Annotated in this window: 51 protein-coding genes and 1 pseudogene (1 of these 52 running past the window's edge); 22 read left to right on the forward strand and 30 right to left on the reverse strand. The window is 44.4% G+C overall.

Annotation, left to right across the window (positions count from 1 at the left end; translation table 11 throughout):
• Positions 1 to 383: 383 nt before the first annotated feature.
• The 4 genes from AB4209_RS16980 to AB4209_RS16995 all read right to left on the reverse strand — a co-directional run bounded on the left by AB4209_RS16980 (position 384) and on the right by AB4209_RS16995 (position 5,115).
• The gene (locus AB4209_RS16980; protein WP_102394257.1) at positions 384 to 2,006 is read right to left on the reverse strand and encodes an alpha-amylase family glycosyl hydrolase; all 1,623 of its coding nucleotides are present in this window, start codon (positions 2,004 to 2,006) and stop codon (positions 384 to 386) included.
• 86 nt (positions 2,007 to 2,092) lie between these two features.
• A complete protein-coding gene (locus AB4209_RS16985) occupies positions 2,093 to 2,599 on the reverse strand; it encodes a glycosidase (protein ID WP_102394256.1) in 507 nt (168 codons plus the stop codon).
• A gap of 328 nt (positions 2,600 to 2,927) precedes the next feature.
• Positions 2,928 to 3,737 (reverse strand): MalM family protein, encoded by an 810-nt coding sequence (locus AB4209_RS16990; RefSeq protein WP_372056576.1) that lies wholly within the window; start codon positions 3,735 to 3,737, stop codon positions 2,928 to 2,930.
• Between the two features lie 103 nt (positions 3,738 to 3,840).
• Positions 3,841 to 5,115, reverse strand: coding sequence for a maltoporin (locus AB4209_RS16995; protein WP_372056578.1), 1,275 nt, complete (start codon positions 5,113 to 5,115; stop codon positions 3,841 to 3,843).
• 434 nt (positions 5,116 to 5,549) lie between these two features.
• Between AB4209_RS16995 and glgX the strand changes: the two genes are divergently transcribed.
• From glgX to AB4209_RS17010, 3 genes are all read left to right on the forward strand, one after another.
• A complete protein-coding gene (gene glgX / locus AB4209_RS17000; RefSeq protein ID WP_372056580.1) occupies positions 5,550 to 7,535 on the forward strand; it encodes a glycogen debranching protein GlgX in 1,986 nt (661 codons plus the stop codon).
• A gap of 240 nt (positions 7,536 to 7,775) precedes the next feature.
• Positions 7,776 to 9,518 carry a diguanylate cyclase gene (locus tag AB4209_RS17005; protein ID WP_372056582.1) on the forward strand — a complete coding sequence of 581 codons (1,743 nt, stop codon included), beginning with the start codon at positions 7,776 to 7,778 and terminating at the stop codon, positions 9,516 to 9,518.
• A gap of 151 nt (positions 9,519 to 9,669) precedes the next feature.
• Complete coding sequence (locus AB4209_RS17010; RefSeq protein ID WP_017069730.1) at positions 9,670 to 10,398, forward strand: tRNA (adenine(22)-N(1))-methyltransferase TrmK; 729 nt, start codon at positions 9,670 to 9,672, stop codon at positions 10,396 to 10,398.
• A 105-nt stretch (positions 10,399 to 10,503) separates the two neighbouring features.
• Here AB4209_RS17010 and AB4209_RS17015 read toward each other — a convergent pair whose 3' ends face one another.
• Positions 10,504 to 11,448 carry an acyltransferase gene (locus tag AB4209_RS17015; RefSeq protein WP_372056584.1) on the reverse strand — a complete coding sequence of 315 codons (945 nt, stop codon included), beginning with the start codon at positions 11,446 to 11,448 and terminating at the stop codon, positions 10,504 to 10,506.
• 331 nt (positions 11,449 to 11,779) lie between these two features.
• On the opposite strand from AB4209_RS17015, the gene AB4209_RS17020 reads away from it, so the two are divergent.
• Both AB4209_RS17020 and AB4209_RS17025 read left to right on the forward strand, forming a co-directional pair.
• Positions 11,780 to 12,580, forward strand: coding sequence for a ferredoxin--NADP reductase (locus AB4209_RS17020; protein WP_017058858.1), 801 nt, complete (start codon positions 11,780 to 11,782; stop codon positions 12,578 to 12,580).
• A gap of 612 nt (positions 12,581 to 13,192) precedes the next feature.
• Positions 13,193 to 14,185 (forward strand): 2-hydroxyacid dehydrogenase, encoded by a 993-nt coding sequence (locus tag AB4209_RS17025; protein ID WP_372056586.1) that lies wholly within the window; start codon positions 13,193 to 13,195, stop codon positions 14,183 to 14,185.
• A 120-nt stretch (positions 14,186 to 14,305) separates the two neighbouring features.
• Here the strand turns inward: AB4209_RS17025 and AB4209_RS17030 are convergent, their stop codons facing one another.
• The 8 genes from AB4209_RS17030 to ltnD all read right to left on the reverse strand — a co-directional run bounded on the left by AB4209_RS17030 (position 14,306) and on the right by ltnD (position 23,574).
• Complete coding sequence (locus tag AB4209_RS17030) at positions 14,306 to 15,178, reverse strand: patatin family protein (protein WP_372056588.1); 873 nt, start codon at positions 15,176 to 15,178, stop codon at positions 14,306 to 14,308.
• Between the two features lie 217 nt (positions 15,179 to 15,395).
• A complete protein-coding gene (locus AB4209_RS17035; protein WP_372056590.1) occupies positions 15,396 to 16,847 on the reverse strand; it encodes a catalase in 1,452 nt (483 codons plus the stop codon).
• 199 nt (positions 16,848 to 17,046) lie between these two features.
• Positions 17,047 to 18,216, reverse strand: a complete 1,170-nt coding sequence (locus AB4209_RS17040; RefSeq protein WP_372056592.1) for a glycerate kinase — start codon at positions 18,214 to 18,216, stop codon at positions 17,047 to 17,049.
• Between the two features lie 113 nt (positions 18,217 to 18,329).
• Positions 18,330 to 19,784 (reverse strand): GntP family permease, encoded by a 1,455-nt coding sequence (locus AB4209_RS17045; protein ID WP_050620404.1) that lies wholly within the window; start codon positions 19,782 to 19,784, stop codon positions 18,330 to 18,332.
• 181 nt (positions 19,785 to 19,965) lie between these two features.
• On the reverse strand, positions 19,966 to 20,742 hold the full coding sequence (otnI, locus tag AB4209_RS17050; protein WP_137001417.1) for a 2-oxo-tetronate isomerase: 777 nt from the start codon (positions 20,740 to 20,742) through the stop codon (positions 19,966 to 19,968).
• Entirely contained in the window at positions 20,742 to 21,389 is a 648-nt protein-coding gene (locus tag AB4209_RS17055) for an aldolase (protein ID WP_170967991.1), read from the reverse strand. Before AB4209_RS17055 ends, otnI begins: the two co-directional genes overlap by 1 nt.
• Before the next feature lie 11 nt (positions 21,390 to 21,400).
• The gene (gene otnK, locus AB4209_RS17060) at positions 21,401 to 22,657 is read right to left on the reverse strand and encodes a 3-oxo-tetronate kinase (protein ID WP_137001416.1); all 1,257 of its coding nucleotides are present in this window, start codon (positions 22,655 to 22,657) and stop codon (positions 21,401 to 21,403) included.
• Between the two features lie 2 nt (positions 22,658 to 22,659).
• Positions 22,660 to 23,574, reverse strand: coding sequence for an L-threonate dehydrogenase (gene ltnD / locus AB4209_RS17065; protein WP_137001415.1), 915 nt, complete (start codon positions 23,572 to 23,574; stop codon positions 22,660 to 22,662).
• 280 nt (positions 23,575 to 23,854) lie between these two features.
• Between ltnD and AB4209_RS17070 the strand changes: the two genes are divergently transcribed.
• Together AB4209_RS17070 and AB4209_RS17075 are read left to right on the forward strand one after the other, a co-directional pair.
• Complete coding sequence (locus tag AB4209_RS17070; RefSeq protein WP_017072299.1) at positions 23,855 to 24,613, forward strand: DeoR/GlpR family DNA-binding transcription regulator; 759 nt, start codon at positions 23,855 to 23,857, stop codon at positions 24,611 to 24,613.
• 180 nt (positions 24,614 to 24,793) lie between these two features.
• The gene (locus tag AB4209_RS17075; RefSeq protein WP_017069722.1) at positions 24,794 to 25,255 is read left to right on the forward strand and encodes a hypothetical protein; all 462 of its coding nucleotides are present in this window, start codon (positions 24,794 to 24,796) and stop codon (positions 25,253 to 25,255) included.
• A 43-nt stretch (positions 25,256 to 25,298) separates the two neighbouring features.
• On the opposite strand, the gene AB4209_RS17080 is transcribed toward AB4209_RS17075, so the two are convergent.
• From AB4209_RS17080 to AB4209_RS17095, 4 genes are all read right to left on the reverse strand, one after another.
• On the reverse strand, positions 25,299 to 27,530 hold the full coding sequence (locus AB4209_RS17080) for a hypothetical protein (RefSeq protein WP_372056595.1): 2,232 nt from the start codon (positions 27,528 to 27,530) through the stop codon (positions 25,299 to 25,301).
• 431 nt (positions 27,531 to 27,961) lie between these two features.
• Positions 27,962 to 28,300 carry a hypothetical protein gene (locus tag AB4209_RS17085; protein WP_017060926.1) on the reverse strand — a complete coding sequence of 113 codons (339 nt, stop codon included), beginning with the start codon at positions 28,298 to 28,300 and terminating at the stop codon, positions 27,962 to 27,964.
• A gap of 199 nt (positions 28,301 to 28,499) precedes the next feature.
• Positions 28,500 to 29,474, reverse strand: a complete 975-nt coding sequence (locus AB4209_RS17090; protein WP_229648087.1) for a Gfo/Idh/MocA family protein — start codon at positions 29,472 to 29,474, stop codon at positions 28,500 to 28,502.
• Between the two features lie 3 nt (positions 29,475 to 29,477).
• Entirely contained in the window at positions 29,478 to 29,801 is a 324-nt protein-coding gene (locus AB4209_RS17095) for a putative quinol monooxygenase (RefSeq protein ID WP_229648088.1), read from the reverse strand.
• A gap of 106 nt (positions 29,802 to 29,907) precedes the next feature.
• Here AB4209_RS17095 and AB4209_RS17100 point away from each other — a divergent pair, with 106 nt between their 5' ends.
• Complete coding sequence (locus tag AB4209_RS17100; RefSeq protein ID WP_372056597.1) at positions 29,908 to 30,765, forward strand: LysR substrate-binding domain-containing protein; 858 nt, start codon at positions 29,908 to 29,910, stop codon at positions 30,763 to 30,765.
• A 28-nt stretch (positions 30,766 to 30,793) separates the two neighbouring features.
• Here the strand turns inward: AB4209_RS17100 and AB4209_RS17105 are convergent, their stop codons facing one another.
• The 3 genes from AB4209_RS17105 to AB4209_RS17115 form a co-directional block, all read right to left on the reverse strand.
• Entirely contained in the window at positions 30,794 to 32,002 is a 1,209-nt protein-coding gene (locus tag AB4209_RS17105) for a winged helix-turn-helix domain-containing protein (protein ID WP_372056599.1), read from the reverse strand.
• A 34-nt stretch (positions 32,003 to 32,036) separates the two neighbouring features.
• Entirely contained in the window at positions 32,037 to 32,684 is a 648-nt protein-coding gene (locus tag AB4209_RS17110) for a DsbA family oxidoreductase (protein ID WP_372056601.1), read from the reverse strand.
• Between the two features lie 180 nt (positions 32,685 to 32,864).
• Complete coding sequence (locus AB4209_RS17115) at positions 32,865 to 33,662, reverse strand: Cof-type HAD-IIB family hydrolase (RefSeq protein WP_017069716.1); 798 nt, start codon at positions 33,660 to 33,662, stop codon at positions 32,865 to 32,867.
• A 262-nt stretch (positions 33,663 to 33,924) separates the two neighbouring features.
• Here AB4209_RS17115 and AB4209_RS17120 point away from each other — a divergent pair, with 262 nt between their 5' ends.
• The 5 genes from AB4209_RS17120 (at position 33,925) to arsB (ending at position 37,885) form a co-directional block, all read left to right on the forward strand.
• Positions 33,925 to 35,088: a glycosyltransferase family 2 protein gene (locus tag AB4209_RS17120; RefSeq protein ID WP_017064013.1), complete on the forward strand. Its 1,164-nt coding sequence runs from the start codon at positions 33,925 to 33,927 to the stop codon at positions 35,086 to 35,088.
• Positions 35,085 to 35,747: an START domain-containing protein gene (locus tag AB4209_RS17125; RefSeq protein ID WP_065583761.1), complete on the forward strand. Its 663-nt coding sequence runs from the start codon at positions 35,085 to 35,087 to the stop codon at positions 35,745 to 35,747. Before AB4209_RS17120 ends, AB4209_RS17125 begins: the two co-directional genes overlap by 4 nt.
• Before the next feature lie 31 nt (positions 35,748 to 35,778).
• Positions 35,779 to 36,186 (forward strand): glycine zipper family protein, encoded by a 408-nt coding sequence (locus AB4209_RS17130; protein ID WP_029235181.1) that lies wholly within the window; start codon positions 35,779 to 35,781, stop codon positions 36,184 to 36,186.
• A 192-nt stretch (positions 36,187 to 36,378) separates the two neighbouring features.
• Complete coding sequence (locus tag AB4209_RS17135; protein ID WP_017064015.1) at positions 36,379 to 36,720, forward strand: helix-turn-helix transcriptional regulator; 342 nt, start codon at positions 36,379 to 36,381, stop codon at positions 36,718 to 36,720.
• Positions 36,721 to 36,829: 109 nt separating this feature from the next.
• Positions 36,830 to 37,885: an ACR3 family arsenite efflux transporter gene (gene arsB / locus AB4209_RS17140; RefSeq protein WP_102320692.1), complete on the forward strand. Its 1,056-nt coding sequence runs from the start codon at positions 36,830 to 36,832 to the stop codon at positions 37,883 to 37,885.
• A gap of 89 nt (positions 37,886 to 37,974) precedes the next feature.
• Here the strand turns inward: arsB and AB4209_RS17145 are convergent, their stop codons facing one another.
• Complete coding sequence (locus AB4209_RS17145; protein WP_102320693.1) at positions 37,975 to 38,865, reverse strand: LysR family transcriptional regulator; 891 nt, start codon at positions 38,863 to 38,865, stop codon at positions 37,975 to 37,977.
• A 130-nt stretch (positions 38,866 to 38,995) separates the two neighbouring features.
• On the opposite strand from AB4209_RS17145, the gene AB4209_RS17150 reads away from it, so the two are divergent.
• The 5 genes and pseudogenes from AB4209_RS17150 (at position 38,996) to glpD (ending at position 45,244) form a co-directional block, all read left to right on the forward strand.
• The gene (locus tag AB4209_RS17150) at positions 38,996 to 39,427 is read left to right on the forward strand and encodes a PACE efflux transporter (RefSeq protein WP_372056604.1); all 432 of its coding nucleotides are present in this window, start codon (positions 38,996 to 38,998) and stop codon (positions 39,425 to 39,427) included.
• Positions 39,428 to 39,875: 448 nt separating this feature from the next.
• Positions 39,876 to 40,675 (forward strand): annotated as a pseudogene (locus AB4209_RS17155) (MIP/aquaporin family protein).
• Positions 40,676 to 40,788: 113 nt separating this feature from the next.
• Positions 40,789 to 42,309 (forward strand): glycerol kinase GlpK, encoded by a 1,521-nt coding sequence (gene glpK / locus AB4209_RS17160; protein WP_372056606.1) that lies wholly within the window; start codon positions 40,789 to 40,791, stop codon positions 42,307 to 42,309.
• A 292-nt stretch (positions 42,310 to 42,601) separates the two neighbouring features.
• Complete coding sequence (locus tag AB4209_RS17165) at positions 42,602 to 43,396, forward strand: DeoR/GlpR family transcriptional regulator (RefSeq protein WP_372056608.1); 795 nt, start codon at positions 42,602 to 42,604, stop codon at positions 43,394 to 43,396.
• Positions 43,397 to 43,684: 288 nt separating this feature from the next.
• Positions 43,685 to 45,244 carry a glycerol-3-phosphate dehydrogenase gene (gene glpD, locus AB4209_RS17170; protein WP_372056610.1) on the forward strand — a complete coding sequence of 520 codons (1,560 nt, stop codon included), beginning with the start codon at positions 43,685 to 43,687 and terminating at the stop codon, positions 45,242 to 45,244.
• Positions 45,245 to 45,497: 253 nt separating this feature from the next.
• On the opposite strand, the gene AB4209_RS17175 is transcribed toward glpD, so the two are convergent.
• From AB4209_RS17175 to AB4209_RS17205, 7 genes are all read right to left on the reverse strand, one after another.
• Complete coding sequence (locus tag AB4209_RS17175) at positions 45,498 to 46,394, reverse strand: LysR family transcriptional regulator (RefSeq protein ID WP_372056612.1); 897 nt, start codon at positions 46,392 to 46,394, stop codon at positions 45,498 to 45,500.
• Positions 46,395 to 46,587: 193 nt separating this feature from the next.
• Positions 46,588 to 46,824, reverse strand: coding sequence for a YdcH family protein (locus tag AB4209_RS17180; protein ID WP_017067743.1), 237 nt, complete (start codon positions 46,822 to 46,824; stop codon positions 46,588 to 46,590).
• A 267-nt stretch (positions 46,825 to 47,091) separates the two neighbouring features.
• Complete coding sequence (locus AB4209_RS17185; protein ID WP_372056614.1) at positions 47,092 to 47,964, reverse strand: radical SAM protein; 873 nt, start codon at positions 47,962 to 47,964, stop codon at positions 47,092 to 47,094.
• A 199-nt stretch (positions 47,965 to 48,163) separates the two neighbouring features.
• A complete protein-coding gene (locus AB4209_RS17190; protein WP_258182976.1) occupies positions 48,164 to 48,286 on the reverse strand; it encodes a hypothetical protein in 123 nt (40 codons plus the stop codon).
• 223 nt (positions 48,287 to 48,509) lie between these two features.
• Positions 48,510 to 49,205 (reverse strand): aspartate/glutamate racemase family protein, encoded by a 696-nt coding sequence (locus AB4209_RS17195; protein ID WP_372056616.1) that lies wholly within the window; start codon positions 49,203 to 49,205, stop codon positions 48,510 to 48,512.
• Between the two features lie 208 nt (positions 49,206 to 49,413).
• Positions 49,414 to 50,397 carry an HAD family hydrolase gene (locus AB4209_RS17200; RefSeq protein ID WP_372056618.1) on the reverse strand — a complete coding sequence of 328 codons (984 nt, stop codon included), beginning with the start codon at positions 50,395 to 50,397 and terminating at the stop codon, positions 49,414 to 49,416.
• 236 nt (positions 50,398 to 50,633) lie between these two features.
• Positions 50,634 to 51,878: an NADH:flavin oxidoreductase/NADH oxidase family protein gene (locus AB4209_RS17205; RefSeq protein WP_372056620.1), complete on the reverse strand. Its 1,245-nt coding sequence runs from the start codon at positions 51,876 to 51,878 to the stop codon at positions 50,634 to 50,636.
• A 278-nt stretch (positions 51,879 to 52,156) separates the two neighbouring features.
• On the opposite strand from AB4209_RS17205, the gene nfsA reads away from it, so the two are divergent.
• The gene (nfsA, locus tag AB4209_RS17210) at positions 52,157 to 52,879 is read left to right on the forward strand and encodes an oxygen-insensitive NADPH nitroreductase (protein WP_017060948.1); all 723 of its coding nucleotides are present in this window, start codon (positions 52,157 to 52,159) and stop codon (positions 52,877 to 52,879) included.
• 120 nt (positions 52,880 to 52,999) lie between these two features.
• Here nfsA and AB4209_RS17215 read toward each other — a convergent pair whose 3' ends face one another.
• Positions 53,000 to 54,532 carry a phospholipase D family protein gene (locus tag AB4209_RS17215; RefSeq protein ID WP_372056622.1) on the reverse strand — a complete coding sequence of 511 codons (1,533 nt, stop codon included), beginning with the start codon at positions 54,530 to 54,532 and terminating at the stop codon, positions 53,000 to 53,002.
• Positions 54,533 to 55,027: 495 nt separating this feature from the next.
• Between AB4209_RS17215 and AB4209_RS17220 the strand changes: the two genes are divergently transcribed.
• Positions 55,028 to 55,525 carry a hypothetical protein gene (locus AB4209_RS17220; RefSeq protein WP_050632743.1) on the forward strand — a complete coding sequence of 166 codons (498 nt, stop codon included), beginning with the start codon at positions 55,028 to 55,030 and terminating at the stop codon, positions 55,523 to 55,525.
• A gap of 207 nt (positions 55,526 to 55,732) precedes the next feature.
• The gene (locus AB4209_RS17225; protein ID WP_017062386.1) at positions 55,733 to 56,023 is read left to right on the forward strand and encodes a putative quinol monooxygenase; all 291 of its coding nucleotides are present in this window, start codon (positions 55,733 to 55,735) and stop codon (positions 56,021 to 56,023) included.
• Positions 56,024 to 56,143: 120 nt separating this feature from the next.
• On the opposite strand, the gene AB4209_RS17230 is transcribed toward AB4209_RS17225, so the two are convergent.
• Positions 56,144 to 57,025, reverse strand: coding sequence for a LysR family transcriptional regulator (locus tag AB4209_RS17230; RefSeq protein ID WP_136977970.1), 882 nt, complete (start codon positions 57,023 to 57,025; stop codon positions 56,144 to 56,146).
• Between the two features lie 280 nt (positions 57,026 to 57,305).
• Here AB4209_RS17230 and AB4209_RS17235 point away from each other — a divergent pair, with 280 nt between their 5' ends.
• Positions 57,306 to 57,671 carry the beginning of an MFS transporter gene (locus tag AB4209_RS17235; protein ID WP_017062388.1) on the forward strand. The gene runs 822 nt beyond the window's last position, so 366 of the gene's 1,188 nt are visible here — the first part of the coding sequence; the start codon lies at positions 57,306 to 57,308; the stop codon falls past the right edge of the window.

Raw genomic sequence — 57,671 nt, forward strand, 5'->3', positions numbered from 1 at the left:
CAAAGTATGCTCCCGCCCTGATGGATAGAAGGGCTTCGTTGTGGATTTCATTATAATTTCCCATTAGTTATATAAATCCACAAAAAGATAAACATAACAATTACACATGGGTAAGCCTTAAATCACATTTTGACTTTGCATGAATGTGAATATTCTCATTATCGTGCAGCACATCTCACAAACTGCGTACTGTTTCTTTCAATTTTTAGCAGCGAATGTTCGATATAAAACAAATAGATGTAGAAAGGAAAACTGGGATTCAACGTGCAATATCGCCACCGAAGAACAAGAAAGAACGGCATCTTAGACAAAGAGACGAAAAAACCAAGCGTGCGCCTATGGGGGTCAGCAGCAACACTTGGCTTTGGATAAATGGGGAAAACTTATTGTCCGCTTTGTATCACTTTGAAGAAGCGCCCTTGTAATGATGACATCGGGATCTGGTATTGCCCGTTACTTGGTGTGATTTGTTGGTTAGTGATTAAATCCACCAGCGCTTGATTGCTACCGACTTGCGCTTCTGTCAACACTATGTTGCGAGCACTCTCAAGGGTATTCAAAGCAAATAAGACTTGGTCATCGCCAGATACTTTCAAGTCCACATAACTGCCATTGCTTGCTACCAAGTTAGTGCGGCTGCCTTGATACAAAGCAGGATGAGCAGCACGCATAGCCATCAATGACTTAACGTAGTTTTTCAGGTCAACTTGGTTGGCATCTAGGGTCGCGGTTACGCCTTCAATCTTGGCGCTGCTTCGTGCGACGTGATCATCACACACTCCTCGAATGGCACAGGTGTTGTTGTCTTCTTTCACAGCGAAACCGTCAACTTGATCGCCAATTTCATCGCCGTAATAAAGCGTAATAGGCCCAGAGTAAGCGGCTTGAAACGCAAACGCCGCTTTGTGACGTTGCCAATATTCTACGTCGTTCACATCAGCCAACCCACCACGTTGAAGTAAATCGCCAAAACGAACTAAATCGTGATTACCGATCATTAAGTTCGGCTGTGCATGGGATGGATATAAGCGGTGCGTTTGGTAGCCATTGTCTAACCAATCGACACCTCGCCCCCCCAGGCCACTTTCATTAACCGCTAATGTTTCTACGATTCGATAGCGCATAGGGAAATCAAATGCCGAGCACAACGCAGGTTCAGCAGACGCACCGTAGGCGTCACTTCCAATCTCTGATTCGCCTTTCCAGATCTCAGCTACCATGTAACCCAAAGGATTAACTTGCTCCCAATTCGCATTGGTGTATGTCACACTTTGCGAGGCTTCATCCACCGCTTTGCGGATTTGTGTCAATGCATCGGTTGGAACTTGGTACGCTTGGTCTAAACGCCAACCATCAATTTTTAGCTCTTTTACCCAGTAAGTCGCGACTTCTTTATAGAAATCCAAGCTTGCTGGGTAATCCAATGGATTACTCGAACCAGAAGGTAACAGCCCTGATGGAGATGGCTTAATCAACCCTTCTTTGTGATGACCAAACACGCCATCAAAGAAAACATACAAGCCGCGTTTGTGCGCTTCATCTACCAGCGTTCTCGCGGTTTCCAAATCACCAAAACGAGGATCAATCTTAAAATAATCCGTGGCAAAGTAGCCCGTTGCATCCAAACGATCGGCCCAATGGTCTTGTCCCGTGATCGCTTGGGACTCAAAAATCGGAGTAAGCCAAATTGCGTTCATACCCAAACCTTGGATGTAATCAAGCGAATCAATAATCCCTTGAAGATCACCATTGTGATGACTGGTGCCATAACCCGTTCCATGGCCTATGTTCGAATCTCCATCTACAAAGCTTTCAACCATGATTTGATAAGTCCGAAGCTGATTGCTTTGCTCCATTACATTCGCTTGGCAGGCGTAACTTGTATCGGGCAACGGTGTGCTGCCACTATCACTTCCACCTGAGGAGTTGCACGCTGATAATACACTTACAACACTCAACGCTATAAATGATTTACTCAGCAATTTATTATATCGAACATTATGCATTAAGTTCTCCTGAATAAAATTAACCCCAACATAGTTTCATGTAGGGGTTAATAATTAAAACAAACTTCAAATAACCAAATGGAATATTATTTACATTTATTAATCATAATATTAAGTGGTTTTCCATCTCCTTCAAACCGAAGGCTCCAAACGTATTCCCCATCTTCATCAATATCAACCGAAGTATCTGTACCGTAACCACCAAATGTGAGTGGCGTTAATTCACCAACATTCATTACATTACCTTTTGCAGTAAATTGAGGGGACCACAACTCTGTCGCATACTGCATTTTGTAAGAGCCTGATTTTTCTTGCGTCACCACTTGATAGAAGTTATTGCCTTTGTATATATACTTACGTTGAGGTACATGTTTCCAATCAGAATCAGCAAACGTGCCTACGACAAACAGAGGTTTAGAAATCGGGCCTTTCGCCATACTATCTGGGTTGTCACAAGCGGCCATGAAGGCAACAACTTCCTCTTGAGATAAATTAACAATAGGCTCAGCAGCTCCGTCTGATTCTGCTGTCGATTGACAACCAGCAAGAGTAAAAAGCAAGGCAGCAGCAAGTGATGTTTTCATCATGTTCATTTTCACGTTAATTCCTTTTTAATATTACAAAGTAAATAAAAACTCACCAAGTTGGTAAAAGTTTAATATTTAAAAAGAACAAAATATCGAACTACCGATAAGGAGTATTATTCCATATCTTGCTGGTCCAGATTACTTTGATAGGTTTAATTATTTCCTAATCGATGACGATTGAGGTTGGAAATACAATTTAATTATTGATCTATTCAATATAAAAAAACAAAGTAAAAAAACAAATTTGTGAATAAGGTAACTATATGTAGGGGGGAGCTTTAAACACTCAAATAGAGTAATAAAAAAGGTCAGCATATCGCTGACCTTTTTGAAATTATTTTGTATTTACTGCTTTCACAAATACTTCTTTTGCACCTTTGATGCCCAACTCTTTCGCTTCATCAAGCAGTGTTAATGCTTTCGGAATATCGTTAGCCGCGACCGCTGCTTTAATCGAGCTGTGGTAGTAGCTGGTTAAATCCGTACCTTGTGGGATGTTGTCGTTTTTCGCGACAATTTTAGTATTCACGATATCGTTCGCGGATACTGAGAAGCGGAACTGACCAAGTGGTCTGTGTTTCGCTTGAGGATCTGCAATATCTGGTGGCTGAGTGTAATTTGCCAGTGCGAAGGCTTTTGCAGGGTGAAGAACTTCAGAACTTCCTTTTAAATCTGCGGAAGTTGTGTAAACCAGTACATGCAAGTCATTACCCGTCATGTCTGGAATCACGTTCATTTCAAGTACAAACTTATCGTTATCCAACAGTTTTGCTGGCTCGTACTTAAACTTTGAGAAATCTGCTTGGTAAATAGTTTCGCCAGCCGTATTCATTACCATAACGTTAGGAGCGAAGAACTCTAGATTTTTGTTTACAAATGTCTCTAGTTTGATATCGAGACTGCCGCGATTACCTGGTAACACGAACGCTGCAATTGCGCCAGCGCTATTACCATCTAACAACATTTGGCTTTTGTCAGTCAAAGCGAACTCAGTAACCACAGGCACATCAATTGGTACCCATTGAATGTCGCCCGATTGCGTGATCACTTGTTGCTGACCTTTCGGGTTCATATCGACTTGTTCTACAGAAGTACAACCTGTAGCCAACATTCCCAACAGTACGGGAGCAAGCCATTTTTTCATTACCTTCTACCTCGACTCATTATTGTTTTTTTGAAATAAATACAGCCAGATAAGGTTCTGGCTGTATCATTCTAGGACAATTTAGGACTTAGTGGCTAGATGATTACCACCAGGCTTCAGCTTGTACACCGAATTGGAATGTATCGTCTGAACGACCGCCGTCAAATGCGTTAGAGTTGTCGTCTTTATCTGCAGTTAGGTACGACGCGTAAACGCGGATTTCAGGACGAGCCCAGAAGCTAGAGCCAGCAGACCATGCTTGAGCAACAGTTAGTTTACCGAACTTGTTCTCTGCACCGTCGTTATCATCGATAGCGTAACCAGCTTCGAAGATAGTTTTGTGGTTGTCATCCCATTTGTACATTGGACGTACAACTACAGACATTGCTTCCCACTTGTCTTGGCCAGCCCACATGTCTTCACCAACACCGTATACTAACTGGTGACCCATTTCCCAGTTTTCGCCCATGCCGATTACACCCCAGTTGATTAGGCGGTAACCAGATGCGCCACTGTCAGCTTCTGCACCGTACCAGCTACCGTCGCCGTAGAATGCCATTGTTTTAGAGTAGCCTTCTGTACCGTACTGGAATACTGTTTTGTTGAAGCCTGAATCTAGACCTTGAGTCAATTCAGCAGTGAACATTACACCGTCTTCTGCATCTTTAGTGCTGTTTGGTGCGTCGTCAGTTTCGTTAACTAGAGCGTAGTTTAGACCTAGTTCTAGAGAGCCGTTTTCCCATACTGGAAGACCAGCGTAACGTACGTCTAGAGTGTTAACGTTTGCATCGCCGCCATCGTTACCTGGGTCAGCGATATCGCCACGGTCGTTACGAACCCATGCAAAAGATACTTTACCTGGACCAGCTTCGATGCCTTCAACACCAGCGCCCGCGCCAGAGATGTTCCAGTAGTAGAAGTCAGAGATATGGATGTCGTGACGTTGGTAGTAACGCTTACCTGCCCATAGAGTCGCTTCAGGAGCGAAATCTAGAACACCTTTAGCTTGAACGTTGAATTGGCGTAGCGCGAATTGTGCATCATCAACACATTTAATATCGCCAGCGTCGTCAAGACCACAGTTAGTAGAAGTGCTTTCCCAATCGTTTGAACCGTTAGAAGTCATTGCAAACATAGAGTCAACGTAGAACGTTTTACCGTTGTTATTGTAAACTTCTTTACCTAGTTGAACTTCACCGTATATATCGCCTTCGTTACCTAGACGACCGATTTTGTTCTTTTCAAATGTTACTTGCTGTCCACCGTCAGCGCTAAGACCAACACCAGCACGCATGTAACCATGAAAATCTACAGCGAACGCAGAGCCAGCAGCTAACGTAGTTGCCACTGCTGCAGCAATCAAACTTATTTTTTTCATTCTTAACTCCATTAAGGACGATTTATTTTAGGTTTTTATATTTTTGCTCTCTTGCGGCAACCAAAGGCAGTAATGGTAGTCGTAAGATAGAGAGGTTTAGGGTTTCCCCTGATTCGTTTCAACGGGGTCAATATTAAGAGGGGATGACAAGTTTGACTTCCTCCGCCCCTAAGTTAATTAAGGGGGACTAGAGGGGAGTAGAAAATATACAGAATGGTGTTTTAAAGAGGTAGATCACTTAATATAGGAGGAGTAGACAGCACACAGATCTAATTATTCAACATAAGTGAGATCTAGCTCAAATATATAATTTGAACTTCATCGATGAATTATTTTTTTTACCGTAATTAATCTGTGAAGTTGCTTGACCTTACTGTGACAAAGCCTTTTACTAATAGTTCACTGATGTTGATAAACGAACAAGAAATCAAGCAATGACTAGAACGCTCGCTCGCCCTTATCCGCTAGGCGCAACGCTAGGTAACACTGGCTGCAACTTCTCTATTTATTCTCCTGACTGTAAATCTCTTTCACTCGCTCTTTTTGACGAGAACGACGAATTCACCACTTATAAATTGGAAAATGAATACGCTGATATCAGATATGTCTTTATTGATGGTATTAAAGCGGGGCAAAAATACGGCTTCATTGCCGAAACGGACAATGGCCCTATCCTGCTTTCAGACCCGTATGCCAAAGCAATAAGCGAACCGCTCGATTACGTCACGCCATATACCAATGAAAAAAGCTTTGCTATGGCGAAATGTGTCGTTGTTGATGACACCTTCGATTGGCAAGATGTAGAAAAGCCACGCATTAGTCGCGAAGATACCGTTCTTTTTGAAACTCATGTAAAAGGTCTATCTCAACTGCACCCAGAAGTGGCAGCCAATACTAAAGGACGCTACTTAGGGTTAGTGAGCCCTGAAATGCTTGCGTTCTACAAACAACAAAATATCAACTCTCTACAGCTTCTCCCCGTTGCTGCGTGTATGCATGAGCCTCATCTCTTGGACATGGATAAAGTGAACTATTGGGGTTACAACCCATATTTGTTCATGGTGCCAGACCCTCGCTACGCAGAAAAAGACGCTGTTAATGAACTCAAAACTGCAATTCGTGAGCTGCATCGCAACGGTATCGAAGTCATTCTAGATGTCGTGTACAACCACACAGCAGAAGGCGGTGAAGGCGGCACAACCTTCAACCTCAAAGCGCTAGATAGCCGCTACTACATTAAACATGGCTGTCATTACGCGAACTTTACGGGTTGTGGTAACACTGTTGACCTCACCCACCAACCTGCACTCAACTTAGTGATGGATACACTTCGGTACTGGGTGAGTGAATTCCAAGTCGACGGCTTCCGTTTTGATTTGGCTGCAACACTGGGGCGCGAAGGTGACAACTACAACCCTGAGGCTGCTTTCTTTAAAGCCGTAGCTCAAGACCCTGTACTTAAAGAAACCAAGCTCATTGCAGAACCTTGGGACATCGGTCCGAATGGCTACCAAGTGGGTAATTTCCCGCTAGGCTGGAATGAGTGTAACGACAAACTACGAGACATCACTCGTAGCTTCTGGCGCGGTGACCAAGGCTATCTGAAAGAGTTTGCGACTCGTTTAATGGGATCGCGCGACATCTACAGTGCAGCGCACTGGCCTTACAAATTAACCGTCAACTACATCACTTACCATGATGGCTTCACCATGCAGGATCTTGTGTCTTACAAGCATAAGCACAACGAAGAGAATGGTGAGAACAACCGCGATGGACACGGCGACAACCGTTCTGAAAACTACGGTGTTGAAGGTGAAACCGAAAACCTGTTAGTTATCGCAACACGTGAAAAGCAGAAACGCAACTTCATGGCGAGTCTGCTGTTTGCGTTTGGTATTCCTCATATTTTGACAGCCGATGTGTTATCTCATACTCAAAGAGGTAACAACAACGCTTATTGCCAAGATGGCGTGACCAGCTGGCTTAACTGGGAAGATTCAGAGCGCAAGACTTACTTCAAGACTTGGTTATCTGAAATGATCTCTGCTCGTCAGCAATACATGGTGCCGTTTATTAAGGCATTCAGTGGCGAAAAGCGTAACTCTAACCGCATCTTCTGGAGCCGTGTCGATGGCACACTTATGGAGCATGACGACTGGAACCGCTTAAGCTCAGTCGCTTTGCATTTAGGTATTGGTAAAGATGGCGACGAGTTAATTTATCTTATCAACCAAACCAATGCGCCAGCACGTTTCTCGTTACCGAATGACCGTGAACAAAACTGGGTAACCATCTGTGATACCAACTCGCGAAACGTTAAACCCGGTCATGCAGAAGGTGAAATGTTGTTGTCGCCAACTTCGATGGCAATTTTGCACTATTCGCCAGATCAGGCTGATTTGATTAAAGCAAAAGCTTAGTCAGCTTAATAAAACACCGAAAACCATAGAAGCCAGTTATATTTACAGCTGGCTTTTTTGTTAGCTGAATATCACAAAAATCATTCATCCATATGGAATCATTTGCATTGATATGGTTAATGAAACTGTTTAGTATTGCCGTACTATAAAAATGAATCTATAACGTCTTTGGATATCATGGCTTTACCTAAAACATTAATTCGGCTTTTTAAACCATACATTATTTTATTAACTGGAGGGATGCTCTATCTTGCTATGACTCAGCTTGAAAAAGTAGAAACAGCAGCAACAGAACAATCATCATCAAACATTCGTATCGCAAGCTCTACCATTCGTTCCAACATCGAAGCCACATTCGGCAAACTCTATTTTTTAGAAACCAGTCTAGGCATACCTAACGCCACCGACTTTAGCGACCAAAGATTTCGCGAACTTAGCGATAATATTCTAAAAAGAACACCAAACTTCTCCGATATCATTCGATACCAACCTAACTCCCAACATTATGTCTCCACTCGTGGTCTTCCTCTCTCCAATGAACAAATCGCCACAATACAATGGCATTCAATAGACGGTGTTGTAGAAGATTTCTACATCTCTTCCGTTTACCAAAAAGCCGATGGACGATGGGTTTTCGCCGTTAAACACACTGCAGAAAAGCTCAACGAAGAAATCTGGATTGAGTTTGATTTAATGCATACCACGCAAGGTTTAAGAGATTTAAAAACGCTGAATAATGGCTATGTATTTGTTGTAGACAGGGCAACAGAGCGACTGGTATTCCACCCGGATCCACAACGTATCGGTTCTAAATCCATCAGCTTCCATGCAGGGATCAGCCACCAACTATCTCAAGGTGAATTGGCGGGCAAACATGAATACTACTATCAAGATAACTTCAAAATATCGGTATTTGACGCAGACAACAGCTTAAATTGGGTGTTCATTGCGGGCACTGATCGCCATGACATCTTAACCAGCTCACATCAATTTACGTTGACGGGCTTAGTACTGGGCTCACTCCTGCTATTGTGGATTGGTGCCAACTATCTGGCTTATCGTTTGAACGTGTCCTTGTCACAACTGAATAAAGTCGATGACCTTGTAAGCTTTAAACGAGAATTAAAATCCATACTGGATAGTTTCACCTACCAAAAAGGCATTCAATTCTGTCTCTATCAGCCTGAGAACCACGCATTCAGTACCATCGACTATCACGGAAACAAATCCACGGTACATTGTGACAAAGCCCTTGCAGAGCGATTTACACCGGACACTATGGCTTACCGAAGTGGTAAGTACGCCGATCCACTGGCGTGTAAACTCAAAATACACCAACGTCATTACTGTATTCCTTTGCACTCTCGTCAGCAGTTGATCGCAGTGTTGTACGTAAACGTAAACTTACCGATCAGCCAGAGTATTCTACGAATGATCCGTGATTACACTGAAGTCTCTTTGTCTAACTTACTGCTTCAACATCAATTGAGCAGCAAAGATCTGATGACGCAGTTAGACAATAAGAGCAGTTTCAGCATCGCCATCGAAAACTACGTGAGCGAGCCCGATACCTATGTCGCTCTGCTTGATATCGATAACTTCGACCACGTAAACCGAGCCTACGGTGAAGCGGTTGGCGACAAGATGATCAAGCTGACTGCAGAATCGATACGCAGTTACTTTCCCAAGCCAAAGGGACTTTGCTTGGCTCGTGTTGGAGGAAAGGAGTTCGCAGTATTATTCAAAGCCAATGATGTGAAAGATGCCAAATTCCAGCTAGACCAGTGCAGAGTCGCAATCGCGGAGAAAACCATCGTCACTCCAGATATCACCTTATCGCTAGGGGTTAGCGTGGGATACTCGCAAATAGAGGGTGAAACAGACTCAGCTTTAGCGCTGGCGGAACAAGCGAAACTTATCGCGCAACAACTTGGTAAGAACCGAGTGGAAGGCCACATCAGGGCTGTTGCAAAGGCTTCATAGGTTGTCCTAACAAGCTCACTTTATCCTTTACTTGGATACCGATGAAAACAAAGCACCTAGGAATCATACCCTAGGTGCTTTTGTTTTTATGGAAAGTCATTACAATGCGCGTTCAACACGACAATACCCCTTTTCTAACGACACGAGCCTTATGAAGCTAAGTAACCGACTGCAAACTCTCCATTCCCTTGTCAGCAATGACTACCAACATATTTGGGACTGTTGTTGTGATCACGGATTCTTGGGTGTTCAACTGTTGTCGGATAACAAAGCACCTCAGCTTCACTTTGTCGATATTGTCCCGTCTCTTATGAGCGATTTGGAAAGCAAACTTACGCGTTACTTTCCGCAAGGTGCAATAGCAGAACAGAAAGTGACTAGCCAATGGCAAGTCTACTGTATGGATGTCGCCGCTATCCCGCTTGAGAAACATACTGGCAAACACCTGGTGATTATTGCGGGCGTCGGTGGCGATCTTACTCAAAAGCTCGTCGATGATATTCATCGTCAACACCCAGACAAAGCGATCGATTTCTTGCTTTGTCCGGTGCATCAGCAATTCGAGTTGAGAAGCCATTTAAAGGCGATCCATTTTGGTCTTATTGATGAAGTGTTGATTGAAGAGAACCGTCGTTACTACGAGATTTTATTGGTGAGTAATAGTCGCGGTGATTCAGAAAAGAGCCAAACCGTTAGCGAGATATCAAACGTCGGTGACAAGATCTGGACACCAAGTTGTGATGAACAAGTGAAGGTATCACAGCAATACAAAGCCAAAACATTGCAGCACTACTTACGTATCCATCAAGGACAAGAGAAGCAAGGCAAACCTAGCCAAGTAAAGCATATTATTGATGCTTACCAGGCGGTTAAGCCATAGTAAGTACTAACTTAATGGTTTGAATATTAAGAAAGTCAAATTAATAAAAAAGCCGATAGTTCAATGAGCTATCGGCTTTATTAATGCTATCGATTCAGTTTTAGTTTACTGTTCTTGTTTCTTATAAGCCACATCAGGCTCGTCAACTGCCTCTACCTCAGAAGGCTTATCAACCCCATAAACCGTATCAAGGTAGACGTCTTTCTCTTTCCACGTATTGTTCAACCAATTGTGGAAGCGACGTTTAAATGCCTTATCTTCAAAGTAATTACCGTTCACGTTCTCATCCATTGGATGCAATTTAATACGCACAACGACCTTCGTCATTTTGCCCTTCAGCATATCTTCAAACGGAGAGGTTTGGTTTTCAGGGTAAGCTAAGGTCACATCCACGATGCCATCCAAAATTGGGCCCATTGCAGATAAAGCAAACGCCACACCACCTGTTTTTGGCTTCAGTAGGTGACGGTAAGGGGTTTTCGCTGACGCCAGTTTCTCGTGGTTTGCACGAGTCCCTTCAACAAAATTAACCAATGTTGTCGGTGCTAATTTGAACTTAGTACACGCTTTATTGATTGCATTAAAATCATCATTACGGCGTTCTGGGTTGCGTAATAGGAACTCACGAGAGTGGCGTCTCATGAATGGCATATCTAAGCCCCAGCAGGCCAAGCCAACAAATGGTACGTACAACAATTCATGTTTCAAGAAGTACTTCGTCATCGGCATTTTGTCTTTTAGGATTGAAGACAAAATCACAATATCTGCCCAGCTTAGGTGGTTAGACATCATCAAATACCACTGCTTGGTCGAAATATCTTCCCCCCCTTCCACTTGCCATTCGATATCGTTATTGGCGTTCAACATCCATAAATTAAGAGAAGCCCAACACCAGAATGTGAAGTTAGCTAAGCGAGTGCATGATTTTTGAACGACAGAAATTGGCAAAATAAGTTTGATTAGGGCAAACAGGCTCACAGCCAATGCGGTGAATGCAGTATTAATGGTCACGAACAATACGTTCAAGGCCATACGAAGATTATCAAGCATAAAACACAGTTATATTGAGAACGAAAGCCGCCATTATACGCATCTATAAATTATTCTCTTCAGTAATTGATTGAATATCCTAGGGGTCAAACCACTCAACCTATGTTAACGATGTTCAACCAGCTAAAGTCTATTAAAACGAAACCAAAACACATGCACGAGTCATTTAGACTCAAATAGTATATTGTCTTTTTGACAACATTCGACCCAATAATTAACCTTTAATCAGTATTGATAAGCATTCTCATTATTGGCGTGGTACATGCAACTCTAAAGTGTAAATAGTTGAGTATCCTTAATGAGATAACTTCTCTTCTTAAAGGTGGATGATATGACAGATATTCCTCATGGTTTAGTTACAGGCAAAGTCCTAAACAAAACAGAATGGACAGATCAATTGTTCTCACTCCAGGTTAGTGCACCTGTCTCTTCTTATCAGGCAGGTCAGTTCACGAAACTTGGCTTACTTAACAGTGAGGATGAGTTCGTAAGACGCGCCTATTCGATGGTGAACGCGCCAGAGCACGAACAAGGTCATCAACATCTGGAATTTTTGATTATTAAGGATCAGAACGGTCAGCTTTCACCTCAACTTCATGAGTTGAAGATGGGCGATGACATCTTTGTCGGCAAAGACCCAAGTGGCTTTATGACCTTAGATGAGATCCCAGAGATCGCCGACGATCTATGGATGCTTTCAACCGGAACCGCGGTAGGCCCATTTATCTCAATACTTGAGAGCATGCAGATACAGCAAAATGAGTTGGCTTCAGACAAAGCCTCTTCATTCAAGAATCTGGTTCTAGTGCATGCTGTAAGAACAGAGCAAGACCTGACTTATCGAGATCGTATCACTCAACTCGTTAATCACTTTCAAGGGAGACTTAAATATGTGCCAATTATTTCTAGAGAATCAGTTACCGGAACTTTGCGCGGACGAATCCCAAATTTGTTACTTGGAGGCGACCTCGAGCAAGCCGCGTCTGTCGCTTTCAATCAAACCCGCAGTTTTTTCTACCTTTGCGGCAATCCGCAAATGGTTCGTGACACAAGCGAAGCGCTAACTAGCTTAGGTTTCGAAAAGCACTTACGCAGAAAACCCGGTCAATTCAGCAGTGAGAACTACTGGTAAATAACAACCGCCACTCGTTAGACAGAAGCACAACTTTCAAAGAACAGTTAGAGAAGAGGTTTTATATGAGTCATTTACGTATTCCGTCACACTGGAAAATTCAACGTTCCACACCCGAAAGTAAGATTCATTCAATATTGATGAACTTATAAGCAAGCAACCTCGTAATGTGATTTTTAATGTTCAATAAGTGAAGACAAAAGATCAAATAACCATAGCAATTACAATGACTAATGGTGATAGACAAGAGAAAAAAACTCTAGCACACTGAACAGAGTTGTAGGGCATGTTGACCTATCGAGCTGATTTTTGCAGCCGTTTGTGGGTTATTTATACAAGGCTGAGAATTCGACGTGTAGCTCGCCTACATGAGAATTCGATAACGCTGTAGAAAGGAACCACAAACACTGCCCGAAGGGTTCGGCTAAAATCGTTTTACTCTTTGTTGAGAGGGTTTTGCTTAGAATGACTAGGCGGCAAACCTCTCGTCGCGATTAAAACGATTTTATCTCGAACAAAACTTAACCGCGAAAGGTCAACATGCCCTTGTTTTAATCCCGTCTCAGAGAATGAATTAGTGGGTTATTTATATTTTAGGTAAGAGAGGAAGCCATGCTCAACATTGCTTTTTTTAGCTCAAAATCATACGACGAAAAATCATTCGAACTGGCAAAAGGCGAACTCAACGCTGAGTTTCATTTTCACGATTTTCGACTCACCACAACAACAGCAAAAATGGCGCACGACAACGAAGTGGTTTGTGCGTTTGTAAACGATGACCTATCGCGAGACGTGTTAGAGATTCTTGCTCAAGGCGGCACCAAGTTAATCGCGATGCGCTGTGCGGGCTTTGACAAGGTCGACCTAGACGCAGCCAAAGAGTTTGGTCTGCAAGTGGTTCGCGTTCCGGCTTACTCACCAGAATCGGTAGCAGAACACACGGTTGGCATGATGATGTGTTTGAACCGTAAACTACACAAGGCATACCAACGCACTCGTGATGCGAACTTCTCTCTTGAGGGGTTAGTTGGCTTTAACTTCCACGGTAAAACGGTCGGTATGATTGGCTCGGGTAAGATTGGCCTAGCGACGATGCGAATTCTGAAGGGTTTAGGCATGAATATCCTATGCTATGACCCATATCCAACCCCGTTAGCTGTTGAGTTAGGCGCTAAATACGTTGAACTCGACGAACTTTACCAAGAGTCTGATGTGATTTCTCTACACTGCCCAATGAGTAAAGAGAACTACCACCTATTAGATGCGACTGCGTTTGAGAAGATGAAAGACGGCGTGATGATTGTCAACACCAGCCGTGGTGAACTGCTGGATTCAACCGCAGCGATTGAAGCGCTCAAACAAAGCAAAATCGGCGCGCTTGGTCTTGATGTTTACGACAACGAGAAAGAGCTGTTCTTCCAAGACAAATCTAACGATGTGATTGTCGATGACGTATTCCGTCGCCTATCTGCTTGTCACAATGTATTGTTCACAGGTCACCAAGCTTTCTTGACCAAAGATGCTCTGTTCAACATCGCCAATACAACGCTCACCAGTGTTGATGCCTTCTTTGCTGGCAACACCAGCGGTAACGAACTCGTTTAATCGCTAATTGAGTTAATAGCAGACTGAGTTAAAAACAAACTAGGTCTACAAATACAAAGCCACGCTATTCTGAAGTGAACAGCGTGGCTTTGTCGTTTATTCAGTATTCTAAAACCGTTCCTAGACGCAGAAATGACAATCTTCGGTGTCTAAACCATACACGCCTTTTCGAATGGCAAGGTGCTCTTCACCCGCTTTAATGCCCATCTCATAACCTGCATTAAGAGTACTTTGATCCATAGTTAAACGCTTTACTGCGAACGCTTCTGGCGGCGCTATCACTTTAATGGTCGCATCTTTGGGTGGGTTACGAATGAACTCCAGAGACTGGTTGTAGTTTTCAGCACGCACCGCCATCGATTCAGCAATATTTGGGAATTTCTTTAATAGTTTCTTCAGCATCCATTGGTGCTTTTGAGGCTTCATTCGGTAGCTCAATGGGTGAGACAGAATCACGGTAATATCGCGTGCGCCACGGCGATATGCTTCACGAACCGGAATCGAATCGGCTACACCGCCATCGGTATAACAGCCACCAGAGAAACACGGAGTTTCACGGTAAGCGATAGGTAAAGCCGTTGTTGCTTCAACAACATTAGAAAGGTTTTCTGGCTTAATATGGTAGTAGTCTGCACTGCCCGTATCGACATTTGTGACAGCAGCAATGAGTGGGATACTTGAAAACAACTCACCACAATCGAGCGGATAACGTTGATTGGATTCGTTCCATAACCATTTAACATCTACCAAGTTACCGCCTTTGGCAAAGCGAGCAGGATTAAAGAAAGTTTTATCCGTCGCCATCATGGTGATCACATCATAACTGCGTTTTGGTGCATGAGATAAGTAACCAACAAGGTTCGACACGCCCGCAGATACGCCAATAGCAAAATCATAGGGACGGAAATCGTCTTGCATAAAGGCGTCCAACACTCCGGCTGCGAAGATGCCTCTCATTGCCCCACCTTCAACAATTAATGCGCTTTTACTCATCTCAAACTCTATTACTTTATAAACTGATAGCCGTAGGATAATCCCGTCCATCTTATAAAGATAATGGGATAGATTTATCAATTCGATAGGTAAAAACTATCAATGTGGATTATTAAATTTTTCAATGATTTAGGGTTGCTTAATAAACAGCGAGATCAAAAAAGGCCGTTGAGTGATTCACTCAACGGCCTTTCAATTAACGAATCAAGATGATTGATTACGACTTAAATTCGCTCACGTCGATTTCAAGCAGTTTACCAATGCCTTCACCGTATGCAGGGTCAGCTTTGTAACAGTGTCTTAGGTGACGCAATTGAATCTCTTTTGGCACGCCGCCTAGGTTGCGAGCAGTGTTATCAAAAAGAATCGCTTGCTTCTCTGGTGTCATTAGGCGGAACAAGTCACCCGGTTGCGAGAAGTAATCTTCATCTTCGCGGTGATCCCAGTGTGCTGCTGCGCCATCTAGGTTCAGTGCTGGTTCAGCGAAATCTGGTTGATCAGCCCATTGACCTTCGTTGTTTGGCTCATAACCTAATGTGCCACCGAAGTTACCATCGACACGCATCGCGCCATCACGGTGGTAGCTGTGTACTGGGCAACGAGGCGCATTCACTGGAATGTGCTGATGGTTTACACCCAAACGGTAACGTTGTGCATCACCGTAAGCAAACAGACGACCTTGCAGCATCTTGTCTGGCGAGAAGCTGATACCTGGAACTACGTTCGCTGGGTTGAATGCTGACTGCTCTACTTCTGCGAAGAAGTTTTGCGGGTTACGATTTAGCTCTAGCTCACCCACTTCGATCAACGGGTAATCTGCATGAGGCCAGATCTTAGTCAAATCGAAAGGGTTGTATGGAACCTTCGCTGCATCCGCTTCTGGCATCACTTGTACTTTCAACGTCCATTTCGGGAAATCTTGGTTATCGATGCTGTCTAGCAAATCACGTTGGTGGCTTTCGCGATCATCACCGATCACTTGTGCCGCTTCTGCATCAGAAAGGTTCTTAATACCTTGCTGAGATTTGAAGTGGAATTTAACCCAGAAACGTTCGTTGTCAGCATTGATGAAGCTGAACGTGTGACTGCCGAAACCATGCATGTGGCGGTAAGTCGCAGGGATACCACGGTCACTCATTACGATAGTAATTTGGTGCAGAGCTTCCGGCAAAGAAGTCCAGAAATCCCAGTTGTTTTTCGCGCTACGCATGTTGGTGCGTGGGTCACGTTTCACCGCGTGGTTTAAGTCAGGGAACTTAAGAGGATCACGAAGGAAGAATACTGGCGTGTTGTTGCCCACCATATCCCAGTTGCCTTCTTCAGTATAAAACTTCAATGCAAAGCCACGAATATCACGTTCAGCATCGGCAGCACCGCGCTCACCCGCAACTGTTGTGAAACGTGCAAACAAGTCGGTTTTTTTACCTATTTCAGAGAACAATTTTGCCTTGGTGTATTTTGTGATGTCGTGTGTAACGGTAAATGTGCCGTAAGCACCTGAGCCTTTCGCGTGCATACGACGCTCTGGAATCACTTCACGATCAAAATGGGCCAATTTCTCCAAAAACCAAACGTCTTGAAGAAGTTGTGGACCACGTTTGCCCGCCGTTTGAACATTCTGGTTATGAGCGACAGGACAACCCGCAGCTGTGGTCAGTTTTTTACTCATGGTCTATTCCTTAAGGTTAAAGATATCGCATCGTTGCCACATCTTAGATTTAAGTGGATTCAATACTTTAAAAACCACTAAAACAATATGGATAAAGAATAGACCTGAGTTGGCAGAAAATATAATCGTTTATATTTATCGTTGTTATCTATGAAACCTATTGAACTTCACTGCGAATAAGCCTATGTATAACTTCGGTTTATTTAAAAATGGCATGGCCTAACCTCAGAGTTGAGGCAATGTTCCTCGCCGTTCTGGTTAGGTTCAATTCAGCTTCTCGCAGTACTTGCTCGAGTGACTGAGGAGAGCGCACTGTACCAAACAAGCTGTTCATTTCACCATATAAGGCTTCGACTTCTGTACCTAAAGAACCTGCAATCCCTATGGTCGGAATGCCTTGTAAGCTCGCACGTTTGGCAATGCCATAAGGCGTCTTTCCTTGCAGAGTTTGATTGTCCATTTGCCCTTCACCGGTAATCACAAGATCTGCGCCTTTCAATACTTCATCGGCTTGCAAAACATCAAGCACCATCTCAATACCCGGTTTAATCTGCATGTTAAACAACAAACCAAGCCCCATTGGAGCACCACCAGCCGCGCCATAACCAGTACGCTTGTGAACGGGATCATCCCCACGAACACAACCTTGCGATTCAACTACTTGAGCAAAATTCTCAAGCGCCTTATCAAGCATCACAACTTGTTCTGGGCTTGCGCCTTTTTGTGGGCCGAATATATGGCTAGCACCGTTATCACCACACAACGGATTATCGACATCGCACGCCACAATTAACTCGATATCAGCATAGCGTGAATCTAAACCAGTAAGATCAATCGATGATAAATCAGCTAGTGCAACGCCACCTCGGTTAAGCTCTTGCCCTGCATTATCTAACAGTGTCCCACCTAATGCTTGAACAATACCTGCACCGCCATCATTAGTTGCACTGCCACCCAATCCAAGAATAATCGTTTGAGCGCCCTGCTCTATCGCCTCCAAAATCAATTGCCCCGTTCCGAATGAAGAAGCAATCAATGGATCACGCTGCTCTGGTTTCAACAAGTCCAAACCCGATGCAGCAGCAATTTCAACCAGTGCCGTTTTGTTCGGGTTGCTATTGGATGACTCAAGCATCGCCCATTCAGCATTAACTTGTTGCCCTAACGGCCCTTCGACTTGCCTATGTCGCTTTTCACCAACAAGCCCTTGGAGCAATACATCCACAGTCCCTTCACCACCATCAGCCAAAGGCAATGTTACGTATTCAGCGTCTGGGAAGATTTCACGAAAGCCCTTTTCAATACACGCCGCCACCGATACAGCCGATAGAGATTCTTTAAACGAGTCTGGTGCAATAACAATTTTCATACTGAGAGATCCAAAAGATTAGTAATTTTGATGAGTGCCCGATCCAAAAATGCCCCTATTGAAGATCAGCAAGCTAATCACTTAATAGGGGCAGTATATAAAGGTAAGTCGTATTAGTTAGTAACGGCTGTCTTTACTTGTGATTTCTCTTTGCTTTTTAGCCAAACGAATACAGCACCTAGAACCGCAATTGGAATCAGTGGGTCGATCAACGTACCGCCTTTACCAAACACTAAGTTTAGAATCATGATGATGCTTGCACCAATCGCCCATGCGATAGTTGAAGACACAGACCAGATCTTAATTTGGTCAGCAAGTTCAGTAATACCTAACGTACGGTTGATGATGTGGAAGTATGAATCGTTCAAATGAGAGAAGCCAACCGGACCTACCGCACATGCAAGTGCTACGAATACTGGGTCTAGACCTAACGTTTCAACCAATGGCAGCGTCATCGTTGCTGCAACCATCATTGATGCCGTTGCTGAACCTTGGATTAGACGAAGCATTGAAGCAATTGCTAGTGGTACAAGTAGAGGTGGAATACCGCTGCTCGCGATAGCTTCGGCTACTTGAGGGCCAGCACCTGATGCTTTAAGTACTGCACCCATTGCGCCACCACAGCCAGTTACCACAAGAATTAGACCTGTAGTAGACAGAGCATCATCCATAGAGCTAACCATGTCTTTGCGCTCAATATGACGAGTAAGACCGTATAGCGCCATAAGAACACCGATACCAACAGCAACCACTGGGTTACCAATCAACGAAATAACGTTGTGCATTGCAGTGTCACCTTGACCAACAAGCGTGTTGATTAGGATGAATGCGATTGGCAGCAGAATTGGACCGAATGATAAAAAGTTACTTGGTAGCTCTCTGTCATCTGTTTCTTTTACTTTCTCAAGGTTTGCCCAATCAGCTTGGTTAGTAATCCATGTCTCTCCGTTTGGTACGCGGTAGTACTCATTACCTACTCGGCGAATATAAATCATAGAAAGAAGCATCATAGGGATAGAAACCATCAAACCCCATAACATGTATTCACCTAGGTCTACACCCAGAATTCCAGCCACAGCAACTGGACCCGGTGTTGGTGGCACAAGTGCGTGAGTGATAAGCAAGCCAAGCGCTAGAGTTACACCAAGGCCAACCGCTGACTTACCCGTATCACGTGAAATTGCGCGAACAAGAGAATGCAAAATGATGTACGCAGAGTCACAGAAAACTGGGATAGCGACAAGCACCCCTGTAAAACCTAGTGCTAAGTCTTCACGACCTTTACCACACAGCTTTACAAACGTTTTTGCCATTCGAACAGCGGCTCCAGATCGTTCGAAACACGCGCCCATGATAACGCCGAATGCGATGATCAAACCAATGCCACCAAGCACGCCACCAAAACCAGCTTTAATTGCATCAATCAACTCTGTTGGCGCCATACCCGCAAAAAGACCCATGATGATACTTGCAATAACCATAGCAAGTGCGACTGGGATTCTCGTTTTAATGATCATACCCATCATGGCTAAGATGCCAATTACGATGCCTATCAGTGCTCCATCCATTTTTATATTCCTTTTGTCTCTTTGCTTCATTTTTATGAAAATTGTAGGGTGGTGCATATAGGTGATATCGGGATCACCTATTGCACTTTATCGTTATGTGTTGGCTTACCTGTAAGCCGTGTTATCTAAATCAGTTCTTTACTTTTATGGTTCGTTACATATAAACGGCATTCACACCGCGCTATAAATAACTTTTTACCCAGCTAAGCCCCTCTTCTGTCGTGCCTCTTGGGTTATATTCACAACCAATCCAACCTAGGTAACCTGAATCATCCAGAACATTAAATAGATGTGGGTAATTCAGTTCGCCTTCCGATGGTTCATGCCTTTCTGGTACAGAAGCAATTTGGATATGACCGGTATAAGCAGCCACTTCACGAATCAAAGTACTTAAATCACCATCCATGATTTGCGCGTGATAAAGGTCGAGTTGCAGCTTCACATTTGGCCTATCGACTAACTTAATAAGTTCAACAGCGTCACGTTGGTGAGCAACGAAATAATTAGGAACATCACGGCTATTTAGCGGTTCAATCATCAATTCGATGTTATGCTCAGCAAACTTATCTGCGGCAAAACGAATATTTGAGATAAAGGTTTCAACGTGTTGCTGCCTCGTGAAATTCGCATCATGTAGACCCGACATCGCGTGAACTTTCTTGCAGTTCAGCGCTTTAGCGTACATAAGTGCCGTATCAACGCTGGCTTTAAACTCTTCTTCACGGCCAGGAATCGCTGCGAAGCCTCGTTCACCTGCGTCCCAATCACCCGGAGGCATGTTGAACAGCGCCTGTTCAAAGCCAAATTTTTGCATTTTTTCGGCAAGCTCTTCGGCCTCAAATGCATAAGGGAATAGGTATTCAACTGCTTTGAAACCGACTTGATGTGCTTTTTCAAAGCGATCTAAAAATGGTACTTCTGTGAATAACATCGTTAAGTTTGCTGCGAACTTAGCCATTATTTGCCTCTCCCTTTTAAATCCATAACTTCTTCGTCCGTTAGGTAACGGATATCATTCCCTTTCAATAAGAATGCTAATTTGGCGGTCTCTTCTAGCTCTTCAGCGTTATCAACGGCATCAACAAAGTCAGTGCCTGTTACTACTGGGCCGTGGTTTGCTAACAAAAATGCTCGATAATCACCTGCTCGTTTTGCCAACTCTTCAGCGATTTGCGGGTCACCCGGACGTAGGTAAGGAATGACTGGTAACTCGCCAATTCGCATCACGAAATACGGTGTGAAAGCCTTAATCGCGTTGTTACGATCCAACCCTTCAAGGCAAGATAGTGCAGTTAGGTATGTAGAGTGCAGGTGTACAATCGCATTGCACTCCGCATTATTTCTATAAATCGCTAGGTGGAATGCCGCTTCTTTAGAAGGCTTCTTACCTGAGATGTGGTTGCCATCGATATCAACAACCGACAATTCTTCAGCCACAAGACGGCCAAATGAAGAGCCTGTTGGTGTTGCTAGAAAATACCCATTAGGTAATTTGATAGACAGGTTACCTGCACCACCAGTGGCGTAACCTCGTTCAAACATTGAACGAGCGAGCGTGACCATTTGCTCTCTTAACTGCTGCTCGTTCATCAAAACTTTACTCATTTGAATCTCGCTTATGAAAAGAATGATTGAGCTTTAGCGAAGAAGTTTTCATCACCAAAATTGCCCGATTTTAGCGCTAGTGATAACTCACCTTCGACCGATTTAACCCAAGGCACACCTGGTGCAATTTGAGGACCAATATGAAAACCTTTCACAGCTAGGCTTTGCGTCACGACGCCTGATGTTTCACCACCAGCAACGATGAAGTTTTTCACGCCATGTTGTTGTAGTTTGATAGCGAGTTGACTAAAAAATTGTTCAACTGCGTGGCTTGAAGCTTGTGCGCCGTACTCTTCTTGAATTGCTTTTAGTGCGGCAGCATCTGCGGTTGCATAAACCAAAGGAGCAAACTCGCCTTGGTTATTGGTCATCACCCAATCGAACACTTCATTGGCGTATTGATCATTGGTTAAGCAAGCCTTCACATCGATAGCAAAGTGAGGAGCAAGCTGCTTGTATACCGCAACTTGTTGGTTAGTCATCACTGAACAAGAACCAGAGAACACAACGGTTGGTGCTTTGACTGGGCTACCGGCATGTTTTGCATCACTTTGGTCAGCAAGATGTTCTGTCCAGTTTTTAGCGATACCAGCAGCTAGGCCTGAACCACCTGTGATTAGTTTCAAAGATTTAGCCGCTTGACCTAGCGTCACCAAGTGATCTGCATTAAATGCGTCTACCACGGCGTAGCGACTACCTTGAGCTTTGAGTTCGTTAAAACGAGCGGTAACCGCATCAGCGCCCTGTTCAATCGTTTGAAAGTTAACTAAACCGGAAACACCTTCTGATTGTGCGTCCATCATTCGAACCACACTTGAATCCGTCATTGGTGTAACAGGGTGATTACGCATACCTGAATCACTGAGCAACTCATCAAAAACAAACAAGTGACCGTTGTAAACCGTGCGACCATTTACTGGCAATGCAGGGCAAACCATAGTGAAAGATTCTCCAAGTTCAGCCAAAAGTGCATCTGTTACGGGACCAATATTGCCCTCAGCGGTACTGTCGAACGTTGAGCAGTATTTAAAGTAAAACTGTTGGCAGCCTTGATATTGAAGCCATTTAAGCGCAGTAACCGAATCCGTCACCGCTTGGTCAGCTGGGCAAGAGCGAGATTTAAGGCTGATCACCACAGCATCTGCTGATGTGTCAAACTCTCCCGTTGGAATCCCATTCAATTGAACAGTGCGCATACCGTTTTCAACCAAGAAACCAGCAATGTCTGTAGCACCTGTAAAGTCGTCTGCAATAACACCTAATAACATGATTATTTCTCCGCCTTTGATGTGTTTACACCCGGTAGGTCAATACCTTGGAAGACTTTTATCACTGCACTGTCGTCTTCTTGACCAAATCCAGCATTACTCGCGCTAACGAACATGTTCAGTGCTGCACTTGATAATGGGAGTGGGAATTTCAGGTCTTGAGCGGTATCTGATACCAAGTTCAAATCCTTCACAAAGATATCAACCATAGATTTTGGAGAGTAATCACCATCGACTACGTGCTTCATGCGGTTCTCGAACATCCAAGAGTTGCCCGCTGCATTCGTAACAACGTCGTACATCAAATCAAGCGGAATGTTTGCGCGTGCGGCTAGTGCCATCGCTTCAGCGCCCGCAGCAATATGAACACCTGCTAGTAACTGGTGGATAATCTTAACGGTCGCACCAAGGCCAATGGTCTCACCGATGTTGTAGACTTTAGCTGCAGTTGCATCAAGTACCGGAGCCAGTACTTCAAATGTGGTCACCGCACCTGAAGCCATAATCGTCATTTCGCCCGCTTCTGCTTTTACTGCACCGCCGGACACTGGCGCATCCAGCATCACAAGATCATGTTCAGCAAGCTGAGCTTCGATTTGTTTCGCGTCTTCTGCTGAGATCGTTGCCGAGACCATAACTGGCGTGTTAGGTCTTAGTGCCGCCGCAAGACCAGTCTTAAACAGTACCGTGTTAACTTGAGCTGCATTCACAACCAATACCAAAACTGAATCAAGTTTGTCGGCAAACTCAACCGCGCTTGTAGAGACCGCTTTTGCGCCATATTCACCCAAGGTTTCAAGCGCTTGCGGATTCAAATCGAAACCATATACATCAAGGCCTGCACGGACGCATGACTTCGCTGCGCCCATGCCCATAGAACCTAAACCGATAACACCAACAGATTGAACTTCATTCATAGCAAGATGCCTTTCACGTAATTATTTAATTCTAGATTTGTTAATTCTTGTTTATGTTTGTGATTATATGTGAAGCAATCGAATGCGACTTAGTGATAAGTCACACTTTTAACAAAAGTTAACACACCTGAGTAATTTAACCCTTTAGAGGCATTAGGTAAGGGTAATTTCGGCAGCAATCACAGTTCTAATTGCTATTTCACAACAGATATTCACAGATATTCACAAAACAGCTAAAGATTGATAGGATGATGAAAAATAAGAACATAGAAGAAGAATCATGATTCCAGCGGAACGTCAGAGAACTATTTTGTCACTATTATCACACCAAGAAGTGATCAGTATTTCTGAGCTTGTTGAGCACTTAGAGGTGTCTCATATGACCATTCGTCGAGATATCGTAAAGCTAGAGACATCAGGGAAAGTGATTTCAGTTTCGGGTGGCGTTCAGCTGACTAAAGCACTTCACAGCGAATTGTCACACGACATCAAGGTAGAACAGCAAGCAAGCGAAAAAGCTCAAATAGGTCAACTAGCTGCTCAATTGGTTCCTGAGTATTCGACTATCTACTTAGACGCTGGAACAACCTCTTTGGAGATCGCTCACCAACTTGCAGGGCGAGATGATCTGCTTATCATCACCAATGACTTCGCGATTGCCGCATACCTAATGAACAGCACACAATCTGAGATTTACCATACTGGTGGCAAGATTGACCGTGAAAATCAATCGAGTATTGGGGGAAAAGTAGCTGAGTTCTTGGCAGGGATGAATATTGATATTGCGTTTATCTCTTCTTCATCTTGGAATCTAAAAGGGCTCTCGACACCTTGTGAAAATAAGGTATTAGTCAAACAAGCCATTGTTCAAGCAGCTCATTCAAACTATCTGATTTCAGACTCAACCAAATACGGACGTATCGCTACTTTCCACGCCTTAGATTTAAGTGCGCTTGATGGCGTGATCACCGACATTGATCTTTCGAGTAGTGTGATTGATGAGCTTCAAGACAAAGGCATCAAGGTCATTAATTCGTAACGGATCCCTCATCAAATTTCAGGCTCACCAACCAAACATTCAGAGCCTGAATACCACAACTCCAAAATCATCTATTTATCCACTCGATAAAAATAATTCTTACAATTAAGCGTGTTTATTCGTTAATAATATTGTTACTCAACGGCATAATAGTCATGAATCCATTCAAAGAGTTAGGTTATGTTCTACAAGCGTCTTTTGGTATTGGCTTTACCGCTTACTTTTGTGTTTTCCACCCATGCTGAAACGTTTGGTGAACGAATGGCGCGCATCGAACAAGAGAATGTACTGGCGAAAACCATGAGTGAAGAACAAGTTGAATTGATACAAAAAGTCGTACAGACCAACCACTGCGCTAAAGTGGCGTTAACCCATCACCAACGCATTTTGGGCCAATATAAGGTTGAGACATCTTCTTCTGAGTTATTCGTAAAATGGCGTCAACTCGGTAAGCAGTTAGACGCTCAATACGAGATGGATTACCCCGGCTACCCTAAGCACGCTTTTCAAGAATATCCTGCGGCTTCAGGCAAAGTCGATGGCTACCTTTTTGCTCTAATCGACAATGGTTTAAACGAGCAATCGTGGATCGCCAAAGAATTTAAGCAGTGTAAAAAGAATAAGCTCATATCCCGAACCTAAGCTCTAGTCTGCTCTGGTTCGAGAGTGCTCACTCGCATTAGTTCTAATAAAGTAAGAACAGCCCTTCATAACCGCCAATTTCTATTTCACTCACATAGTCACCAACGTTACCGTTAGCATCAACAGGTTTCATTGGAACATCCAGCGCGATGGTGAGTTTTGCCGCGTCATAAAAGCTCGGATTCTTACCGTGGAAATCCGTGCGATACAACACACGACCATTGCTGAACTCTCTCGCTAACACCATGTCCTCAGGGCCACCAGCAACCACCTGATTTTCAGATTGATACATAAAGTACGTGAACGTCGGTAGAACGTGAGTGATACCATTGGGCAGATCAGCATGCACCATTTCGTTCATCGAGGAATCGCCAACGATGGTGTAGTCAGCAGGCTGAGGTGTCGTTGTCGAAAGCATCAAAGGAATCGGCGCAAAGCCATGTGGGATTTGATGACTCGGCTCTCCCAAGTCAACGGCCAATAACGAACTGGGTTGGTAGGCGATGTTTTTAGGGACACCACTTTGCCAGAAAGTGTCAGCCGTCGTATTGCCACTTCCATAGACGTAACCATTGTTCCACTGATTAAAGTAGCTATGTTGAGCGTGTCGATTGAGGTGGTAGATCGCTAGGGTCGAGTATTGGTCTTGCTTCCAATTATCTTCACTATTTCCAAGATACTGAACTCGCCCATAACGCGTTGTCGCCTGAAAAATAACACTTTGCCCATTGTAGGCGAGCGCAGAATTATCCCAGAATTTTGAGATCCCCGAGTAACCACTAAACCCAGTAGACGGAAAAATGTAGTGCTCGCGTAAATACAGAGAGCCCGCCTCGCTAAGATGAGACTGTCCATTTCGACCCAGTAAGTTCGCGGTTCCGATATTCAACCCAATCGACGCATCACTTTCTAAAGCAGAAAGATTTTTGAGAAACGCTGAAAATTGTTGCTTGTAGAGATCATCCGCTTGATTCGAACCCGCAACAGCTCCTAACTCTTGAACATGCCCGCCAGAGTGAACATAGAACTGGTTCGAGCCAATGAGTTTATTTGTGTCGTCGTTGTACGCACCATTCAAACCTTGTCTTGCCCAGCTTTGCTTGTAGTAGCGATGAATAGCAGATAGATAATCCGCGTTTGCGACGTTCGTTAGCGACCAAGATGAGTTAGCGCTCCACATTCGACCAAATGGCACAACTCTTGATTCCCAACGAAAACGTGCTGTCGCGTTCTTATTGGTTCGATTTCGATACTCGCTTGGCGACAAGTAGTTATCACCATCTAGATCTGCAGACACATCAAAACCACGGATTTTTCGCCATTGGCTGATAGCATTGCCGTCCGGGGTTGAAGTCGGAGCATCGGTTAACTTGACGGTTGGAAAACTGTTTTTGAGTTTTACTTCTTTTAAACGCGGCCTGTCGTCGGCATTCTCACTTTGCCAACGAACTCTCACAACGTATAAGCGCCCACCATCTCTCAAAAAGGTTGAACCAAAATACTGGCCGCCGCCATAACTCGCACCGCTCCCATCATGAGTTGTAGCTCTTAACCAGTTATCCGGAAGGTTCCAGATCACCGATTGGTTTTTGGTCATATTGAGCGTTTTGTCTTTCTTTACATCAAGCCTTTCCCATTGTAAAACCCTACCCTGAGAATCAATAGCAGTTGGGTATTCAATCCAAAATTCACCGCTGCCAGCAAACTGTGAGAACTTAAAGGTCAGCCGTTCGAACTGTTCAGCATGATAGACATACAAAGCCCCACCCTGTTCGAAATTCTCAAACACATCGGCATCCCACGGAGGCTCTTGATACAACCAAAAACCAGCATGGTCTTCACTGGCTGTATAACCCAAGATCATAGGTTTTCGGTTTAAAAGGGTCTTTTCGCCATGAGTTTTATCAACTTCGGCAATGACAGTATCTTCAGAAAAGTGCAGGAAATAGTCTTCGAAATTGAGGCCTTCTAACTCAGCTTGGTTACGGAGATCGTTCTCCAACCAACCCGAGTTCATCGCCATGACTTGGTTGTACATATAACCAATTGTCGTGGCCCGCTCATTGTCGGCTTTGTCGGCATAAGCTCCGAACACAATATCACTGTTGGAAATTTCCCAATCAATGACGGCATTCGTAGATAGTGGGGAGCCCAAAAGATCAACACCAACTTCATGTTGCCCTGGCAGCACAACCGCTGTACCAACAGCAAAAGCGTAACCAGCGATTAAACATGACGGTATGAGTGCCAGCAGCCCAGAAATGTAGGTTTTCATGATTCAAATTTCCTAATCGATACTGTCATGCCTTAAATCACAAGACGAAAAGTCAGCCAACTTACGTGTCAATTTAGGAATCAAAATACGAAAAAAGTATCGACTACATGGCTCTATTGTTCAAGTGCTCGTCTGTCTTGTTTCATCGGTGGCAAGTAAAACGAGCAAATGCCGATTCAAAATCAATGCATTAAGGAAAATATAAGTTTTTGTGATTTTAATTTTATTTGGAAACCAAGTATCTCCGGCTAACGAGAAATCAGCTCAGATTTTCTCAAAATGAGAATAATACGGTTTGGAAGATGAGAAGTTATCAGAGCCTAGAACTCAGAATAGGACTTGGATTTGCTGTATCGAATCTCAGTTTGAGCGCCACACTATTGAAACTCAATTTGGATAGGCTGTCTAAACAAGAACGATGACAACGCTCCTTAAAGCCTCTTGTTCCACTTCCCTTGATGGTCGCGATCGCAATTTTCTTGCGTATCGTAGCTAACATGCTTATCGATATTCTTCAGTTGAATTCCAACTTGATTGAACGCTTGTTGAATAGCCCCTGAGACACTCTGTTGACCTTCGCCACTTAAGAAGTTCGTTCTATCCTGATTGGTATCGAATACACAGACAATTTTCAAACTTTGCGGAAAAGAGGAAAAGTTGACCGAGTGAGTCACCCACAAAAAACCATCGAAGCCTTTCAGCGTGTCTTCACAAACGTCAGTTAACACGTCTCTGATTTGATTCTCGATTTTCTTATCTGATTTACGCATGCGGCAAAGGTCCTATTTAACACCTTAAAAAATAAGGTTTTTCGGTCAGTTTCGTACTACCTGATATTGGACACTGTGGCGGTTTCAAATGCAAAGTATTTATTGGGGAGAGTCGACTGGAAGATATAGAGGAAACGCCTCATGTTTGATAGCTTACGAGGCGATCAAACATGAGACGAGTATAGAATTTACTAAAACATTAGCTCGCCGCTTGTTCCCAATCAGTTAATAACTTCATGATTACGCGAGAGTCTTGGTGGGTTGCCATTGGCGCAGCAAGTTGTGTATCACCTTGCTCAACCGCTTGGCGGATATTGCGCACTTGATAATGGAAACCATCACCTTGCGCTTCGACTTTCACTTCACGTGTCGACGTTTCATAGATCTCTACCGTAAACGTGTTTTCTGCCGTCGGTAGCCATGGATTAGTATCTAGCGTGATACAGCCTTTGCTGCCTAGGATCGTAAAACCATGCTTTAAACCGTGGTCTTCAGCAGTGTGGATTTGTGCGGTAAAACGGTCGTTGAAATGCATCATCGCCGACGATTCACAGATATTGCCATCTTCGCCTCGTCGACCGATTGCTGAGATCTGCACGTCATCGAACACGCTCTCACCAAATTGCTGCTGCGCAACAGAGTGAATCAGCGACATTGGGTAACAGCCAAGGTTGTATAGCGCGCCTTTGCTCGCAGGATTCACGAACTGATCAATCGCCGCAACGTAGGAACCTTGAATTGAACGCACTTCGCCAATCTCACCAGTTGCCAGTTCTTGATGAAGCTTGGTGATAAGTGGATGGTTTAAATACATCAAACCTTCAGCAAAGAATACGCCCGCTTCTTTCACGGCTAGTAAAGCTTGCTCGGTTTTTTCCATATCTACCGACAAAGACTTCTCACACAAGATCGCTTTGCCTTTTTGAGCCGCTTTAATCACATACTCATGATGAACGTGGTTTGGTAGAGCAATGTAGATAATGTCGACCGACTCATCTTCAATCAAGGCTTCATAGTTGTTGAAGGTTCGTGTTGGCTGGTATTGGGCAGCAAACTCATTGAGTGTTTTCTCTGTGCGTCCAGCAACAGCATACAGCTCACTTTGAGCATCGCCTTTAATCGCATCCGCCATTACGCCTGAGATAAAGCTGGTTCCTAGGATTCCCCATTTCATGTCTTAGATCTCCTGCTCTTGTGCTTTGATAGGCCCACGTTGCGTTTCGAATGCTTGAACCAACTCGGTAATATCACGCTCAATAAACGCTTGGGTATGAGGCATCACAAAGTGCTGATTGATCGCCTCGCGGTTTACGTATTGCTCAAGCAAGATCACACGATCGCTTTGGCTTTGATCATAGGTTGCAATTGCTTGTAGGCAGCCCGGTTCGCTTTGCATGTCTAAACAAAACTGTTCGATAGCTTCGAGCGCAGCTGCTCGTTCTATGTTGGTTTTGATCTTAAGTTCGGCAGTAACAAAGATAGTTTCATTCGTTTGAGGCATTGCACACTCTTATTTTAGTTAATTATCGGTTTGCCATTAATATAATTAACCCCTAATAATTGATAAACTCACCTTTTGTTTATTGTTTATCAACCAAGAGTGTTCAATGGATAAGTTAACCAGCATGAAAGTCTTCGTCTATGTGGTGGAACAAGGTAGCTTTCGCAGCGCCGCAAACCACTTCAACCTGTCGGCGACCATGATAAGCAAACATGTCCATTCCTTAGAAGCCAGTTTGAAGTCTCAGCTGATCCACCGCACCACGCGTAAGCAATCGTTAACCGATTCAGGACAACTTTACTATCGTGAGTGTAAGCGAATTCTCGAAGACATCAGCAATGCAGAGAACCTGATTCAAACCTTGGAAAATCAACCACAAGGCACGGTAAAAATAAACTGCCCTGTCACCTATGGAAACAAGGTACTCGCCCCTATCGTAGCTAAGTTTCTCGCGCATCACCCAACCATTAACGTTGAGCTGATGTTGAATAATGACCTTGTTGATCCTTATTCATCTGACATTGACCTGATTGTGCGAATTGGTGACCTATCCGATTCAAGCTTGGTCGCAAGGTATTTAGGGGATTATGAGATGTGTTACTGCGCGGCGCCCGCTTACCTAAACCAACATGCTGAAATCAGAGTATTGGAAGACTTGGCGCAGCACCCATCGCTTGGATTCAGTTACAGCAGCCAAGCTCCTCACGCCACACCGAATAAAGAACGTGTGCGCTTGATGTCGAATAATGGTGATGTGTTGCGGTATGCCGCCCTGCAGGGTGTGGGCGTGTTGTTGCAACCGACTATCTTAGTCGCAGAAGAGATTGAACGTGGAGCGCTGTTGGAAATCCTACCCGGCATGGCGCCGTTACCAAAGCCGATTCACTTGCTCTACAAAACCAAGCAACTGTCGTTGAAGAACAGAACCTTTGTCGAGTTCTTGTTAGCTGCGTTTGCTGAGTAACTAAGCGCTTTCTAAACAACAAAGACCGCTAGACTGTTTGCCATTGGCTCATCAAGCGCTTGCCAAGATCAGAGGGCGTGGTGTTATGGACGATCATCTCATCACATTGGTTGAACACCATGAAGTGTTTTAGTTCATCGCATAAAGCATGAACCAACAACTCATGGTTTTTAATTCGCTCTTCCACAACCAAGTTACGGATATTGAGCAAACCACTCTTCCTGTCGACCTTGCAATCCATTCGTGCCACCAGCTCACCTTGCCACAGAATCGGTAAGCTAAAATAACCAAACTGACGCTTGGCCTCTGGAACATAGCATTCTAGGAGGTAATCAAAGTTGAACAATGATTGCATTCGCTTTCGTTGAATCAGCAGGTTATCAAACGGAGACAGTATCTTAAGCTTGGTTCTGGAAAGAGGTTGATTCAGCAGTTCAAAAGCACCTGGCAGGACATAGTAATCAGAGCCTTGAATATCTACTTTCAGAACCTGCTTATCTTCAAGCATCTGTTGGAGTGCTCTCTGAATCAAAGGCTTTGTGTTCTTGAGTAGGTAGCTCATTTCCGACGCTATTCCAACTCCGTTAGCCTCTAAATAACGTGTTATCAGATGCTCGATGTACTCTTGTTCTGTCGGCTCAGAGGTATCAATTCCGCTCGGTAAAACTCGCTCGGTTAGGTCATACACCTTATGAAAGCTAACTCGGCTTGGCACCATTAAGTCGCCTTGCATGAACAATGTTTCTAATGCTTGCTTGGCCGGTTTACCGCCCCAACCGCCGGGGTTTGGCCTATCCCCTTCAAAATCTTTCGCCATCAACGGCCCTTCATTCTCAATACGTTTGAGAACATGAGCCATCAGTGCGTCATTCTTTTTATACCAATGCTTGAGCTTACCGCTCGCAAAGCCATTCTTGCGGTGTAGGCTGAATCGGAAGTCACGCATGGGTAAATACGCGGCGGCATGCGACCAATACTCAAATACTTCTCGACGCTCTAACAGCTTATCAAGATGGTTCAGTTGGTAATCTTGATTGCGATTCCAAAGCGTGTGGTGGTGAGCTCGCTGAATCACAGAGATGGTATCAATTTGCACATAGCCAAGGTTTTCAATCGCAGACAACGTGTTCGCCAAAGCGCCCCCATTACGTTGCTTCTTTGGGGGTAGCTTCTTAGGTGGCAATTTTTGTGAAAGCAGTACCATTTTTTGCGCTTGAGCGAGTGACAATGATTCCATGTAATTCAGACTCTAATTGATACCAATGATCCGTTTATGATTCGGCAATAAGCTCTTGAAGAATCTGCTTGTAGGTTTCTACCGTCTGCGCGCCCGTTACTGCACTCTTACGATTGAACACCACAGTAGGAACCGCAGAGATCCCCATGCGTTGCCATTCAAACTCTTGCGCTTCAATTTGCTTCAAGTTGTCGGTGTTCTTTAGGCGCTTCAGTGCCTTCGTTGAGTTTAGCCCAACCGATTCAAGCTCTTGTGCCATGACTTCAAGGTCAGACAGGTCTTTCTGCTCTGTGAAGTGAGCAGTAAAAAAGCGTAGCTTTAACTCAGTCTGTTTACCGTGCGCTAGTGCAAAATCGAGAAGCACATGCAGGTGTCGTGAATTGACCATTCTCATGTTGTCATAGAAGTTAAAATCGAAACCGACCGCTTTGCCACGAGCCGCAAGCTGTTCACGTGAACGCTGGCTCTCTTCTGCGCTAGAACCGTATTTTCTCATGATATGGTCACGCAGGTTTTCGCCCTCTTGCGGCATATCTGGATTCAACTCAAACGGCTGCCATTCAAGTTCAATCTGGTCTTCTAAACCAAGTTCCGCAACAGCTTGCTCTAAGTTTTTGTAACCGAGCACGCACCATGGGCACATCACGTCAGAAATAATATCAAGTTGAAGTTTCTTGCTCATCGTCATTCCAAATATCGTTGCTAAGGCGTATTCAATTCAAAGTGAATACCCATCTTTCTGATTAGATTACAACAAGCTGAACACTCGTTCAAATTTAACTCGATATCCCAGTAGCCAACAAAAAAGCCAACTCCTATTACCGAGTTGGCTTTGATAAAAATCGGATTGAGCTTAACCGCGTTACGCTAGCAGTTTCTCTAGCACTTGGAACACACCTGCATCGACGTTACTTGGCGCGCCAAAACGAGCGATCTCTTTCAGCTTTGGGTGTGCGTTTTCCATTGCGTAAGAGTGGTAGCTCTCTTTAAGCATTTCCAAGTCATTTAGGTAATCACCAAAACTCATGGTCTGCTCATAAGTGAAGCCGAGTGTGTTTTGTAGATGTTTAATCGCCGCACCTTTTGACGCTTCAGCGTTCATCACATCTAACCAAATTTTTGCGCTTACAACCACTTGGTAGTTCTCACCGAATTTGGCATCAATAGTTGGGTTCACTTTCTCTTGTGAACCGTCGAAGTGACAGATAGCCACCTTGATGAAATCGTCTTCTACCGCCAGTAAGTCTTCTACTTGCTCACGGCGATGGTAGTACTTAGAGATCTCCGCCAGAGCACGCTCATCTTTGGTTTCGATGTATGCCGATTTCTTACCGCATAGCACCACATGCGCGCCTTCAATAGCTCGAGCTTCTTTAATGATCTCTTTAATGGCATCAGTATCAAGCAAGCAGCTGTAAAGTTCTTGGCCTTTGTGCATCACTAATGTGCCGTTTTCAGCAATAAACATCATGCGATCTTTAAGCGGGGAAAATGTTTCTAGCAAGCTGTAATACTGGCGGCCAGACGCGGCAGCAAAAATAATATCTTGCGCTTCTAAGCGCTCATAAAGATTGAAAAACTCAGGGTCGAGCTTTCCATGCTCATCGAGTAAGGTGCCATCCATATCAGTCGCGATAAATTTGATATTTTGTTGGGGCATGTCGGGCGTACCTATTATTGGATTATGATCATTCGTTATCTTGAGTAACGGTTCTGGGTTCGATTATATCGCTAGAGTCGCTGGTGAATACAATGCTTATTTTACCGCCTGTCAGTCACTGTTTCACATCTTTCCAAGGCAAACGCTAACAGAAGCGCATTCCAGTTTGAAGGGTTAAGTCCTACATACAAGATGTGCGCTAGGTCACACTCCACTATATTCTTTCCTGTCTCTCCATCACTTTATTCCGACCACAGTCATTATGATTTTAGCTATTATTACGACCTTGCTTTGCATCGTTACCGTCAAGTTTCTAATTACACTTGCGAACTTAGAGCGCCATCGTATTCACATTGAACCTAAAATATCGTTCAAAAGAACTGAGTGGCCGACTGTTTCCGTCATTATTCCTGCGCGAAATGAAGAAGACAATATTGAAATCAGCCTTGGCTCTCTATTGAAGCAGAGCTACCCAAAAGACAAGTTTGAAGTCATTGTTGTTGATGACTTTTCTACTGACTCAACCCGTGCAAAAGTAGAAGCATTGATCAGTAAGTTCGACGTTAACGCGCGCTGTATTTCAGGTAGAACGTTACCGACCGGATGGCTTGGTAAGAGCAATGCATGTATGGCTGGCGCACTCAACGCGAGCGGTGAATATGTGTATTTCATTGATGCAGATACCGATTCAGCACCCGCGATGCTACAGAGCGTTATCGACTTTGCTATCCAACAAAAAACTGATCTCTTATCGTTTAATCCAAAACAAACTTTTGCGTCTGTGGCAGAAAAAGCGACCTTGCCGGGCATCTTTCTATCGATCGCATCTTATATGAACTTTAAAAACTCGAACGACATGACTAAGGAAGAAGCGATTGCTAACGGTCAGGCGATGTTGTTTACCCGAAAATCCTACGACGCAGTCGGTGGACACGCCGCAGTAGCAAACGCGATATCGGAAGACATCGCCTTTGCAAAAGTCATGAAGGTCAATGGATTTAAGATTTTCTGGGCATTTGCAGACAAACTAATGAGTACGCACATGTATTCAGACTTCAACTCAATCTGGGCTGGCTTTTCCAAAAACATGAATCTTATTGTGAATTGTCAATCGCAAGCACAAGCTTTAAAAGTCTTCATCAAAGCCAACATCATCGCATGGGCGGGACCGCTTTTGATGCTTGTATCGGCGAACGCCTTCATCAGTGACATGTCTGCCATTCATGCTTATTCGCTCATTGTCAGCTCTGTGATGCTCTTGGTGTCGATCGTCACCTACTTCATTTTGGTTAAGGAACTGTTTGTTCCCGCAAAATTTGCGTTAACCGTACCCTTCGGTATTTGTGTTCAAAGCCTACTCGTGCTGAACAGTTACCGCTTATCTAAAACCAATAAAATCAGCTGGAAAGGGCGCTCATTAACATGATGAATAAGATTATTACTTTGCTTCTTCTTGCTTGTTCAGTTTCGGTGTTTGCATCAGACACCGATGGCTGGTCACTGGCACGCGATAAAAAAGGCATCGAGGTTTATAACCGTAAAATTGAAGGCAGTCACTTTAAAGAATTTCGAGCAGAAGGCGACATCAACGCGTCCCTCACTTCTATTATCGCACTCTTTATCGATACCTCTGTTGGCACGCAATGGGTAGAAAACATCGATGACATGGAAGAAATAGAGCATTTTAGTGCGGCGCACACGATCACCAAAACCTATACCAAGGCACCTTGGCCAGTTGCCGATCGAGAAGCTATCGTAGAGAACGTCATCACTCAAGATCCAGAGACGATGGTTGTCACCATTGATCAGCATGGTAGGCCTGATTACCTGCCAAACAATAATAAAAAAATCATCAGAGTGGCTGAATTAGAGGCGAGTTGGATCCTGACACCAATCGACGAAAACACCACCCATATCTCTTATCGAGTATTGAGTGATCCAGGTGGCGATATTCCGTATTGGCTCATTAACATGGTGGCCGTTTCTCAGCCTTACAACACGCTTCGCGGGTTATCTAAGATGTTGGATTCTGGTGAGTACACCGATCGTCGCCTTGATTTCATCGAGAACTACACGTCACTTTAACAATGCAATGAATACTCTAGAGGTCTATATTGTGAAATTTCCATTCTCTCCAATCGCAGCGATATTGCTTGTAGCATCAAGTTCAGTATTTGCTAATCAAATTATTGTCGATACTAAAGGTGTTGATGAAACACAGTATCACGCCGATCTGTATGAATGTGAGCAATACGCTCAACAAGTGAAGCCTGAAGAGGTCGATTCTCTTGGCAGCGATATTGTCGGTTCAACCGCTAAGGGTGCAGCGCTGGGTGCGGTTGGTGGAGCCGTCTCTGGCGGGAGTGGTCATGATGGTGCAAAAATTGGTGCTGGCATCGGTATTATCAGCGGCGCTTTAAAGCACGGTGCTCAAAAAAGACAATCCGCCGAGCTATCTGAGCAGCAGAAGTTTCAAGTGAATCGTAACTGTATGATCAACCGAGGCTATACCGTTCTTAACTAGCGGATAACCGAGCAAAATGGCGTTTAATCGATGTTCACGCCATTTTGCGTAGCTGAGTCAAAGCAGAGTTCAACCATAGTCCCTGAATCGCCACCTTAAAGTTCGTTCAAATAGACAGTGAGCATTGACCCCTATTTAAAATAGGCTTATCATTAATCGTCTTTTAACGATTAATGAAAGTGAGACGTCAATATGAACTCAACTTGCTCGACATCTGGTGGCTGTTCTCTGCCCATCGAACACGGTGATGCTAAAGCAGAAAAGCAAATGGCCGCACTGGCGAAAGCACTCGCTCACCCAGCAAGAATACGTATATTGAGTATCCTTTCCACGTTAGAAAAATCGGGCGGCTGCTTGAACAGTGATCTGGTGAGTGAATTGGGTTTAGCTCAATCAACGGTATCAGAGCACTTAAGAATATTGAAAGCCTCAGGTTTTATTACGGCTGAGTCGATTCCGCCGAAGATGTGTTACCGCATCGACCGCGACAATATTCAACGCTTCGAATCGATATTTAACAGCATTTTAAAATAGAAGTTCACGCTTGAATGATCGGCTTTGATAGCCTTTACTTTTAAGCGTGTTTTTTTGCCACAACCAATCGTTTTTCGACGATTTACGATATCAACTAAGAGAGATTATCATGAAACCAAAGTTAGGTTTTCTAGATCGCTACTTAACACTGTGGATTTTTATTGCCATGGGCCTTGGTGTACTACTCGGCACCCTATTCCCACAGATCGAACAGTGGAACGATTCAATGTCTGTTGGCACCACTAACATTCCGCTTGCGGTTGGCCTTATCTTAATGATGTACCCACCTCTGGCTAAGGTTAACTACAACCTGCTAGGCACTGTGGTAAAAGATAAGAAAGCCATTAAGCTCTCTTTGATCATGAACTGGATCGTTGGTCCAATTCTGATGTTTGTATTGGCACTAACTTTCTTGGGAGACCACCCAGGTTACATGGTTGGGGTGATTCTGATTGGTCTTGCTCGTTGTGTGGCGATGGTTCTGGTTTGGAACGACATCGGCGGCGGTAACAAAGAGTACGGCGCGGCATTGGTTGCTCTAAACAGTGCATTCCAAGTGGTGAGCTACAGCTTTATGGCGTGGTTGTTCATCAGCGTTCTTCCACCAGTATTTGGTTACGAAGGCATGTTGGTTGATATCTCGATGATCGACATTGCACACAGTGTACTTATCTACCTAGGTATCCCATTCCTAGCGGGCTTCCTAAGCCGTAAGATCCTTGTGTCGATGAAAGGCGAGCAGTGGTACAACGACGTATTTATTCCACGCATCTCTCCAATCACACTGATTGCACTACTGGCAACCATCGTTCTGATGTTCAGCCTGAAAGGTGAAATGATTGTTGAACTGCCAATGGACGTTCTATTAATTGCGGTTCCACTGACTATCTACTTCACTGCGATGTTCTTCATCAGTTTCTTCATCGGTAAAAAGATGGGCATCGAGTACGACAAGAACGCATCAATTGCATTTACAGCAACAGGTAACAACTTCGAGCTAGCGATTGCCGTGGCTATCTCAGTATTCGGTATCAACTCAGACCAAGCGTTTGCAGGCGTTATCGGTCCACTGATTGAAGTCCCTGTGCTGATTTACCTTGTGAACGTGGCGCTTAAGATGAAAGACAAGTACTACAACGGTCAGACGGTTAAACCTAGCGTATAGCATCTACATCTACACCTAGAACTAGAACTAACAAAAAGCAGCATCACTTTGAACAGAAAGGCTCACACGTTAAACGGTGAGCCTTTTCTTTATTCAGTTTCGTCTAATAGGCCTTTCAATGCTTGTTCAAGCCAAAGTAATGCAGGACCTTTTGAGCGTGTTTTAGACAGAACAAGATCAACCGGAGGCGACCATGTTTTGTGATCGAATGAGACATTAATCTCCACTAAACGCTGCTTATTCAGCTCCTCTTCGACAAGGTGCTTGGGTAAGTATGCCCACCCAATATCGCTGCCAAGTACCATCTCTTTGATCACAATAAAGCTGTTTGACCACCATACCTTTCCGGCAATCAGCGGAAACTGATCCATCACCTTGCCTTTGTCTCCCCTCAACATTAACTGACGATGCGGGAGTAAGTCAGTGAGTTTCGCCACACCTGTTTTTGCGAGCGCATGACTTGGATGACACACAGCAATAAACGGTAAGTGACCGATAAAGCATGGCTCAGAACCGACATCAAAAGCCAAGTTGGTAAACATCAATCCAATGTCGGCTCTCTCTTCGATAATTAACGGATTGACCTCTGTTGTGGTACACGCAACCAGTTCAACTTCAGTCGCCGGGAATTGATAACTGAACTGACTAAGGATCTTAGATAAGTTCGGAACCAGTAATGAATCATCTAATGCAATTTTGATGAGCCCCTCTTCACCGCTACCCATCGCACTAACCGTCACATTCAGATCTTCAACCTGAAGCACGATTGCTTTCACCTGTTTAAATAACTGCTCGCCCGCTTTGGTTAGTGAAGGCTTTCGAGTCGAACGATCAAAAAGCTCAACATTAAAATCGATTTCAAGATTACTGATGCCTTGGCTCACCGCCGACTGAACCTTACCCAAATGACGAGCACTGGCAGAAAATGACCCTAATTCAACGGCATACACAAACATTTTCAGCTGTTCAATGTTGTACATTCGGTTTCTCCCAAAACTTACTATCACAATATGTGATGCTAACTATCTTTATATTATCACTTAAGTAGATACTATCTAGCCAAGTCATTAGCCCATCGGCGGCTATTTAATCGTAAAGAGAGTTAGAAAAATGTCACATAAAGAACGCATGTTGCACATGGTGCTATTTGAATTGGTTGCTTTGGTTTTGATGGCAGGGCTTGCAACCTATATTACAGGACACGGCGCAGGTGAAATGGCAGGCTTAGCGCTCGCAATATCATTGATAGCGATGGCTTGGAACTACGTTTACAACTATGGCTACGACAAAATTTACGGAACAGACCGAAGCAAAAGAACCACGAAAACACGTGTCCTGCACGGATTAGGTTTTGAGCTGGGCTTAATGACAGTGACTCTACCTGTCTTGATGTGGGTTCTACAACTCGACTTCCTAACCGTACTGATCATGGACATCGGCCTAGTTATTTTCTTCGTACTTTACGCGATAGCGTTCAACTGGGCGTATGACTCAATTCGAGATCAATTGGTAGCGAAAGGAAAAGTTGCAGCTCTGGTTTAGAGCGGTAAGTTCGTCTCGTATAACAAGAACATACACCCAAATGAAAACTGCCAAACTACAACATAGTTGGCAGTTTATTCATTTATGCATATAAGCTCATTTGTTAACGCCCTTGTTACATAGCAAAAACATCACACAGCCCTCCCTAATTAAGTCTAATAATCCGCCACTCACGAAGTAGCATCACAAATCCAAACATAAACTCCTCGTACCAGTTGCGCATTCATTTACATATAGGTAGTTTGAGCGGCTTCGCAACCTATCAATTCGAGCAATGACGTTCATGCGAGCATCTTTTTCGAGCAAAAGTGTTCGGATTAACATTTCAAGTGACTTTAATTAACAATTTTATGCTCAAACGCTCACTTTTAATGTTCGTTTATTTTCGAGTTCGCAAATATATGCACAATACACGTGCTAGATAAGCAAAACTAAAAAGGACTCGAACATGACAACAAACAAACACCCTTCTTTATTTGGGCAATGCTTGACTGAATTTATCGGTACAGGATTACTCATATTCTTTGGCGTTGGCTGTGTGGCCGCTCTGGTATTAACTGGTGCGACATTCGGACAATGGGAAATCAGCATCATCTGGGGCTTCGGTGTTGCGATTGCAATTTACTGTACTGCAGGTGTTTCTGGTGCACACATTAACTCGGCAGTGACCATCGCACTGGCACTGTTCCATGGCTTTGATAAGGCAAAAGTCGTGCCTTACATTATTTCTCAGCTACTTGGCGCATTCTACTCTGCAGCTTTATTTTACAGCCTATACAGCAACCTATTCACTGACTTAGAAATCGCGCATAACTTCGTTCGTAGCAGCCAAGAGGCACTATCAATCGCAGGTATCTTCTCGACCGACCCACATGCTCACTCTCTTTCTTCGACGCTTTTGCTGTGGAAGTCATGATTTCAGCTGTGTTGATTTTTGTCATTTTGGCGCTCTGTGATGAGAACAATGGCGCATCTTGCGACGCAATGAATCCACTGCTGAACGGTATTCTTATCGCGGTAATTGGTGAGTCTTTAGGTCCACTGACTGGCTTCGCAATGAACCCGGCTCGTGACTTTGGACCAAAACTTTTCGCCTACTTTGCAGGTTGGGATTTCGCATCGAGCAGTGCTCGTGATATTCCTTACTTCATCGTTCCAATTCTTGCTCCAATTGCTGGTGCGTGTTTTGGCGGTTGGTTGTACCCACGTGTTATCGGTGTTTACCTACTAGTAGAAGGCCAAGGCTGAACAATTCCAACCCAATGTGAAACAGCAGAAGAAGCTGAACAAGCTCAAGCTTAATTCCTAAGCGACCCTACATTTACTAAAATATAAATAACAAAACAAAAAGGATTCTTACCATGACCGAGCAAAAATACATTGTTGCCCTAGACCAAGGAACAACAAGTTCACGCGCCGTAATTCTCGACCATGATGCAAATATCGTCAGTTCTTCTCAGCGAGAGTTTACCCAGATTTATCCTAAAGCTGGCTGGGTTGAGCATGATCCAATGGAAATTTGGGCGACTCAAAGCTCTACATTGGTTGAAGCTTTGGCTAAAGCAGGCATTCGCAGCGATGAGCTAGCCGGCATTGGTATCACCAACCAACGTGAAACTACTATTGTATGGAACAAAGAAACTGGCAAACCGGTTTACAACGCAATCGTATGGCAGTGTCGCCGAACTGCCGACATCTGTGAAGACCTTAAAGCGCGTGGCCTAGAAGACTACGTACGTGACAATACTGGCTTAGTCCTTGACCCGTATTTCTCAGGTACCAAAGTAAAATGGATTCTAGACAACGTTGAAGGCGCTCGCGAAGACGCTGAAGCTGGCAAACTACTGTTCGGTACGGTTGATACTTGGTTGGTTTGGAAGATGACTCAAGGACGTGTTCACGTTACGGATTACACTAACGCGTCACGTACTATGTTGTTCAACATCAACGACCTATGCTGGGATCAAAAGCTACTTGATGAAATGGGGATCCCGTCATCAATGATGCCAGAAGTGAAGCGTTCTTCTGAAGTTTACGGTCAAACGAACCTTGGTGGTAAAGGCGGTACTCGTATTCCAATCGCGGGTATTGCGGGTGACCAACAAGCTGCACTTTACGGTCAAATGTGTGTAGAAGCAGGCCAAGCTAAGAACACTTATGGTACTGGTTGTTTCCTTCTAATGAACACAGGCCAAGAGAAAGTCACATCGAAAAACGGCCTTCTAACCACACTGGCATGTGGCCCTAAAGGCGAACCTGCATACGCACTGGAAGGTGCAGTATTCATGGGCGGCGCATCAATCCAATGGCTACGTGATGAAATGAAACTACTGGCTGGCGCAGAAGACTCTGAGTACTTCGCAACCAAAGTAGATTCTTCAAACGGCGTTTACGTAGTCCCTGCGTTTACTGGTTTAGGCGCACCATACTGGGATGCTTACGCTCGCGGTACGATTGTTGGCCTGACTCGTGGTGTTAACTCTAACCACATCATCCGTGCAACCTTGGAAGGTATTGCTTACCAAACGCGTGACGTACTAGACGCGATGCAAGCGGACTCTGGCATCAAGCTAGCAAACCTACGTGTTGATGGCGGCGCAGTAGCGAACAACTTCCTAATGCAATTCCAATCAGACGTGCTTGATACTGAGGTTCACCGCCCTGAAGTAACGGAAGTAACGGCTCTTGGTGCCGCTTACCTTGCTGGCCTAGCGGTTGGTTTCTGGGACAGCATTGACGAGCTTCAAGACAAAGCCGTTCTTAACCGCACCTTCATGCCGCACCACGACGAAGAGAAACGTAACCGCCGTTACAAAGGCTGGAAGCGTGCAATCAAGTGTGCACAGGTTTGGTCTGAACTGTACGATGACGACGAAGAGTAATACTGAGTATTCAGCTCATCGTTAATCATTAATCGTTGACCTAGGAACTCGAGCAGCCTCATCGATTAGATTGCTCGAACCTCAGCAAACGAAACTAAAAAGAGCACTATTTTGTGCTCTTTTTTGCGTTTCAGGCTCAAATTCCATGTTTTGAGCAGCGTTTTTGCGGTTTAGACATGATTCCTTACCATCATTACTTCTCTCTTTTCATCAATTCGAGCACAATAGCGTGAGTTTATATTTTCGATTTTGACGCGCTAGAGCCCTTTGCGCGCAGGGAGTGGTAAGTTAAGTGAAGCAGATACCAAGACACCAGCAGATTGTAGACCTGGTAAAAACACAAGGATATGTGAGTACCGATGAGCTCGTTGAAAAGTTCGATGTCAGCCCACAAACCATCAGACGAGACCTTAATGAACTGGCCGATAGCAACAAAATCCGTCGCTATCACGGTGGTGCAACCATTCCTTTAAGCTCGGAAAATACCTCTTATAACACGCGTAAAGCGCTTAACTTCAACGAAAAAGACGTGATCGCCGACGAGCTGGTTAAGCACATTCCAGATGGTGCAACCTTGTTCGTTGATATCGGCACCACACCAGAATCCGTGGCACGCGCGCTGAACAAAAACCACAAACAACTCAGAGTCGTGACTAACAACATCAACGTTGCCAGTATCCTGCTACCAAACCCAGAGATAAAGGTTATCTTGGCAGGTGGCGAAGTGAGAAACCGTGATGGCGGTATCGTGGGTGAAGCAACACTCGATTTCGTGAAGCAGTTCCGCCTCGATTTCGGCATTCTAGGGATCAGCGGCATCGACTTTGACGGCTCACTGCTTGATTTTGACTACCATGAAGTTCGAGTGAAGCAAGCTATCATCGAAAACAGCCGCAGCATCTTCCTGGCAATCGACCACAGTAAGTTTGGTCGCAACGCAATGGTTAAGCTGGGTAACATCTCTCAAGCACACATGGTGTTCACCAATAAACAGCCACCAGAAGAGATCCTGAACATCCTCAAGGATTCATCGATCCCATTGGAAGTGATCGAGACCGCGTCTCAACCACTAGCGTCGGACGAATAACAAAACGCTCAGAAATCATGTTCATTAAAAGAGCCCATTATTGATAGATCACTTTATCGATAATGGGCTTTTTTGTTACTTGGAAAGTCGCACTTGAACATGATTAATATCACTTCTATGCTCGAATGAGAGTTATTTGGAACCTTCGCTGTCATAATCGAAGGTTTTTTTATGCGCAAATCACATAAAACGCGCATAAACGAAAATAATAAATGACCGCAAACGAAAGTTAATATACGATTCAATTATGTTCTAAAATGCTCGTTCGCTCAGAAAGAGGTCAAAACCATGAGTGCTCAACAAACTAATTCAAACAATAGTACATCTTCAACTCTAGACTTAATCGTTATTGGCGGCGGCATCAATGGTGCGGGTATCGCGGCAGACGCTGCTGGTCGTGGTCTAAACGTTGGTTTATACGAAGCAAATGATTTCGCCTCTGCGACGTCTTCTGCAAGTTCAAAGCTAATCCACGGTGGCTTACGTTACCTTGAACATTATGAGTTTCGTTTAGTTTCAGAAGCACTTGCAGAGCGTGAAGTGTTGCTGAGAAAAGCACCTCATGTTGCACAACCAATGCGTTTCCGTTTACCGCACCGACCATTTTTACGCCCGGCTTGGATGATCCGCTGTGGCCTATTCCTTTACGATAACTTAGGTAAACGTACGACGCTTCCTGGAAGTAAAACGGTGAACTTGGCTCAATCAGGTTTACTGAAGCCAGAAATGAAAACAGGTTTCGAATACTCAGACTGCTGGGTCGATGATGCGCGTATGGTATTGCTGAACGTATTAGCGGCGAAAGAAAACAACGCAGAAATACGCAACTACTGCCGAGTTGAAAAAGCGCACCGCGAAGGCGACATTTGGCACGTAACGATTCTTGATGTGATGACAAACCAACGTTTCGAGCGCAAAGCGAAAGCATTGGTCAACGCAGCTGGCCCTTGGGTGAAACAGTTCTTTGATGATGGTTTAGAGCAGGCTTCGCCTCGTAATATTCGTCTGATCAAAGGCTCGCACATTGTTGTGCCACGCATTCACGACGAACCACAAGCGTACATTCTGCAAAACAAAGACAATCGTATTGTGTTCATGATCCCTTACCTAGATAAGTTCTCGCTCATCGGCACTACCGACCTTGAATACAAAGGCGACCCACGTAACGTCGCAATTGATGATGTCGAAGTAGATTACTTGATTGATATCGTTAACCAGCACTTTGTTAAACAGCTTGGCCGTGAAGACGTGGTTTGGACATACAGTGGCGTAAGGCCGCTTTGTGACGACGAATCTGATTCACCACAAGCGATCACTCGTGACTACACATTGGAATTGGACGCAGAGCTAGATCAAGCACCACTGCTTTCGATCTTCGGTGGCAAGTTGACCACTTATCGTAAACTCGGCGAAGCGGCACTGAACAAGCTAGAACCTTACCTGAAACACATGGGCGCACCTTGGACAGCTAACGACACACTACCGGGTGGTAACTTCAGCTGCAGCAGAGAACAGCTCGCTAAGATGATCCACACCAAGTACCCTTGGATATCAGAAGCACTGTTACTACGTTATGTGACTCAATTTGGTACTTACACTTGGAAGCTGCTGGAAGGTGCAACGAGCGAAGCTGATCTTGGTACCCAATTCTCAAGCGAAGCACACGGCGTTTATCAAGCTGAGATCGATTATTTGATCAATGAAGAGATGGCGATGACTGACGAAGACATCTTGTGGCGCAGAACCAAGCTTGGCCTGTACTTAAGTGAAACAGAGCAGCATGCAGTTTCTAGCTACTTAAAAGAGAATCTTGAAAGCACTGTGGTGAACTTTTCTCAAGTCGGTTAGTTCTTCTAGCAAAACCATCCGCTCCTGAATATAAATAATGACAAAGCTTAGCGCTCCCCACGCAAAGCTTTTTTATTGTCTACTATTCCGCTCAGCCTGAGACTTTATTCACACCTCTATTTTCAACAAAAACTAAATAGTGTTTTATTAATCCGGTTGATTATCAACTTCACAAAAGGTTGCTATTCTTTATCTCAACGAAACAACACATTTAAAAACGCTCACCATGTCAGCGCTTTAATAACGTTTGTCTCTATGTTTTCTCCCAATACGGCGGATTACCATAATATTCAGAGAAGTAGTCAATGAAGGCTCTCACCTTTGGTGCAAGTAACCTTGTGCTTGGGTACACAGCCCAAATTGCAGGCTCTGATGTTAATGGGTAATCTTCTAATATTTGAACCAGCTGACCGCTTTTCAGTTGTTCATAGGCACACCAATTCGATGTCACCGTGATCCCCATACCACCTGAGGCTGCGTCACGCAGTGCTTCCCCGTTATCTGCCCTGAACGACCCAGATGCCTTAATCGTCTTAGGCCCGCTTTCAGCATTGAAGGTCCAGTTTTCTAAACCAATTAAGCTAATACATTGATGATCGTTAAGATCTCGAGGTTTGGCTGGCTTACCATATTTGATTAAGTAATCAGGCGATGCACACACAATACGCTTGTCTGTCGCAAGTTTTCGGGCAATCAGTGTCGAGTCTTTCAGCTCCGAGATACGAATCGCGATATCAAAGCCACCCTCAACAACATCCACCATCGAATCTGATAGCCTGAGATCGACTTTTAACCCAGAGTAGCGCTCTAAGAATCCAGGTAAGGCAGGAACAAGATGCAAACGTCCAAAAGACGCAGATGCGGTAACTCGCAACGTTCCGGTTGGAGAATCACAACCCACACCGACCGCCGATTTGGCAGCATCCACGCTCGATAACACTTCTTCAGCATGAGGTAAGAATGCTTCCCCCTCTTCGGTTAAAGAGACCTTACGAGTGGTTCGGTGGACCAAGCGAACGCCTAAATTGTCTTCCAGTTTACTGATGTGCGAGCTTGCAACAGCAGGAGACAAACCAAGCTCTTGCCCAGCCATGCTGATGTTATGTGTGGAAGCTAAACGAACAAACAATTTGAGGTGTTCAATATTCATGAGATTACCAATAAAATCTTAAAAATCGTGTACCAGTAACCCTCATTATGCGTCATTCACATAACAATACAACGTATTAACTCAGTTGAATTGTGAAGATGTTATTGTGCCAAAACGAAAAAAACTCCCGAAGGAGTTTTTTTGTCTAAGTCTGCAATTCGCCATTTAGCTAATCAGCAAAATTACTAGCTCACTAGCCAGTTAAACGTGCATGCAGTGCATCTTTCAGTACAGAACGATCATGTTTCAGTTGGTGCATCGAGCCGTCATCAATGGGTGAATCTTTCAGCTCAAGCTTACGAATCTCTTTATCAAGGTTGTCGTACGTCTTCATGTCTGCTGCAAAGCCATCGTCAGTTTTAACAAGCTCAGCAATTTTATCTTTCATTTCAGGAAATTCGTGAACAAGAGAATGATTTTCACCTAGCATAGAAACCTCTTAAGTTGAGTAAAGTGATTGGTATTACGCATTCATTATTAACCTTAGCAAGGGAGTCAAATAACAAATGAGATCCAGTACACAGCATAGAATATAGACAATTCAGATTCACAAATTTACAACATCCACCAAGAAAATGGCTTTGCTGATTTTGAATTGTCTCAGCAACGGAAGTAGGTTTATGGCGATTATCCCGCCTCGAAAACAATACTTCTTTCGATTTTTACTTAGCCTGCAAGTATCGTTTTTAACTAAACGCTACCAAGCAAACGTCTGAATAACACTGTCTTTAGCCATTGGGTTTGATGCTATCGCATGGTTCACCTTAGCCAAAAATTGCTCTCTTGAATCAAGCAGGAAACCTTTCTGAGTCACGATGTTATTACCATGGTCGCCCCAATAGAAAGTGTCGATGTTTAGATTCTCAAGCAGATACTTTTCTTCTTCTAAGATCTGAAGTTGCGTCGGCATAACGAACTTGCCATCTTTTACTTCTTGTTCCATCACGGTTCCTGGCTGAATCGCTAACGCCATTGGCGCTATCTGCTCAGGTTTCATGATATTCAGCAACCTTGTTGTCTCGACAATGTGCTCGCGGGAACGCTCACGACCGCCGAGTCCAAAAATAAACGACAGTAGAGTTTCGATACCTGCCTCTTTTGCCAGCGCCATGCCCTCAATCGCTTGCTCTGGTGTCATACGCTTTTTGATATTATCGAGCACAACAGGATCACCAGACTCAAGACCTGCATACGCCATGCTTAACCCTGCACTTTTCAGCTCTTTAAGCTCACTCAAGCTCTTTCTACGAAAATCATTCAAACCGCTATAGAGTGATATTTTTCTACTTTCAGGAAAGGTGTGACGAAGCTTATCCAAAATCTTAAGGAGATAATCCGTACGAGCTGCCATCACGTTGCCATCAATAAGAAAAATCGATTCAACGTAAGGGTAGATCAGGCGTGCTTCTTCAATATCTTTAAACACGTCTTCAATGTCGCGAACCTTAAATCGCTTATCGCTGAACATATTACAGAACGTGCACGTGTTGATACTGCAACCTAAAGTGGTTTGAATCAGAATGCTCTTCGCCTCTGTCCATGGACGATATACTTTTCCCTCGTAATTCATATTGGTTTCTCCGGTCTATAAGCACGAGAGCGTGCTTTAATAAAACAGAGTTTATCAACACCAGTATTCATTGATAATTCGCGATATAGTCGAATCAGTTTTTAGATTTTTTATAAAATAAAAGCCTTGTGACAACACAAGGCTTTGTAGGGGTAACTCTCTACCGGAGCAGCTGAAAATGTGTTTCCACAAAAGAAGATTAGCTGCTGCACCCTTGGGTATGAACTCGATTCATGTCGTCACCGACTTGTGCTTCTTGAGACCCCGTCGATTGGCATCCTGCCACGAATAACAGCGTTACAGATAAGATAAGCCATTTCATAATAAATCCTCTTTCGGTCATGACTAAAGCATAGTGCTTAAAAGCGCGGATACCTCTGTCATTAACTAAAACCTTACCTACCGATAAGGCCTTGGTTAATGAACAAAGCATCGCTTCTTTAACTAACGACCTGCTTTTGTACAAAAAACTTTCACTTCAACGAATGAAAATCGTACAAGAGCGAAAATAGGACAGCTATGGAACTAAGAATAAGAACTAGAAGTTAGTCACTCGTCGCCAAACGTACAGCCGCTTCTGCATGAATGGCTGTGGTATCAAACAAGGGAACATCAGTGTGTTGCTGCTGAATCAGGAGGGCGATTTCAGTACAGCCCAGAATAACGGCTTCTGCACCTTGTTGGCCTAGCTTCTCAATGATTTGACGGTATACATCTCGAGATTCTTCTTTTACTTGGCCTCGACACAGCTCTTGATAAATGATGTTGTGGACTTTCTCTCGGTCACTCTCATCAGGAATCACCACATCGATACCGAATTTGTTAGTCAGGCGGCCTTTATAGAAATCTTGTTCCATCGTGAAAGCCGTGCCGAGTAGTCCGACTTTCTTCACTCCTTGTTCCAGCAGTTTCTGCGCTGTGGTATCAGCGATGTGCAAGATAGGAATCGTGGTCTTCTCTTCGATCTCAGGAACGACCTTATGCATGGTATTGGTACAAATCAGAATGAAATCAGCCCCGCCCTTCTCTACCGATAAAGCCGCGTCCGATAAGATATCCGCCGTCTCAGCCCAGCGACCTTGATGTTGAAGCTTTTCTATCTCATCGAAGTTCACGCTGTACATACAAACCTTTGCAGAATTGAGCCCGCCGAGTGTGGCTTTAAAGCCCTCGTTGATGGATTTGTAGTAGCTCACTGTCGACTCCCAACTCATACCGCCGAGCAAACCGATCGTTTTCATTTCTCTATTCCTTTAATTTCCGACTAACTCGATTAAACCGTCATGCATTGAAAATTTATAGTACGTTCTTGCTTAAAGCGAACCCATAACACCTTATTCCTTTCAAACGATTGCTTTCAAACCGTTCATTCCCAAAACCTCCGCTCACAAAAAAGGCTCGAATTTAAAATCCGAGCCTTTGAAGTTTTGACCAAGGGTATACTTGGCGTTAGTACACCTCACACCAATCTGATTTCATGTCGATCAGTGTCCAATCCTCTCTGGAATTCGCCTCATCTAGCGCTTTATCAAGCTTGCCAACGTGAGACTTACGATCGTACTGCCACTCGCGCTCAGCATCAGTGTGATGAACAATCATCGCCATTGAATTGGGTTGGCTCGTTGCCCATTGCATCATCGCTTGGTCACCGTCTGAGTTGCCGACCGCTAGAATAGGTTTCTTGCCGATAATATGCTGAATGTTAGTGACCTTTCCGGCTTTGTCATCAATGGTCAAAATCAACGAATCTTTGGTCACCGTTGGTTTGCCATCGTTGTAGCTGTAGTTGTATTTAAGCGCACTACCGATGATTTGCTCTGTAGGAATATTGTAAGCTTGTGGAGCCCACGCCCTCATGAAATCAACGCCTCCGCCCGACACAATATAAGTCTTAAAGTCATGCTCTTGCAGGTAAGTCAGCATCTCTTTCATTGGCTGATAAGTAGGGTCTGTGTAGGCTTTGTTGAAACGTTTATCTTTTGCTACCGTCAGCCATTGCTCAACGTCTTGCTGGTATTGCTCAACAGTCATACCAGAATGTGTCGCCATGATGATTTTCAATAGCCCTTCTTCACCGCTGCCCAGAACGCTCTCAATATCATCTTCGAGTACAAACTTAAACGGTGCTTCGGTTTTCCATTCAGGGTGATCAGGCGCCATCTCTTTTACACGATCTAGTGCAAAGGCTAATTGGAAGTAATAAGGCTTTTCCGACCAAAGCGTACCGTCGTTATCGAACACGGCAATGCGATCTTCAATTGCCACGAACGTATGAGACTCAGCTTTAGTGGCTTGCCCAACAAAGTCGACGATAGCGGATTTGCTCTCGCTGTCCTTCCAAGAAGGCAGCAAGTTGGGATCACAATCTTTAGCAAAAGATGAGAAAGAGAGACTGGATAAGATCGCGACAGATAAGAGGGTTATTTTCTTCATAGCAACTACCATGTTGTTGAATTAATTGTAGGGTTTAATTCAATTCATCCTAGTTGGTCTACTCTGATTTGCCACTTATGAACACTATAACCAATGCTCATGTTGGTATTAGATTAGTACCACAGCTAAGCTGGCTGAGGGTGCTCTGCGATGTATTTATCGAGAACTTAAAAGGAGACAAACAAAAAAGCAGAACTTCAATTCCTCAAAGTTCTGCTTTATCAATCCATGACTGCTTACACTCTGCGCTTTTTGAAAGCGTGCCAGCCAGCGCTGAGAATTGTTTTTACCACCACGCTTAATGCGCTAAGTTTAGGGTCAGCATTCTTGCCAGAGGCAATGCGCCACATTTGATGTTCATACCAAACCAGCCCGACCATCGCCACTTTGTCTAATGCGGGTTTTCCTGTGGTTGGCACCGTTAATGGCATGCCGTGGCTAGGGTTTTCAATTAACTTGTTAGGGAAATCAGGATCAACCGCCATTGTTCGCGCAATACCAATAAAATCGGTCGCCGAGGTGTTTAATGCTTCATTCATTGCTTGCGCGGTTCGAAAACCACCCGTGACCACCAGCGGTGTACTCACGAGTTTTCTCGCCTTAACCATGTAATCCATAAAATACGCTTCACGTTTTACTGTGCTGGACTTGATTGATTCAGCTTTGCTCTTTGAACCCATCATTGATGGACTTTCATAGGTGCCGCCAGAGATCTCAATCAGGTCGATACCGTTATCACTCAGAGTTTGTACAACCTGCATTGACTCTTCTTCAGTGAAGCCACCTTTCATGAAGTCGGCGCTGTTAAGCTTAATTCCGACAGGGAAATCTTCACCGACCTCTTTTCGAATCGCGCGATAAACCTCAAGCACAAAACGAAGTCTGTTTTCGAGTGAGCCACCCCATTTGTCTTGGCGTTGATTGTGTCTCGAAGACAAAAACTGACTGACAAGATAACCATGAGCACCGTGAATCTGGACACCAGTAAAACCCGCTTGTTTTGCAAGCTTTGCGCTCAGCGCGAACTTATCAATAATCGCGATTATTTCTTTTTCAGTCAGAGCTCGTGGCGTATTAAAGCCTTTCTCTAATCCGCGCTCTAAAGAGATAGCTGAAGGGGCAACCGGGCTATCGCATAAGAATTTAGGAATTTGCTTACCTGGGTGATTCAGTTGCATCCATATCTGCGAACCATTCTGTGTTCCGGCACTCGCCCACTCACGAAATACGGTTAAGTCACTGTGCTCATCTAACACAACGTTTTTAGGCTCACCAAGCGCGCCTCTATCGACCATCACGTTACCCGTTATGGATAGACCAATTCCTCCTTGAGCCCAACGCTGATAGAGCGTGACCAAACCTTGCTTAGGGTTATGCTGTTTATCACCTAGCTGTTCACTCATTGCCGATTTGAACAGGCGATTTTTGATCACTTGACCATTAGGAAGAGAAAAAGGGTCGTTGAGGCAGATTGGATTCATGCGCGTGGTTACTTTCTTGGGTTTATATATTGAGTCCAGTATGCCCTATTTTATCCGGCACTTCTGAGCATTTAACGCCTATTTCGAAGCAAGTTTCGCTCAATAAAAAATGCCAGCGGCATGGCAGCTGGCATTAATCGACTATAAATAGAATCTCAAAAACTGGGCTGACGCTGCTGAAAAATGTCAACCAGAAAGGCTCAAACACCCTTTACGCTCATGGTAATTGTCGTTATTGTGATTCTCTACGCCATCATCACAAGGACAGTCTGAGAGTTATGAACAGCACGATTGAAACTATTCTGGGGCACCGCTCCATTCGTCAATATACAAATCAACCGATTGAAAAAGCACAACTTGATGTGATTATTCAGGCTGGTCTCGCGGCTTCATCATCGAGCTTACTGCAGGCTGTTTCTATCGTGAGAGTGACAGACACCGAGAAGCGCAAGTTGCTAGCTGAATACGCAGGCAATCAAGCTTACGTGGAGAACGCGGCTGAGTTTTTGGTGTTCTGTATCGACTATCAACGCCACGCTCAAATTAACCCTGAAGTGAAAACCGACTTTACTGAACTGACCCTGATTGGCGCGGTCGATTCTGGCATCATGGCGCAAAACTGCATGCTGGCTGCTGAGTCTCTAGGTTTGGGTGGCGTTTACATTGGCGGGTTGCGTAACAGCGCACAACAAGTCGATGAACTGTTAGAACTGCCACAGCACACCGCCGTGTTGTTCGGGATGTGCTTAGGTCACCCGGCACAACAACCAGAGGTGAAACCTCGCCTCCCTGCTCACGTAGTAATGCACGAAAACCAATACCAACCGCTGAGCCTAGATGAAATTGCCAGCTACGATGATTCGATGCAAAGCTACTACGCAAGCCGTTCAAGCAACCAAAAGCAGAGCAGTTGGTCACAGCAGATCACACAGAAACTCTCTGGTGAATCTCGCCCGCATATCCTGCCTTACTTGAACAGCAAGCAGCTGACCAAGCGTTAAGCCGTTAAGCCGTTAAGCCGTTAAGCCGTTAAGCGATTAGAGCTAGCAACAAACAGCAGTACAAACAAAAATGTCAGCGTAATATACGCTGACATTTTTATTTATCCGGAGGCGGCTAGCTTACAGATATTTCTCAATCGGTAGCAATTGCAAAAAGCCTGACTGCATTCGTTCCCACTTACCCGTTTCTGGTTCGCTGTCCCAACGTTGATCGCCTGAATACCAATACACATCACCGTATTCCAATTCCAAGCGCCAGCTATTATCTTCACTCATTGCTTGCTCAATAGTGTCTGCTAACGTTTCAGCAATCTCTTTATTTTCGATGATCAAAACCGATTCAGTATTGAGGTAGGTAGAGCGCAAGTTGAAGTTAAATGAGCCGATGCTCGCGATGCTGCGGTCGAATACGACTGATTTAGCGTGCAAGCCATAGGCTGTCTCAGGCGCACATTTAGACGCGTCTTGAGTCGATGCTTCACACAACTTAGATTCTGGTTTTAGCTCAAACAGATCGATGCCATGCTCCAACATATCGTAACGTCTGCCCGCATAAGCAGAATGATTAGTCACCAGATCATTAGAGGCCATAGAGTTAGTTAGCGCTTTTATCTCAACGCCCTTATTGTTCAACACTTGCCACTCTTCAAGCTGACCATCATCGAATACAAGGTAAGCCGATTCCAATAAGATCTCTTGTTTCGATTCACTCGCTAACTTACCTAGAAGAATCGCGGTCGCTTTCGGTTCATCGGTATTGTCTGAATCATCAGGAACAGGCTGATCGTAAACAAAACGCGCATTCACCCATGCCATCTCACCAATCACCTCTTTCAGCAAACTATCAGCAGCCTTACGATCTAGTGGCAATTCCGGGTAATTTTGATAATGCGGAACGACAATATTATCTATCTTCGAGAGATCAGGTTGCTCGTCATCACCCAGCATATCGACAGGGTAAGACCAACGGCTGTTCCAGTATTCAACAAAACTGGTTTGGATGGTGTTAACTACCGAGCCCATGACTAATACATCGCGGTCTCGGAAATTGATTTCATCAGAAAGGTCGAAGTATTCATCACCAATATTACGTCCACCCACCACAGACAAAGTACCATCGACGGTAAACGACTTATTGTGCATACGGCGATTTAAACGAGAAAAGTCGCCGACAAAGCTCAGCCATTTACTGAAACCGCGGCGTGTTGGTGTTGGGTTGAAGATACGAATCTCGACGTTCGGGTGTGCATCCAGTGCCGACAGCAACCCTTCACGTTCGTTGAGGTTGATATCATCCAGCATTACGCGAACCTTCACACCGCGCTCGGCCGCTGCTAATAAACGGCTAGCGAGATAGCTGCCCGATTCGTCAGAGTTCCAGATGTAATATTGAATGTCGATGGTGTGCTCGGCACTTTCGACCAGCGCTAATCGCTGTGCCAAGGCATCCCAACCAGACTCTTGCAGACGAACCGCAGTGGTGCCTTGCTCTAAAGCTTCAGGCTGAAATTCATTGGTTAGAACCGATAAAGAACTAGGTGCAGGAGAGGTTGGCGGTTCTGTTGGATGATCGATGCCTTCAGGAAGTGAAGAACACCCACCTAAAACGGCGATTAAGATTAACGTTAAACTGATGCGTTGGAGCACAGGCATGTATCTGACTTCCTTTTCACGATGGCGTCTTTAGAAACTTTCCGTACAGCTTTTCAATGAACAAGCTATTCCGATCTATTCATTGATTATTACTGCTAAAGCCTGAAATTTATAGGTAATTATCCAGTATAAATTTAAAGGTCGGTAAATTGGCCCACAAATCACTTAAGTTGGGTGAGTGCCAAACAGTATAAACTCAGCGGCTTTTCGACCATGTCAATGGTGAGCTCTATTCGGTCTGGGTGATGCTTCACCATTGTTTGGAGATCTAGTTTCACCGCTTGATTTCACACTAACAGGCGTGTCGACTTACTTATATGAGATTGTGCAAACGCATTACTTACGTAAGCGCTAAAGCTGTTGTTCATCTAAGGGACATGTAAGGATCAACACCGAAAACATTGTTCACGCTGCATAACCTTTATCGTCTCTACACAAGCCTTCCTTATAGTAGTACCCTTTATCGTATTTCATTCTTAATGGTATTTATGTCTTATGAAGCTTTTGGTCGATCGCACTGGTGAACAGTTTTTAGAAATTCTGCAAGAATCGGGAGACACGCTGACGGTTCAATTCATTACCAATGAAGGCAATCGAAAGGGCAAGCCGTTCCAAGATCACTTGAGTGGATTGTTCCTCACAGGTTGGAAGCCGCGCACTACTTCAACCGCCATCGGATTAGAGCGCTTTAAGCAAGGCAAACTTGAAGATCCCAAAGTGAGTTTCGCATTGCACCAACTCTATCCACTGGGTCGAGACGTAAAGTTACCTTCTGGTGATATCGCAACTATCGCGAGTTACGCCAATACCCATGCCGATGGCTACTATATGTTTGTGCGCCTCAACGATGAGTTAACCCGACTCAAGATTACACCCGATTGGGAACTGCAACCTTCCGCTCAAAGATTGGCTCTGCCTTATTACCCAGCCCCAAGAACTAAAGAAGAGCTCGACAACATTGACGATTTTGATGCGTGGGCGGGCGGCTTCTAAACACTCCTAACCTACGCCGAGTAGCACATAATACCCAAGCTATTATCAATTATTTTTTGACAATAATTCAAATGTAGCACTGTTTATCGTTTCAAATATTCCCACTATTATTTATCCATCGACACAGACTGCAGCTCAATGAACAAAGAGTGGCACTGTAAACACAGACAAATCACCATTTCGGTGAAAAATAATATAGGTACCAACATGACTCAACTAACTATCGTCGCAAACATCGTCGCTAACGAAGACAAAATTGAATTGGTTAAAGCAGAGCTGCTAAAGCTGATTGATATTACTCGCGCTGAAGAAGGCTGCATCAACTACGACCTTCACCAAGACAATGAAAACCCAGCACATTTCACTTTCTACGAAAACTGGACGTCTCGTGAACTTTGGCAAACACACATGGGTAATACTCACCTCGCTGAATACATGGCAGCAACCGAAGGTAGTGTTACGTCATTTACACTTAACGAGATGACTAAGATCGCTTAAGTACAGTTTCAGTAGTCTGTTACTAGAAAGCACACTGACAAGCTATCGAGTTCAATTTGAAAGCCCCGCTACACGTCAGCGGGGCTTTTTCATTTATGCGGATATCGTCAGCCGCCTTAGTTAGAGCTTCAAACGGGGTTGAATAAAATCAATAAACGCCGAGATACGTTTAGAGACCGATGACGACTTGTAGTAAACCGCATTCACTCGCTCTCGGTCTGTGTTGGCAAGTTTGTCTTGTTCCAGAATAGGGATTAGGCGACCCGCAGCCATATCTTCCTGCACCATAAACCCCGATAAACAAGCAATCCCATTTCCAGCTAAGACTAGTTGACGCACGGTTTCACCATTACTGGCTGTCACAGTAGGCGCGACATCACTTTGGTTTGGTAAAGGCCAATGGTTAAGCACTTTGTTACCCGCAAACCCCACAATTTGATGCGAACTCAAATCTTCAGGTTTGGTGGGCACCCCACGCTTAGCGAGATAATCAGGTGACGCAACAATATGGAGTAAACTTTTTCCTAACGGGCGAGCGTGCAGTGTTGAATCGGACAACTTACCGATTCGAATCGCAACATCAGTTCTCTTTTCGAGAAGATCAACGAAGCCTTCGTTGGAAGTGAGTTCCAACTCAATGTCTGGGTAAGCCTCTTTGAATGACTGCACCAACGGCACTAGTTGGTGAAATACGAATGGACTGGCGGCATCGACTCTTAAACGACCTTTTGGCAACTCACCGCGCGACACGATTTCTTCTTCCGCGCTCTGAATCATCTGTAATCCCACCCTGACTGAATCGACAAACTGCCGTCCTTCCTCCGTCAATTCCACGCGTCTCGTTGTTCGGTTGAATATTGAGACGCCGAGTTGTAACTCAACCTTACTCACCGAGCGAGACACCTTGGCGACCTGCACATCCAGCGCCTCTGCCGCCGCAGAAAAACCACCAGCATCGACAACGGTGAGTACCATTTCTAAATCATCTGAACGGGTTAACATGAGGCTCCTTCGCTATCTTCATTTTGTTTAATGTCATCTCGCTTGTGCTCATCACAGCTCAAATCACGGTGTCTTTTCGATCTCATCAGCTTAATCCAATGATCGGCTAACCCTCCAATTATTGCAAATATCACAAAGGTTATTTGTTAATGATGGCATTTTTCACAAATATATTTTGCTAGATAATCCTCGCCATCAAACGAAGCGCTCCTATTGCAGTCACAAGCTGCCCCATTTTATCGCGCTCGGTACTTAACAAAGAACAGTAAGAGAGATGATTATGCCACTAGCATTACTTGCATTGACGCTCAGCGCCTTTGCCATCGGAACCACAGAATTTGTCATCGTAGGCTTGATTCCTACCATGGCGAGCGACTTGAATGTATCTCTGCCATCAGCAGGCCTATTAGTCAGTTTATACGCGCTTGGCGTTGCTATTGGCGCACCAGTCTTAACGGCATTAACCGGAAAGTGGAATCGTAAAGCGGTGTTGCTGACCGTGATGGCATTGTTTGTCATTGGTAACTTATTGGCGTGGCAAGCTCCAGGCTATAACACGCTGATCGCCGCACGAATTTTGACTGGCCTTGCCCATGGTGTGTTCTTCTCGATTGGATCGACCATCGCGACAGGTTTGGTTTCAAAA

Origin of the sequence: Vibrio sp. 10N.286.48.C11 (assembly GCF_041469805.1) — a bacterium.
Taxonomy (GTDB): Bacteria; Pseudomonadota; Gammaproteobacteria; order Enterobacterales; family Vibrionaceae; genus Vibrio; species Vibrio crassostreae_C.

Bases quoted from the DNA above. Each gene is read 5' to 3' on its own strand.
- AB4209_RS16980 (WP_102394257.1), bottom strand. From the start codon at position 2,006: ATGCATAATGTTCGATATAATAAATTGCTGAGTAAATCATTTATAGCG.
- AB4209_RS16985 (WP_102394256.1), bottom strand. From the start codon at position 2,599: ATGAACATGATGAAAACATCACTTGCTGCTGCCTTGCTTTTTACTCTT.
- AB4209_RS16990 (WP_372056576.1), bottom strand. From the start codon at position 3,737: ATGAAAAAATGGCTTGCTCCCGTACTGTTGGGAATGTTGGCTACAGGT.
- AB4209_RS16995 (WP_372056578.1), bottom strand. From the start codon at position 5,115: ATGAAAAAAATAAGTTTGATTGCTGCAGCAGTGGCAACTACGTTAGCT.
- glgX (WP_372056580.1), top strand. From the start codon at position 5,550: ATGACTAGAACGCTCGCTCGCCCTTATCCGCTAGGCGCAACGCTAGGT.
- AB4209_RS17005 (WP_372056582.1), top strand. From the start codon at position 7,776: ATGCTCTATCTTGCTATGACTCAGCTTGAAAAAGTAGAAACAGCAGCA.
- AB4209_RS17010 (WP_017069730.1), top strand. From the start codon at position 9,670: ATGAAGCTAAGTAACCGACTGCAAACTCTCCATTCCCTTGTCAGCAAT.
- AB4209_RS17015 (WP_372056584.1), bottom strand. From the start codon at position 11,448: ATGCTTGATAATCTTCGTATGGCCTTGAACGTATTGTTCGTGACCATT.
- AB4209_RS17020 (WP_017058858.1), top strand. From the start codon at position 11,780: ATGACAGATATTCCTCATGGTTTAGTTACAGGCAAAGTCCTAAACAAA.
- AB4209_RS17025 (WP_372056586.1), top strand. From the start codon at position 13,193: ATGCTCAACATTGCTTTTTTTAGCTCAAAATCATACGACGAAAAATCA.
- AB4209_RS17030 (WP_372056588.1), bottom strand. From the start codon at position 15,178: ATGAGTAAAAGCGCATTAATTGTTGAAGGTGGGGCAATGAGAGGCATC.
- AB4209_RS17035 (WP_372056590.1), bottom strand. From the start codon at position 16,847: ATGAGTAAAAAACTGACCACAGCTGCGGGTTGTCCTGTCGCTCATAAC.
- AB4209_RS17040 (WP_372056592.1), bottom strand. From the start codon at position 18,216: ATGAAAATTGTTATTGCACCAGACTCGTTTAAAGAATCTCTATCGGCT.
- AB4209_RS17045 (WP_050620404.1), bottom strand. From the start codon at position 19,784: ATGGATGGAGCACTGATAGGCATCGTAATTGGCATCTTAGCCATGATG.
- otnI (WP_137001417.1), bottom strand. From the start codon at position 20,742: ATGGCTAAGTTCGCAGCAAACTTAACGATGTTATTCACAGAAGTACCA.
- AB4209_RS17055 (WP_170967991.1), bottom strand. From the start codon at position 21,389: ATGAGTAAAGTTTTGATGAACGAGCAGCAGTTAAGAGAGCAAATGGTC.
- otnK (WP_137001416.1), bottom strand. From the start codon at position 22,657: ATGTTATTAGGTGTTATTGCAGACGACTTTACAGGTGCTACAGACATT.
- ltnD (WP_137001415.1), bottom strand. From the start codon at position 23,574: ATGAATGAAGTTCAATCTGTTGGTGTTATCGGTTTAGGTTCTATGGGC.
- AB4209_RS17070 (WP_017072299.1), top strand. From the start codon at position 23,855: ATGATTCCAGCGGAACGTCAGAGAACTATTTTGTCACTATTATCACAC.
- AB4209_RS17075 (WP_017069722.1), top strand. From the start codon at position 24,794: ATGTTCTACAAGCGTCTTTTGGTATTGGCTTTACCGCTTACTTTTGTG.
- AB4209_RS17080 (WP_372056595.1), bottom strand. From the start codon at position 27,530: ATGAAAACCTACATTTCTGGGCTGCTGGCACTCATACCGTCATGTTTA.
- AB4209_RS17085 (WP_017060926.1), bottom strand. From the start codon at position 28,300: ATGCGTAAATCAGATAAGAAAATCGAGAATCAAATCAGAGACGTGTTA.
- AB4209_RS17090 (WP_229648087.1), bottom strand. From the start codon at position 29,474: ATGAAATGGGGAATCCTAGGAACCAGCTTTATCTCAGGCGTAATGGCG.
- AB4209_RS17095 (WP_229648088.1), bottom strand. From the start codon at position 29,801: ATGCCTCAAACGAATGAAACTATCTTTGTTACTGCCGAACTTAAGATC.
- AB4209_RS17100 (WP_372056597.1), top strand. From the start codon at position 29,908: ATGGATAAGTTAACCAGCATGAAAGTCTTCGTCTATGTGGTGGAACAA.
- AB4209_RS17105 (WP_372056599.1), bottom strand. From the start codon at position 32,002: ATGGAATCATTGTCACTCGCTCAAGCGCAAAAAATGGTACTGCTTTCA.
- AB4209_RS17110 (WP_372056601.1), bottom strand. From the start codon at position 32,684: ATGAGCAAGAAACTTCAACTTGATATTATTTCTGACGTGATGTGCCCA.
- AB4209_RS17115 (WP_017069716.1), bottom strand. From the start codon at position 33,662: ATGCCCCAACAAAATATCAAATTTATCGCGACTGATATGGATGGCACC.
- AB4209_RS17120 (WP_017064013.1), top strand. From the start codon at position 33,925: ATGATTTTAGCTATTATTACGACCTTGCTTTGCATCGTTACCGTCAAG.
- AB4209_RS17125 (WP_065583761.1), top strand. From the start codon at position 35,085: ATGATGAATAAGATTATTACTTTGCTTCTTCTTGCTTGTTCAGTTTCG.
- AB4209_RS17135 (WP_017064015.1), top strand. From the start codon at position 36,379: ATGAACTCAACTTGCTCGACATCTGGTGGCTGTTCTCTGCCCATCGAA.
- arsB (WP_102320692.1), top strand. From the start codon at position 36,830: ATGAAACCAAAGTTAGGTTTTCTAGATCGCTACTTAACACTGTGGATT.
- AB4209_RS17145 (WP_102320693.1), bottom strand. From the start codon at position 38,865: ATGTACAACATTGAACAGCTGAAAATGTTTGTGTATGCCGTTGAATTA.
- AB4209_RS17150 (WP_372056604.1), top strand. From the start codon at position 38,996: ATGTCACATAAAGAACGCATGTTGCACATGGTGCTATTTGAATTGGTT.
- glpK (WP_372056606.1), top strand. From the start codon at position 40,789: ATGACCGAGCAAAAATACATTGTTGCCCTAGACCAAGGAACAACAAGT.
- glpD (WP_372056610.1), top strand. From the start codon at position 43,685: ATGAGTGCTCAACAAACTAATTCAAACAATAGTACATCTTCAACTCTA.
- AB4209_RS17175 (WP_372056612.1), bottom strand. From the start codon at position 46,394: ATGAATATTGAACACCTCAAATTGTTTGTTCGTTTAGCTTCCACACAT.
- AB4209_RS17180 (WP_017067743.1), bottom strand. From the start codon at position 46,824: ATGCTAGGTGAAAATCATTCTCTTGTTCACGAATTTCCTGAAATGAAA.
- AB4209_RS17185 (WP_372056614.1), bottom strand. From the start codon at position 47,964: ATGAATTACGAGGGAAAAGTATATCGTCCATGGACAGAGGCGAAGAGC.
- AB4209_RS17190 (WP_258182976.1), bottom strand. From the start codon at position 48,286: ATGAAATGGCTTATCTTATCTGTAACGCTGTTATTCGTGGCAGGATGC.
- AB4209_RS17195 (WP_372056616.1), bottom strand. From the start codon at position 49,205: ATGAAAACGATCGGTTTGCTCGGCGGTATGAGTTGGGAGTCGACAGTG.
- AB4209_RS17200 (WP_372056618.1), bottom strand. From the start codon at position 50,397: ATGAAGAAAATAACCCTCTTATCTGTCGCGATCTTATCCAGTCTCTCT.
- AB4209_RS17205 (WP_372056620.1), bottom strand. From the start codon at position 51,878: ATGAATCCAATCTGCCTCAACGACCCTTTTTCTCTTCCTAATGGTCAA.
- nfsA (WP_017060948.1), top strand. From the start codon at position 52,157: ATGAACAGCACGATTGAAACTATTCTGGGGCACCGCTCCATTCGTCAA.
- AB4209_RS17215 (WP_372056622.1), bottom strand. From the start codon at position 54,532: ATGCCTGTGCTCCAACGCATCAGTTTAACGTTAATCTTAATCGCCGTT.
- AB4209_RS17220 (WP_050632743.1), top strand. From the start codon at position 55,028: ATGAAGCTTTTGGTCGATCGCACTGGTGAACAGTTTTTAGAAATTCTG.
- AB4209_RS17225 (WP_017062386.1), top strand. From the start codon at position 55,733: ATGACTCAACTAACTATCGTCGCAAACATCGTCGCTAACGAAGACAAA.
- AB4209_RS17230 (WP_136977970.1), bottom strand. From the start codon at position 57,025: ATGTTAACCCGTTCAGATGATTTAGAAATGGTACTCACCGTTGTCGAT.